Origin of the sequence: Paenibacillus sp. 2TAB19 (assembly GCF_052115185.1) — a bacterium.
Taxonomy (GTDB): Bacteria; Bacillota; Bacilli; order Paenibacillales; family Paenibacillaceae; genus Pristimantibacillus.
Map to the genome: position 1 here is coordinate 1 of NZ_JBFRGE010000030.1, position 57671 is coordinate 57671.

Here is a 57671-nt window from a genome sequence, read left to right on the forward strand (position 1 = left end):
AAGAAGTAAGAAGTAAGAAGTAAGAAGTAAGAAGTAAGAAGTAAGAAGTAAGAAGTAAGAAGTAAGAAGTAAGAAGATAGAAGTAAAAAAATGAAGAAAGAAAAAAGAAAAAAGAAAAAATAGGCTACATCGCTAATTTCAGTAAGGAATAAGTAGTGTGCATAATCGTTGCTGGGTTTGGAATAAGCGAATGACTTAGGAGCAGCTCAAATGACTGGGAAGAAGAAAGGTGCTTGGTGTTTTTGCGGAAACAGTATTCGTCCATATAAAACTGAGCTTTGGCCGCACTTATGCCATGGAAGGTGTCATTCATCCATCGAAATGCAGAAGGGGCGAAATGCCGCAGACGCGGATAGCTTCCCCATGGGATGAAGGGCTTACGTATCATGTCAATATGAGTAGTCGAAGGATTAATATGAGTTGCTTTAAACGAGTTTTCGGCTACCGGGGACAATGGTTTTCTTGGCTCTTGTTGGGACGGAGCAAACTTTAATTTGTAGTAGGAAGGTTTATTAGTTGCCATCATGCGGGCCACGATGACAGAACGTTCTCGTTGGAGCGTTTCGGCTGAGTGGAAAATGCGTCGTGTATAAATATCGGGTTTTGCTTCAATTTGTCCTGAAAGAAGGATGGATTGATCTAGTTCGGTGATGGCGTGGCGAATTTTGTTAAGCATACTCCAAGCTGTTTTGTACGTGACTTTAATAAGCTTAGCGAGATGCACCGCATTTATGCTGGATTTGCTAGCCGCAACAATATACATAACGAGCAGCCACTTGTGCAGCGGTGTTCGAGTTTTGTCCATAATCGATCCGGCAGTAAGGGATGCTTGGTGACTGCATTTCCGGCATTCGTATAATGGTAACCTACGTGTGTTAATCATATAGAAAGACGTGTTGGAACAGCGTGGACAGTAGTATCCAGTCGGCCATTTCATCCTAAATAGTAGCGGAATACAGTCTGAATCATTAGTATATTGCGATTGGAACTGTTCGAGATTGAACTTCAATTGTATCACTCCAATCAAGTAAAAACGAGAACAAGCGTTCTTGTTTTTTAGAATAACAGATCTTCGGATTTAAATCAATATTTTTATATGAGGGCAGGCTTACCTGTTGAATAAATTCGATGAAAGTGATCGATTCTGAGCAAAGGGGAGAGTGTGATAAAGAGAAAAAAAGCGATCTCCACTAGAATTGGGAAAATCGATTTGAGGAGGAGGCCAACGTAAGACGCTGGATGATGATTGGATCGGATGAGTGAAAAGCTCCTTGCAAGTGGCTATTTGAGCAGCCAAATGAAGGAGCTTTTTAAAAGTGCTAAACTCTATAAGATTAAAGGATTTGTTTGAAAATATGATAGCCGTAGCTAGGAAGAGTGATTTGGAATTGGCCGCTAGGGCTGCTGACGATATTAGCAGTTGAGTCGGCGCTATTGCTTGAAAGAAGCGTTGCCCAGCTCAATAAGGAAGGGGATGCCTCATTAACAACAGAGAAGTTTAGGTCGGCCGCTTCGTTACGAGCATTCATTACGATAAGCAATCGTTCATTGCCTTCTTGGCGTTCATAGGCGAGCGTGCCGTCCTCTGAGCCGATATGGAGGAAGCGGATATACGCGCTGCGAAGTGCGGGATACTCATGACGCAAGTGAATCGCTTGTGTGTAAAAGTGCAAAAGATCCTGATTCTGCTCCTCGGGTTCCCAGACCATACATTTGCGACAACCAGGGTCTCCGCTGCCGTTCAAACCAATCTCGTCACCGTAGTAGATACAAGGCGTCCCTGGATAAGTCAGCTGGAACAGGGCTGCAAGCTTCATAGCTTCTATATTATCATCGCATATCGTCAAGAGGCGCGGTGTATCATGGCTGTCTAGTAGGTTAAATCCTGTTTCGGTTACCTGCTGCGGATATGCGGCGAGCTGCGTGCCGATAGCTGCGGCGAAGGCGTCGGCTTCGATGGTTTGGTGACCGAAGAAATCTAGTACAGCATTCGTGAACGGATAGTTCATTACGGCATCGAATTGGTCGCCCTGCAGCCATGCCATTGAATCATGCCATATCTCGCCCAGTATATAAGCCTCGGGGTTAACGTCTTTGACGGTCAAACGGAATTCACGCCAGAACTGGTGGTCAACCTCGTTGGCGACATCCAGCCGCCAGCCGTCTATGCCGATCTCCTCGAGCCAGTATCTAGCAACCTCGAATAAATAACTTTTCACCTCAGGATGCTCTGTATTTAGCTTCGGCATCATTGGCTCAAAAGCGAATGTTTCATAAGTTGGAATGCCGTCAATAACTTCAAGCGGCCATTGCCGTACGTGGAACCAGTCGGCATACTTTGATTGCTGTCCCTTCGCGAGAGCGTCAACGAATGGAGGGAAGGTGCGGCCGGAATGATTAAAGACGGCATCAAGCAATACGCGTATACCGCGCCCATGACAAAGATCGACGAGTTCTTTCAGCTTTTCATTCGTGCCAAAGTGGGGATCGACCTTCAAATAGTCGCGCGTATCGTATTTATGATTGGTTGTTGCCTCGAAGACAGGCGTGAAATAGACAGCGTTAATGCCGAGCCTCGCAATGTGATCGAGATGATCGATAACGCCCTGTAGGTCGCCGCCGAAGAAATTGGTTGGTGTCGGATCCGTGCTACCCCATGGAAGTACATTGTCAGGATCGATGGAAGAGTCCCCGTTTGCGAACCTCTCGGGAAAAATCTGATAGAAGACAGCGTTTTTCACCCACTCAGGCGGTGCAAAAACATCGATAGGATTGATATAGGGGAAGTCGAAGAAAGAGTTTGATGTATCCGGCTCTGTAAGCTCGAAGCCTCTATCGCTAAGCAGAATAGATTCGCTGCCGTCAATGAGTTGAAAGGCATAACGAAGTCTGCGGTAGGGAGGAACTACAGCTGTTTCCCAATAGTCAAACAAAGCGTCAGAAGACATAATCTTCATCGGAACAGTGGTCTTAGTTTGTTTCCAAGCATATTTGTCGCCGACAATGGCGTATACGGAATCCAGATCGTTTTTTTTCGTGCGGATTCTGAGATGAAGCGTCTTCCCGTCGTAAGCATAAGCCCAATTCTGTTTGGGCCGGTGGTATACGGCTTCTAATAACATGCCTTTCATCGCTCCTTCAACGATTGTTCATTATACATGTAATATAGAGATAAACATGAAAAAGGTACAACCTCTGCTTTTACAGCCGAGGTTGTACCTTTTTCCTAGAATAGGAATGCGGTAGCATTGCCTTTATATTTTATCTCTCAACATTTTAATTATACATAATTTGTACGATTCGTACTAGTGGATTATGAAAATTTTTTAAGAATTTACGGTTTCGTGAGCGAGCGATTCCAAATATCTCTCACAATCAAGTGCTGCCATACAGCCACTGCCTGCTGCCGTAATCGCTTGGCGGTAGTTGCGGTCCTGTACATCGCCACAAGCGTAGACGCCGGGAATGTTCGTTTCGGAAGTGCCAGGCTTCACAATAATATAGCCTTGCTCGTCCGTATCGATTTGGCCGCCGAGGAAACCGGTGTTCGGCGTATGGCCGATCGTAACGAACAGTCCATCCGTCTCCAGCAGCTCTTCTTCGCCTGTTTCGTTGTTAAGAACTTTAAGTCCTTGCAAGCCCATTCCCGTCGCAGCCACTTCAAGCGGTGTACGGTTCAAGCTCCAAACGATCTTGTCGTTGGCGCGTGCGCGATCCTGCATGATTTTCGAAGCTCGCAGCTCTTCACGGCGGTGAACAAGACGAACTTCGGAAGCAAAGCGAGTCAAGAACACTGCTTCTTCCATTGCGGAATCGCCGCCGCCGACAACGATAATTTTTTTGCCGCGGAAGAAGAAGCCGTCGCATGTGGCGCAAGTGCTGACGCCGCGTCCGATGTTTTCTTGCTCGCCTGGTATGCCCAGGTATTTCGCAGATGCGCCAGTGGAGATGATGATCGACTCCGCTTGCAGCTCGCCAATTCCTTCTACGTCAAGCGTGTAGGGGCGTTTGCTGAAGTCGACGCTTTTTACAGAACCGGTCTTAAATGTTGCGCCGAAGCGTTGTGCTTGCTTGCGCATATTGGACATCAGCTCGCTGCCAAGAATGCCTTCAGGGAAACCTGGGAAGTTCTCGACTTCCGTCGTTGTTGTTAATTGTCCGCCCGGCTGCCAGCCCTCAATAACAAGCGGCTCCATGTTGGCGCGTGCTAGATAGATAGCTGCCGTTAATCCGGCAGGACCAGTACCGATAATAATTGTTTTGTGCATATGAAATGCCCTCCTGTGATGTGGCTGAACGTTCTGAATTGAATCTTAATTTAAAATTATTATAAACTGTAACCAATGTCAATACTGTTCATCTAACGTTCATGTTCATGTAGTATGATAACAAGGATGGAATGGCAAGCGGACTGGAGGAGATTGGCTATGCCCAAAATAGTTGTAGCGGATGACGATGCGAATATTCGCGAGCTCGTCAGCCTTTTTTTGAAACGGGAAGGATTTCAGGTCATAGAGGCAGTTGACGGCATCGAGGCGTTCGATAAGCTGGAGACCGTAAAGCCGGATATGGCAATTATCGATATCATGATGCCGCGAATGGATGGATGGGCGCTCTGCGCAGCATTGCGCGAGAGTTATGATATTCCGCTGCTTATGCTGACGGCCAAGGGGGAGACGACCCACAAGGTGAAGGGCTTCGAGCTGGGGGCGGACGATTATATGGTGAAGCCGTTCGATCCGCCTGAACTAGTGGCGCGTGTGAAGGCGCTGCTAAAGCGGTATCGCATTGCATCGTCGCATTCGGTGGAGTTCGGCGGCGTCGCGATGAATCAAACGGATTTCCAAATGAGTGCGAGCGGCGAGAAGATTACGCTCCCGCCTAAAGAATTCGAGCTGTTGTTCAAGTTGGCAAGCTATCCGGGCAAAACCTTCTCCAGAGATCAATTGATCGAGCAAATATGGGGAATGGATTACGCCGGCGATGAGCGAACAGTCGATGTACATATTAAACGGCTCCGCGATCGTTTTCCGGAGGAGAAATATCGTTTCCGCATTGTGACGATCCGGGGCCTCGGTTATCGACTGGAGGAATGCGGCTAATGCGAAGCTTGTATTTTCGGATTACGGCGACGTTTCTTCTTATTGTCATTATTAGTATCGGAGTCGCTTTCTTATTCACGAACCAGATGTTCAAGCGAGATGCGAGAGGCCAGCTTCCGGGGCAAATAAACAGCGCGATTGAACGAATCGAGCAGCTCTATGCAGTGTCAGCTCCTGCGTCCGTGGATCAATACCTGCAGGAGATGTCCAAGCAGCTCGGTCAGAACATCGTCGCCATAAGCGTACGGGGATCCTTGGTAACGGCTGGCGAGGGCAGTGAACAGCTTTTAAATCAAATTAATCGCGAACAGCTCTCCAATGTATTTAACGGATACCGAGTAAGTATTAACGTGAACCGGACGGAGGAAAATGGACCGCCTTCGCCGTTTGCTATTGGGAAATTGGTGCGGCTAGGCAATATGAATTGGGCGTTGTTCGTTCAGCCGAATCGTTTCCCGCAGAACAGCAACTTTCTATGGACGGCCGTGACGCTGCTGGCAACATTGCTTATTGTGGGAAGTATTCTTATTCTGGTGGCTGCGAGATATTTGGTTAAGCCGCTGAAGTTAATGACCTCCGCAGCCAGAAGGATGGCGGAAGGGGACTTTACGGTTAGATTGTCTGCGCGAAGAGGCGATGAGCTTGGCGAGCTGGCGGATGGCATGAACAAAATGGCCGTCAGTTTATCTCAGCTCGAAACGATGCGGCAAGACTTCGTTTCGAACGTGTCGCATGAGATTCAGTCCCCGCTTACGTCGATCGGAGGTTTCGCGGAAGCACTGCGCAGCGAAGAGTTGACGGAGTCGGAGCGGAATCGTTATGTCAGCATTATTAAGCAGGAAAGCACAAGATTATCGCGCCTAAGCGAAAACCTACTAAAGCTTGCGTCGCTCGACTCTCAGCAGCATCCGTATCATCCGGAATCATATAGGCTCGATCGGCAGCTTCGCGACGTGGTGCTTGCAAGTGAGCCGCATTGGGTGGCAAAGCGGCAAACGGTCGAGCTGATGATGGAGGAGACCGTCATTACAGCGGATGAGGACTTAATAAGCCAAGTATGGTTCAACCTGCTCGCTAACAGTATGAAGTTCACGCCGGAGGATGGCAAAATATCGTTCCAATTGTCGGAACGGGACGGTATGGCGATCATTCGTATCTCCGATACGGGCGTAGGTATTGCCGAAGAGGATCAAGAACGAGTATTCGAACGCTTCTACAAGGCAGACGTATCGAGAGATCGGAGTCAAGGAGGAAGCGGCTTAGGCTTGTCCATTGCGAAGAAGATTATCGATATTCACGGCGGTACGATCACGGTGGATCGGGAAGCCGATCAGACCGCAGGCGCCAGCTTTGTTATACAATTGCCGCTTACCCCTCGATTACAGTCTAGCTAGTTGCGAGCCCTATAGCATATAGCTTGGATAATATTAGAAATAAGGTTATGATGAACTAAAAATCATTTCAAACATTAGAGAGGGGCTTGTATCTCGAATGGACAAGCGTATAACCAAAGCAATTATTCCTGCGGGAGGACTAGGGACGCGATTCCTGCCTGCAACTAAGGCACAGCCTAAGGAGATGCTCCCGCTTATTGATAAACCGGCCATACAATATATTGTAGAAGAGGCCGTTCAATCGGGAATCGAAAGTATCGTTATCGTAAGCGGACGGAATAAACGGGCTATTGAGGATCATTTTGATAAGTCGGCTGAACTGGAGGCTGAGCTGGAGGAACGCGGCAACGAGGAAATGCTGGCGATTGTGAAGGAAATATCGCAGTTGGCCGATATTTATTACGTTCGCCAGAAAGAGCCGCTTGGACTTGGGCATGCGGTATTATGCGCGCGTCGCTTCATCGCTGACGAGCCATTCGCGGTTCTGCTCGGAGATGATATATTGGTGTCTCAGCCGCCGTGCTTGCGGGATATGATCGATGTGTATGAACAAGAGCAGTCCTCGGTCGTAGCCGTCATGGAAGTGCCATGGGATCAGACGCATAAATACGGGATTGTCGATATTGAAGCGGGCAAGAAGGTGGCGCGCGTGCGCGACATCGTCGAGAAGCCGCTGCCGGGACAGGCGCCTTCCAACTATGCGGTCGTCGGCCGGTATGTGCTTGATCCGGCTATATTCAATCTGCTCGAGCAGGCGCAGCCCGGCAAAGGCGGAGAGATTCAACTGACAGACAGTTTGCAGGAGCTCAATCGAATCGCATCCTTGTCAGCGTACCGATTCGACGGCAGGCGGCATGATGTTGGCGATAAGCTCGGCTTTGTGCAAGCGACAATCGACTTCGCGTTGGAGCGCGAAGACTTGTCTGCCGATGTGAAGCGTTATTTGCTGGAGCGATTGAAGCTTTCTAATCATCTATAGAATTTAAACTTATGAAACAGGTCAGTTTATACTGGCCTGTTTTCTTATTTCTGCCGATATATACTTRTAAATATTTCATTTCCCAACTGTTGGTATAAAGCACATCTGTCATGTAGAATAGAATGAAGTAGATTGATAGGGAATGGAAAAGCGAAATAGAGAGAGAACATACTGCTGGGAGTTGAAGGAAGTGCATTGCCATCAATGCGGGAAATTACAGCCAGAGGATGCTGTTTATTGCAATAAATGCGGCAAACAGCTGCTTATAGAAGCTGATGAACAGTCATTGGTAACAGCCATAGATGCTGTAATCGATACGATAGAAAATGAATCGGCTGTCAGCGCGGAGCTGAGCCATTCCTATATACAGGCACAACAAGATGTAGTAGTGATCAGGCAGCGCAATGGGGGCAGCTGGTGGATGTGGTTAACACCAGTGGCGCTAGCTGTTCTGGCAGCAGCAGCGGTGACCGTCTATTACGGCCATGAGTCTCGGCTGAATGATAAGGTTATTCTACTCCAACAGCAGGCAAGAGAAGACGCATTGGCGGGCAAATATGAGGAAGCGCTGGCATCGCTTGATGAGGCTGCCGGGTTCCGTCCGGACTTTGCCCCGGTGCAGGCGGATAAGGACATTATTAAGCGCGCAGCGGGCTATGAGGAATTGCTGGAATCGGCAAAAGGACATTTGGCCGGAGGCAAGCTTATCGAAGCGGAGCGCCTTCTAATACAGGTTAAGGAAGACCTTAAGGATACGGTAGAACCTATCTTCACCCAAGCAAAGAAATCGCTCGACTCGCTCAGCGGAGAGCTTGCGCTGCATAAACTGACACAGGAGCTTGATACGTCGACGACGATCAATGAACTGGCTGCCAAGCTTAATATCGCCAGCGGCCTTGATGGCGATGAGGCGATTGCCGTGCGAGAGCAGATTAAGGCGAAAATCGTAGACATCGGTTACGAGGAAGCGGACAGTCTGCTTAATAAGAAGAAATATAATGATGCCATGGATGCGGTCGACAAAGCGCTTCTTTATGTTAGTGACGATGAGCGTCTGCTTGGGCTTAAGAGCAAGATCTCTAATGAGAAGGATAAGTACGAGCAGGCGGAGCAGCAGCGTCTCGAGCAAGCGATGCAGAAGGCGGCCGAAGAGGATCTGAAAAACCAAACGGCTGCGGTGGAGGTTGTTCGTATTGAGGGCACGCTGGACGAGTTCGGCGACCTTATCATTCACGGAGAGCTCAAAAATGCAGCTACACGTCCTATTTATACGGTTGTAGTCGAATATACCGTCTATGATGCTCAGCATAACAAGATTGGTACTGGCACTGCAGAAGCAACACCCGACTACATTGAGCCCGGCGAGGCAATGAGCTTTAGCGGCACCGTATACGGCGTATATGTTGAAAATACAACTGTTGTCGTGGATCACGCGACATGGTATTTGGACTAGGAGGCGATAGGATGCGGACGGGAGCATGGATCAGTCTGATCGCCTCATTCTTCATAATCGGAGGCGCGGGCATCGGGGCATGGGCAATACGCGCCGAGGTGCCGAAGCAATTGACGGGAGCGCCGATGCTTGCTATTTCTGACGATAGCAAGTCAAAGGGTTCTAAGACGCTTAAGGATGTTATTTTTGAGACACAGAAGCTAGTTGTGATGATTGAGACAGAGAGCGGTACGCAGGGCTCAGGCTTCCTTTATAACAATAAAGGCGATCTTATTACGAATGCCCATGTCGTTGCTGGAGCGGAGGTAGTGAAGATCAAGACGGCCGATGCTCGCGAGTTGGAAGGCGAGGTTATCGGCATAAGTACGGATATAGACGTAGCCGTCGTTAGAGTGCCTGGTCTTGCCGGCATAGAGCCGCTTGAGCTTGTACGCGATCAAAAAGCCGAGGTTGGCGACGAGGTGCTTGCTGTCGGGAGTCCGCTGGGGTTTCAAAATACGGTGACAACCGGCATTATAAGCGGCCTTGGAAGWAGCTTTGATATTGAACCCTATAAATATAGCGATTTATATCAAATATCGGCTCCTATTGCACCGGGCAACAGCGGCGGACCGCTCGTCGATCAAGCATCAGGGGCGGTGCTTGGCATCAACTCTGCGGGAATCGAGCAAGGTTCGATCGGGTTCAGCATTCCCATTGTTAATGTTATCGAGATGGCAGAGGCTTGGTCCGCGCAGCCGATGGATGAACTGCCTGTTTTCTCGTTCTCAGACGACTCGGAGTTACTCCCTGAGAAAGCTTCAATGGAGGAATATGCGGAATACTTGGTGACACACTTCTACGACAGCTTGAATAATGCCGATTATGTATACGCTTATTCTCTGCTGGGCGGCAACTGGAAGGAAGGCACTAGCTACGAGAAGTTCCGCGAAGGGTACATTCCGACTCGCAACGTCGTCATTGACGATATGATCGTGAAGACGATTGGCTCAGACGAAGCAACGGTTACAGCGATTATATCGGTTGACGAGCGTGTCGATGGCAAATATGTGCTAAGCAAGTATCAAGTGACGTACCGTGTCGGTTATGAAAACGACATTCTAAAGTTATTAAGCGGCAAAGGCAAGGTAATCGGCTAATTGCCGGTTGTATAAGCAAAGAGCTCGAAGCTGGCGTCCGGGGGAGACGCTGCTTCGAGCTCTTTGCTTGTTAATTAGAGTCTATTGCTGAGACTCGTAGATGATTGAGCCCTCTTCAGCTTCTTCACGAAGAAGAGGATTGAAAATCAGATCGATGCCGACAGCATCATTAGGCTGAAGAGGGAAGTTTAACAGCGTCGATGGAATGACGCGTCCGTTCAGTCTCAGCTGGTAGCTGACGCGTCCGCCGATGCGAATGCCGTTAACAGCGAAGATTTGCCCATTGCGCGTAAATTGGACAGCGCCTGTCTGAGCAAGCGCCCAATAAATCGTTAATCCCGGGCGATATGGTACGAAGTAACGCTGCGTTGCGTTCGGGAATGCTGCGCCGCCGTTAATGACAACGATGACGTTCGCTTGAGGACCCGGAGGGAATGGCAGCGGGAACGGAATCGGAACAGGGAATGGGAATGGGAACGGCGGACGTGGCGGCGGGAAAGGTCCCGGCCCTGGCGGGAAAGGTCCCGGCCCTGGCGGGAAAGGCCCCGGCCCTGGCGGAAAAGGCCCCGGCCCTGGCGGGAAAGGTCCCGGTCCAGGCGGGAAAGGCCCCGGCCCTGGCGGGAAAGGTCCCGGCCCAGGCGGGAAAGGCCCCGGCCCTGGCGGGAAAGGTCCCGGCCCAGGCGGGAAAGGCCCCGGTCCAGGCGGGAAAGGCCCCGGACCAGGTCCTGGTCCCGGTCCCGGCCCTGGACCAGGCGGAAGGCCGCCCGGCCCTAACAGTCCGCGTTCCGCTCTGGCAAAGCGTGGTCCGCCGCAGCCGCAGTCGCTGCCTGCCGGTGTCGCTTGCCGCTCGGCTTCATAGTATTGCTGCTCGTAAAAGTTGCCGTAAGTATCATACATGCAAACATTCAGTCTCCTTCATGTAGCAGATTAGGCAAATATCATGATGTATCCTATGCGGCATCTGCCTAACCGGTGTAAGGAAGGCGGAACAAAAAAAGCGGCGCTGCCCTCGATGAGGACAGCGCCGCTTTCCTATTAGCAACGATTACTTAACAGCAGCTTCGTAACGTTTGCCAACTTCAGCCCAGTTTACAACGTTCCAGAACGCTGCAATGTAGTCAGGGCGTTTGTTTTGGTAGTTCAGGTAGTACGCATGCTCCCAAACGTCCAGTCCGAGGATTGGCGTTTCGCCTTCCATGATCGGGCTGTCTTGGTTAGGCAAGCTGTATACTTTCAATTTGCCGTTAGCAACTGCAAGGAATGCCCAGCCGCTGCCGAAACGAGTTGTTGCTGCTTTCGCGAAGTCAGCTTTGAAAGTATCGAAGCCGCCAAGCTCGCTCTCGATTGCCGCTGCAAGAGCGCCGGTAGGAGCGCCGCCAGCGTCAGGTCCGATTGTTTCCCAGAACAGGCTGTGGTTAGCGTGGCCGCCGCCGTTGTTGCGAACAGCAGTGCGGATGCCTTCAGGTACGCTTGCCAGATCGGAGATCAACTCTTCGATCGATTTGCTTTGCAATTCAGGAGCGGACTCAAGAGCTGCATTCAGGTTCGTCACGTATGCGTTGTGGTGACGGCCGTGGTGAATTTCCATTGTAGTCGCATCGATATGCGGCTCAAGCGCGTTGTGCGCGTAAGGCAATGCTGGTAGTTGATGTGCCATTATTATTACCTCCTAAATATATGTAGCTTAGCAATTCCATTATCCCTTATCCGATCGAATAAATCAACATTAATGTTGCAAAAGTCGGATGGTCAAAAAGAGCGTCTAATAGCAATCCAACATAGCGTAACACAGAAGCAAAACAATTATTCAAAGCATTGCTGATTAACGTAATTTTAACAAAATAAGAGATAAAATGAATGAAAACGCTTTATATAAAGCGTTTTCACGAGTAAAACGAAGATTTGTTTAATTTTTATAAGGAATTTCGAAGATTTTAGAAGGAATTCGTATGATTTTGTCGTATAATATTCTAGAAGCAGCACTATGACAAGAAATAGAAGGTGTTAATTTAATGAACGTACGTTCCTTCCAGTTGTCCGATTACAGACCGATTACAGCTCTTCTCGAAGAAGTGTTAACCGAAGAGTGTTACGAACAAACGATGGAAGCTTTTGCACGTCAATTGTCATGGGATAGCGATTTGGTTCTTGTCGCTGTCGAAGATTCCGAGCTTGTTGGAATGATTATCGGAACGATCGATAATAACAAAGGTTATTATTATCGGATCGCCGTATCGCCACAACATCAACGGAAAGGAATAGGCAAGTCGCTTATTCAGGGGCTGCGTCAGCGCTTCGAGCAGCGTCATGTTACAAAGATACTTATTACCGCGGACGAGCACAACGAGCCGGTATTGCCGTTATATGAGTCCATGGGCTACGCGTCCAACGACTTTTTCCGGTCTTTCCAGAAGCTGAGCATCGTAACGGGTTAAACGCGGATTTTCTGCAATTATAATTTGTGCAGGGGCATATCTGCATCGCCATTGCTTTTGGCGGTGAGATATGCTTTTCTTATTACTATAGACATGTGTGAGGAGAACGGTATGGTACGATACATGCACTGTGTTATCAAGAGCTTCAAGCATAACGGTCACATCCATCGTACATGGCAGCGCAATTGGCTCGTTCCCAGCGAGCTGCTTGTTCCGGAGCACCGAGAAGAGTCCATGATCGTTCTAATTAATCGACAGACGCCGATACAGGAATCGGACGGTAAGCAATGGATCAGCCGTGTTCCTGCCGTATCCTTCTTCATACCTGGCATTTGGTTCAATGTCGTAGCCCTTATTGAGGAAAACGGCATACGGTACTATTGCAATATCGCTTCTCCTCCGTATTTGCAAGGGGACGTGCTGACATATATCGATTATGACCTTGATGTTATTCGTACGACGGACGGCGGATGTTTTGTCGTCGATCAGGATGAGTACGAGCTTCATAGCCATATGTATCACTACCCGCAGATGGTGGATGACAAAGTCCAAGAAGGGCTGGCGGCTTTGCTGTTAAGAATAGAAAGCGGACAAGCGCCTTTTCAAGATGAGCATGTTACGGCCTACTACGAGGCGTGGCTTCAGGCAAACGGCGAGGTGGAATAATGACTTTGGCAGAATCGGAAACGGCTTCATCCCCCAATAAACCTAATGAAAATAACCGCACTTGGCGCTCTGAGGCTTGGGATTGGCTCAGGACGCTTATTGTTGCATTCGTGGTTGTCCTTATTGTACATTTTTTTGTATTCAATTTATCTACGGTAGAAGGCCATTCCATGGAGCCGACGCTGCTTGATGATGAGTGGCTGTTCGTGAACAAGTTCGTGTATTTGGTCGGCAAGCCGAAAGCGGGAGACGTCGTTATATTGAAGGAACCCGATGACGGAAGCGGGGAGAAGAAGTTTCTCGTGAAGCGTGTCATCGGCGTTCCTGGCGATCGAATCGAGATCTATGATAATCAGTTGTACCGCAATGGCGAGCTCGTCATAGAAGATTATATCGACACTTCTATTGAAGGCATGAATTATGGACCAAGCGTCGTAGAGGAGGGACGATACTTCGTGATGGGAGACAATCGTCATCTGCAAGCGAGCTTGGACAGCCGAATTTTCGGCACGGTGCCGCGCAATCTGATTAAAGGCAGGGCGGATTATATTTTATGGCCTTATAACAAAATACACGGCTTGTAGTTTATTCCACTCGTTTAGAAGTTGGGAGGTAGAACATTAATGAAAGAAGTTATGATCTATACGGACGGAGCTTGCTCCGGTAATCCTGGACCCGGCGGCTGGGGCGCTGTGCTCTTCTACGGATCGAAGCAGAAGGAAATATCCGGCGGCGAGAAGCATACGACCAATAACCGTATGGAAATTCAAGCGGTTATCGAAGGGTTGAGACTGCTCAAGGAGCCTTGCTCCGTCAAGGTGTACAGCGATTCGGCCTATGTCGTCAATTGCTTTCAGAAAGGGTGGATACACGGCTGGCTTCGCAACGGGTGGAAAAACAGCAAGAAGGATCCGGTGGAAAATCAGGAACTTTGGAAAGCGTTATGGGAGCTTATGAAGATGCATACCGTTGAATACGTCAAAGTAAAGGGCCATAGCGACAATGAATGGAACAATCGCTGCGACGAGCTTGCGCGCGAAGCGATCCGCAGGCTGTAAGCGATGACTGACCGCTACAGGAAGCTGAAAGAAGAGATGAAGGCTGCGGCGGCCGAGCTTGGCATCGATAAGATCGGAGTCGCCTCGGCTGACCCTTTCACCGAGATGAAACAAATATTAATCCGTCATCGTGAGCTTGGCAGGGAATCCGGCTTCGAGGAGAAGGATCTCGACAAGCGCACGAATCCGGCGTTGTTGTTCGACAATCCGCAATCGATCATCGCGATCGCGGTTGCTTATCCTTCGAAGATGGACAATCCTCCGAAGTCCGAGCGCGGCGCTCGTCGCGGCATTATGTCCCGTTCCTCTTGGGGCGAGGACTACCACCGCGTATTGCGCGACCGATTGGCACGGCTGGAGGCATGGCTTCGCGAGCGTGTTCCAGATCTGCGGGTGGAGAGCATGGTCGATACGGGCGAGCTTGTCGATCGTGCGGTAGCTGAGCGCGCCGGCCTTGGCTGGAGCGCCAAAAACTGCGCGGTCATTACGCCGGAGTGGGGCTCATGGGTGTATCTCGGCGAGATGATAACGAATATCCCGCTGCCGCCGGACGAGCAAATGACCGATCAGTGCGGTTCCTGCACGATCTGTATCGATGCTTGTCCTACGGATGCGCTGGTTGGACCGGGACAGCTTGATTCGAACAAGTGTATTTCGTTTATTACGCAGACGAAAGGGTTCGTAGAAGAGCCGATCATGCGTAAGATCGGGAACCGGATTTATGGCTGCGATACATGCCAAACGGTATGCCCGATCAATAAGGGGAAGAACTGGACGCATCAGCCGAAGCTGCAGCCAGATCCCGAGCTCGTTATGCCGCTCCTGGAGCCGCTTTTATCGATGAGCAACAAAGAGTTCCAAGAACGATATTCTCGCAGTTCCTCTGCGTGGCGGGGGAAGAAGCCGATCCAACGCAATGCCGTCATAGCGCTTGGCAATTACAAGGAAGCGTCTGCCGTACCGGAGCTAGTGAAGGTACTGGAGTCCGATCCGAGGCCGGTGCTCCGCGGAACGTCGGCATGGGCGCTAGGCCGAATCGGTGGTACGGTTGCCGAAGAGGCGCTTCATGCAGCTTATGCCAAGGAGAGCGACGAGGAGGCTAAGGCCTACATGGCGAGGGCGATCGACGCAATTGGGTCTAGCAGCAAATCTATAGATTGAAATGATTGGTTGTTCAAAGCTGTTCCACCCTGATTGCGAACGAAGGGTGAACATGCTATCATGAATGCAATTATTACAGCAAGAGATAGAGAGGGTTGGGTGAATTTTTTTTATGTGGTTAAACATTGTACTTCCTATCGTGACATTAGTGGTCGGCGCAGTTGGCGGTTTTTTCATCGGCGTATTCTATTTGCGCAAGCAGCTCGAGAAGATGCAGAACGACCCTGAGATGATACAGAAGATGGCTAAGCAAATGGGCTATAACTTGAATAAGCAACAAATGAATCGCGCTCAAAACATGATGAAAAATCAAAAGTTCCCTCGTAAATAAGAGCGCTTGTTAGGTTGTAAACAGTTGTTATGATCCGGAAGGAGTGACCCTACGTGGCGGGTAAGAAAGATTACGTCAATACAAAGGTAACGAGCAACCGGGAGCAAATCGAATACCACGTCAAAGAGATATTAAAGCTGGTAGGCGAGAATGTGGAACGCGAGGGACTTCTAGAGACACCTGCACGCGTCACTCGGATGTATGAGGAAATATTCGCAGGTTACGAGGTTGACCCCCGCGAAGTGCTTGGCGTAACGTTCGATGAGCAGCATGAAGAGCTCGTCATCGTGAAGGATATTGTGTATTACAGCCAGTGTGAGCACCATATGGCGCCTTTCTTCGGCAAGGCGCATATCGGGTATATCCCTAGCGGTAAGATCGCAGGGCTCAGCAAGCTTGCGCGCCTAGTGGAGGCAATTACGCGCAGATTGCAGGTGCAGGAGCGTATTACTTCGCAGATCGCCGATATTCTCGAGGAGGAGCTCTCGCCGCATGGCGTCATGGTTGTCGTCGAGGGTGAGCATCTGTGCATGTGCGCACGCGGCGTGAAGAAGCCGGGCAGCAAGACCGTCACCTCGGCGGTACGCGGCGAATTCCGCAGCAGCTCCGCGCTGCGCTCGGAGTTTCTTGCATTGCTGAAGCAATAGCAATAATGAATAAAGGCTGACAGTTCTCTTAGCAGAGAGCTGTCAGCCTTTTATTATGGCTATGGCATTAGCAAGGCTGCCAGACGAGCTGGCGCGCTTCCTCGAAGCGTTCGTTCACATACGGCCAGTTGATAACGTTCCACCAGTCTTCGATGTAATCGGCTCGCTTGTTCTGGTGCTTCAAATAGTAGGCATGCTCCCATACATCAAGCGGCAGCAATGGAATTGCGTCCCACTGCGATAAGTTCTGATGCTTCTCGGCTGTTAGAATTTCAAGCCGTCTGCTGCGAGGACTCCAGACGAGGATCGCCCAGCCGCTGCCTTCGACCTTGGCAGCCGCTTCGCTGAACTGCTTCTTGAAGGCGGCATAGCTGCCGAAATCGTTCGTGATCTGCGCAGAGATCGGTCCGACGGCATCGCCCCCGCCATGTGGCGACATCACGCTCCAAAACAACGTATGAAGATAATGTCCTGCCCCATTGAAGGCAAGCTCGCGCTCCCAGTGCTTGACCAGGTCGAAGTTGCCGGTTTCGCGAGCGATTTGAAGCTGCTTCTCGGCTTTATTGAGTCCGTCCACATAGGATTTGTGATGAATGTCATGGTGTATTTGCATCGTCTGCTCATCGATATAAGGCTCTAAGGCATCATAATCATAGGGAAGCGGAGGCAGTGTATGTCCGCCAATAGGTACCTGAGCAATCGGTGCTCGCTGCTCGCGATTGCCTGGACTGTTCGCGGCTTGCCTGTATGCTCCGACCAGTCCTCGATAATAGTTGGTCTCGCGGATGGAATGGGCAATAATCGTCCGGGTACTTTGCGGCACATTGCTGGACAGCAGCATCTCGAGCTGCTCGACATAGCGATGGGATTGCTCGAGCGCGGTATCGATAAGCGCTTCGACGGTAAGCTCAGCCTGCTCAGGAAGACGGGCAGGGTAAGGATGCCAGGATTCCAGCCATTGATTGGCGTAATGCACCGTTCCGGCAAATACGGGCTCCCATGATTGCAGCAAGCCCGCATATTGATGGTCCAGTAACGGAGCGCTTAGCAGGATGACGGCGTTGTGCTCTTTCTCTTGCATTTTCCAGTGACGGACAAGTTCCATTGCTCTTACAGGCATTAGTTTGCCATAAATAAAAAGCACGGCCATCCCCTCCTATATGCTGCAACTATGGAATGCATCTATGGTAGATGTATTCGTCGCAGAAAGGGGTTATGTCGTGCTTGCATAGGTTTAATGTTAGGTTAGGAAGCTTTGTCGGCTTGCAATTGACCGTCGACTTGACTTAGGAAAAGCGCTGCCCGTTGAATGTATTCGCGCGGATGGACTTGGAACAGCATTTCATGCTGGCCGTCAGGCACGATCCAGGAACGGGAGAGCGGATTGCCTTGAACGGATGCGACAACCTCCGCCGTCTCATAATCAGCCTTCACATCGTTGGTGCCATGAATCACGTAGATTGGCATCCCGTAATCATTCGACATCACTTCTTCGGCGGGGATGGAACCAAAGTTTGAACCCGTCCACAGCGGAATTAATGATTCGATGAGCGGCAATGAAGGGAAGCGCGGCAGCTCTACGAATTGATTCAAATTATCGAACAAAGCCTCAGGGCTTGGAATGAACATGCTGTCGAGAATCATCGCATCGATCTCGTCGGTTTGCAGCGCCGTCTGCAGCGCCGTGCCGGCGCCCATCGAGAAGCCCCATACGACGATGTCTTCTGCTCCGCGCGACTTGGCATAGTCGATGGCTGCGAGAAGTTGCTGCGATTCCTCAAGGCCGCCTGTGGCCGGTGCTTTGTATTCCTTGGAAGCATAGCCATAGTCGAATAGTAACACGTTGTAGCCTAAGCCGTTCAGCAGCTTCGAGAGATCATACATGGGAACCCATGTCTCTTCGCGATTAGCTCCGTAACCGTGGCTGAATACGACGGTTCTTGTGGAAGCAGCTTCAGATGCGTCAGCAGCAGCGATCTCTGATCCGCCAGCGGGGACGAACCAGCCGCTAACCGTTGTCTGTCCGCTATGACTTGGAAATACGACATCCTCATATTCAAGGCCAATGGCCGCTTTTGGATTGGATGTGAGCGGTGCTACGTATGGATAGGCGAGCATCCAAGCAACATAACCATGAAAGATAACGATCGCAAGCAAGCACATGGCCGTGACGGAGGCGAGGGAGGCTACGACCAGATGCTTGACACGGCTCTTTGCTTTCTTCTTAGCAAATAGCTGATCAGGGTCGATGAAAGGGAACGGCTGCAAGCTGCCCGGGAATCCGGATTCAAGCGGCCGTGATGTCATGGTAGTTATGCTCATATCGTCATCCTCCTTCAATGTTGCTTCCAGATGCGTCGTAGTAGTAGGGAGAGAAGCGGTCGATAAACGTTCAATGAATGTAAGCGTTATTTTTCTAGTACTTTTATCGTAGTCCTACGCTAGTAGCCTGTCAATTGATGTCGATAAGATGTTAATGCTTTGTAATATAGCTGTAACGTAGAGACTTTCCTTTACGGCTCGAGAGCCAATAGGGTATACTAAAATGAGAATGAGTTTCATTGAATGAAACATGGGGCAGGGAGGATGGGCGGCATGGAGGAAGGCAAATCGACTGTACGCGCGGTAGATCGTGCGCTTGATATTTTACTCTGCTTTACAACGAAGACGGATTGGGCGATGACGGAAATCGCCGAGCATATCGGGCTGCATAAGAGTACGGTGCACCGCATGCTTGCCACACTGGAAGAGAAGGGTTTCCTAGAGCGTGATCGGGCGACGGAACGTTATCATCTAGGTCTTAAGGTATGGGAGCTGTCCGCTAACTTATCCCGATCGGACGATCAAGCTACGATATGGCTGCCGGAGATGGTGCGGCTGCGCGACAGGTTAGGCGAGACGGTCAGCATTTATGTTAGGGATGGATCGGAGCGTATACGAATTCAAGCGGTACAGAGCAATCAGCCCGTTCGACGTGTAGCGCCGGTGGGCGCACGGCTGCCGCTATATGCGGGAGCATCGAGCAAAGTGCTTATTGCTTATGCCGAGCCTCACGTCCAGCAGGAACTGTTCGTTGATCCTGCATGGCTGTACGCCATTGACTTGGATCAATATAAGCAGCAATTGGACGAGATTGTAGCCCAAGGTTATGCAACGAGCTTCGAGGAGCGCGAACCGGGCGCTGCGGCGTTGTCAGCGCCTATTCTAACACGCTCGGGCAAGCTGGTAGCAGCTTTATCGGTATCAGGGCCTGCAAGCCGTCTGACGATGGATACGATGCGGAGCTACGCGCCCGTTATGATAGAATCAGCTAAGCGGCTGGGGATGATGATTGTATAAATAGAAAAAAAAAGCAGGCCCTCGAGGATTTCCTCGAGGGCCTGTTACATTTAAACATATTACCACATCAGAGAGTAAAACATTCAATGCTAATGAATGCAGACTTTCTGATTGGCGATAAAAACTTCTTTGCTTCCGAAGCGAGTTTGCTACGCAAACTTGTAGGTCGCTCATCCTCGAATTACTTCGATTGAAGTTTTTCTCACATGTTAGCGATCATTTGACGAAGCACCGTTTGCAGGATGCCGCCGTTGCGGTAGTAGTCTACGTCAACGAGGGAGTCCAGACGAACGATTGCCGGGAATTCGAACGTTGTGCCGTCTTCGCGAGTTGCGGTAACGGTAACGGAATCGCCCGGTTGAACGTCGTTGCTCAGGCCCGTAATGTCGAATGTCTCCGTACCAGTGATGCCAAGCGTTTTCCAGCTTTGGCCTTCTTGGAATTGAAGCGGAAGCACGCCCATACCGACAAGGTTGGAACGGTGAATACGCTCGAAGCTTTCCGTAATAACGGCTTTGACGCCTAGCAGGTACGTACCTTTGGCAGCCCAGTCACGCGAGCTTCCTGTTCCGTATTCTTTACCGGCGATAACGACAAGGTTTTTGCCGCTGTCTTGGTATTTCATCGATGCGTCGTAGATGGACATGACTTCGCCGCTTGGCAAGTAAGTCGTTACGCCGCCCTCTGTACCAGGAGCAACTTGGTTACGAATACGGATGTTCGCGAACGTACCGCGCATCATCACTTCATGGTTACCGCGACGGGAACCGTACGAGTTGAAGTCTTTGCGGTCTACACCGTTGTCGATCAAGTATTTGCCGCCTGGGCTGTTAACCGTAATGTTGCCGGCAGGGGAGATATGGTCAGTCGTAACCGAATCGCCCATAAGCGCAAGAACGCTAGCCGAAGGAATATCGGCAATATCGGAAAGCGCGTCGCCGATGCTTTCGAAGAACGGCGGGTTTTGGATGTACGTCGATTTTTCGTCCCACTCGTAGCTTTCGCCTTCTGGTACGGAAATCGCGTTCCAACGCTCGTTTTGCGTAAATACGTTCTCGTATTTGTCGCGGAACATTTGCGGGTTCAACGATGCTGCAACCGCGTCTTTAATTTCTTGGTTAGTTGGCCAGATATCTTTCAGGTATACCGGTTGACCGTCTTGGTCGTAGCCGATTGCATCATTGGAAAGGTCGATGTTAACCGTACCGGCGATTGCATAAGCAACAACGAGCGGAGGCGATGCCAGGTAGTTCGCTTTAACCTGAGCGTGAACGCGGCCTTCGAAGTTACGGTTACCGGACAATACAGCCGCTACCGTCATATCGTTGTCAGCGATCGCTTTGCTTACTTCGTCCGGCAATGGACCGGAGTTACCGATACAAGTTGCGCAGCCGTAGCCTGCAACGTGGAAGCCAAGCGCTTCAAGCGATTCGATCAGGTTTGCTTTTTTCAAATATTCCGTAACGACGAGCGAGCCCGGCGTCAGGGAGCTTTTCACGTAAGCCGGTTTCTTAAGACCGCGCTCAACTGCTTTCTTAGCAACGAGGCCTGCAGCAAGCATTACGCTTGGGTTGGATGTGTTCGTGCAGCTTGTGATAGCCGCGATCGCAACAGCGCCTGTACCCATTTTGGAAACTTGGCCGTCATTATGGTTAACGGTTACGACTTGCTCGATTTTCTCGTCGCTCAGGCCGTATCCGCCTTTGTCGATTGGCGTGCGGATGATGCTGTTGAACGATTCTTTCATCGAAGTCAGCTCAACGCGGTCTTGCGGACGCTTCGGTCCAGCAAGCGATGGAACGATCGTCGAAAGGTCAAGCTCGATAACGTCGGAGAATACAGGGTCCGGCGTTTCGTCCGTACGGAACATGCTTTGCGCTTTGTAGTAAGCTTCAACAAGCTCGATTTGTTCTTCTTGACGACCAGTTTGACGCATGAACGAAAGCGTCTCGCTGTCGACAGGGAAGAAGCCGATTGTTGCGCCGTACTCAGGAGCCATGTTGGCAACCGTTGCGCGGTCAGCAAGGCTGATGTTGGACAAGCCAGGTCCGAAGAACTCGACGAATTTGCCGACAACGCCTTTTTTGCGAAGTATTTGCGTAACAGTCAGGGCAAGGTCAGTTGCCGTAGAGCCTTCTGCCAGGCTGCCTGTCAATTTGAAGCCGATAACTTCTGGCATTACGAAGTAAAGCGGTTGTCCGAGCATGCCTGCTTCCGCTTCGATACCGCCAACGCCCCAGCCTACTACGCCAAGACCGTTGATCATCGTCGTATGGGAGTCCGTACCTACAAGGGAGTCAGGGTATACGACTGTTTCGCCGTCGATTGTTTTCGTTGCGGCAACGGATGCCAAGTACTCAAGGTTAACTTGGTGAACGATACCTGTGCCCGGCGGCACTGCGCGGAAGTTATCGAACGCCGTTTGTGCCCAGCGAAGGAAACGGTAACGTTCTTCGTTGCGCTCGAATTCCACTTTCGTGTTATATTCAAGAGCTTCAGGGCTGCCGAATGCGTCAACCATGATCGAGTGGTCGATTACGAGATCGACAGGAACGAGCGGGTTGATTTTCTTAGGATCTCCGCCAGCTTTTTTTACGGTGTCGCGCATTGCCGCAAGGTCAACGACAACCGGTACGCCGGTGAAATCTTGCAGTACGATACGGGCAGGGATGAAAGGAATTTCTTTGTCCTCGCGTCCGTCAGCCCAAGTTGCAAGCTGCTTTACGTGCTCAGGTGTAATTGCGCGTCCGTCGAATTGGCGAACGGCTGCTTCAAGCAATACTTTGATCGAGAAAGGCAGCTTCGAAATGTCGCCAAGGCCTTGCTCTTGTAGTCCGTCGATACGATAGTAAGCATACGACTTTCCGCCAGCGTCAAGCGTGGTGCGGACGGAGTATTGATTTTGTTTAGACATCGTCATTCTCCTTTGTGTAAATGTCGTCCTTGTTTCACTCTATGAAACAGGATTTCAAATTCCTTATAGCTATAGTATAGCGCTAAAATGACCCCTGCGTAAAGTCCAATTATGTCCTTGCGGACACACGGAAGGGGCTGAAAATACGTTTCACGCGATGTTACATGAATTGTCGTATCGTTTCATATAATTAATCAGTTATTCTGTGTCATGCAGGAGGGAAAGCGATGTCGCGAACAGGTCAAAGGCCGCCAGCAAATCAAGGTTACAAACGAAATCAAGCGCCCCCGCAGCAGCGAAGCTCCCCGCGCCAGCCGGCTGTTAAGCTGAAGGCTAATGCCGGACTGCAGCAAAGGGCAGCGGAGGAGCCGCGGCAGCATATGGCGGCCAATCAGCCCGGTCCACAGTCTCAGGCAAGCGCTAATCAGTCAAGCAAGCAACCAAAGCTTACGTCTCTCCTGCGTTCATCGGATTATGGACTGCACCGGCAGCAAGGAGAAGCGGAAGGGTGGAAATCAGCCGTTCATCGTTACATTAGTTTGTACAATCAGGCCGAGACGGAGCAGCATGCCCAAGTGTTGTCCGACTTTGTTACGGACGCAGAGCATTGCGAACGTCTTCGCTGCCGGCTTGAGCGACTGCGTGAGCGCGAGCTGCTGCGCGGCGTGCTGCCAGCCGGTAGCGAGACGAAGGCCGAGCTTGTCCGCGTAAACGAGTCTCCAAACGAAGTGTCGGTGCTCATTAAGCTTCATATTAGAAGAAGAATGGAGCAGCATGGCCGCTTCTATATGGAGGAAAGGTCTGAATACGAGCGGCTATGGCTGTGTCCCGCGGGTAAAAGCTGGGACGTTATGCGCGTCGAGCCGATCATATCCGAACGCAGGCCGCGATATGGAGCATCAGCCGACAACTGGATGACAGTAGATGATTATACGTTCTCCGAAGGCGAGCGCGCTACGCCCTCGATGCCATACTTAAATTATGACCTATTCCCGCAATTCAAACACCGTCAGCCGGGTATTCCGTACAGGAGAGATTTGGTTGCGGCTTATGCCGACCGATGGTGGAACGAAGGCAATCCCGCCTACGAACTGTTTGAGGTAAATTGCACGAATTACGTATCCCAATGCGTCTTTGCAGGTAATGCCCCAATGAACTATACTGGTAAAAGAGAAAGCGGCTGGTGGTATAAAGGTAGAAATAAAGGTCAGGAAAATTGGAGCTTCAGCTGGGCCGTATCCAATGCTTTAACTCATTATTTGGGTGGAAAGCGGGTATCAGGTTTACGCGTAGAAACCGTGTTATCGGCCGACGAGCTGCAGCTAGGCGATATTATTACGTATGATTGGAATGGGGATAACCGCTTCCAGCATAGTACAATCGTGACCGCGTTCGATGCCGCGGGGATGCCGCTCGTTAACGCGAATACCGTAGCCAGCCGGCATCGTTATTGGGATTATCGCGATTCTTATGCATGGACGGAACAGACGAGATATCGTTTTTTTCATATTGCCGACCTTATGTAAGCATTGTAATGTAAATTTATTCGTACCGGAGGATGTGCCATGGGAAGCAAAGTTCGAGTTGGTCTTGTATACGGGGGGAAATCGGGAGAGCATGAGGTCTCTCTGCAAACGGCGTTTGCCGTTATGGGCGAGTTCGACTACAACAAATACGCTATCAAACCTTTTTATATTACGAAGCAAGGCGAGTRGAAGACAGGGCCCGTTCTTGAAGGTCGTCCAGCAAGCGTGGAGGAGCTGCGTTACGAGTCCAGTGAGCCTGCGAATACAGGAGCGGCGCTTGCGCCGCTGTTCGCGGGTATAGGCGGTTCTGGCGCGAGCGGCGAGCAGCAGATCGACGTCGTATTTCCGCTGCTGCACGGCACGTTCGGCGAAGACGGCACGATCCAAGGTTTATTCGAGATGGCCAACATTCCATATGTAGGTGCTGGCGTTCTCGCATCTGCCGTTGGCATGGAYAAGATTATCATGAAAAAAGTGTTCGCCCAAGAGGGCTTGCCGCAATGCGTGTACCGGTACTTTAACCGTACGCAATGGCAGAAGGACTCCTCCTATTTCATTATGGAATGTGAAGTGTCGCTTGGGTATCCATGCTTCGTTAAACCAGCCAACCTTGGCTCCAGCGTAGGCGTATCGAAAGCGAGAAACCGCGAGGAGCTGATCGCTGCCGTTAATTACGCGCTCCGATTCGACCGCAAAGTCATCGTCGAGGAGTTTGTCGATGCTCGCGAAATCGAGGTCAGCGTGCTTGGCAACGACGATGCGAAAGCATCGCTGCCAGGTGAGATTGCTCCGTCCAATGAGTTTTACGATTATAAAGCCAAATATATCGACGGCAAATCCACAATGCAAATCCCGGCGAACATTCCTGCCGAGACGACGGAAGCAATCCGCGAGATGGCCGTTCGCGCCTTCCAAGCGATCGACGGCTCCGGCTTGTCGCGGGTTGACTTCTTCTTGCGGAAGTCGGATGGTCAGCTGCTAATTAATGAAGTGAATACATTGCCTGGTTTCACGCCATTCAGCATGTATCCGCTCATGTGGAAGGAAACGGGCCTCCCGTACAAGCAGCTTCTAGACAATTTGATCGACCTCGCGATGGCTCGTTACAACGACAAGCAAGCGATCGATTTCTCCGGCGACGCGATTTAAGGTTAGATCAAACTAAATAGCCAATAGGCTCATTTAACGTCATTTCGTCGAACGAATGAGCCTTAACCGGCCTAATACCGGATTTTCGAGGAGGGAGGTTGTTACCATGGGATTTTCAACCGAATTTAATTCCGTATGCAAATTCAAGTCCGAGCAAGAGCTTTATGAATTGTTGGAGTATGGTAGGGGCAAAATGGTTAAGAGCGGATTTCGCGTCTTTCCGACGGGCCAGAAGGTCATTGCCTACACGCCTGGCAACGAAGCGATTGCGATTGTCCGCATCTTGGCTTCTATCGCTGAAATTAACTTTCAAGGCGAAGAAGTAACCGAAGTGGAGATGGAGCTTGTGAGAAAGCTGACCGAGGAAGAGTCGCGCATACAGACTGCGCTGGCTTTTGAAATGTTTTTTGGAGATCGCAAATAGCCGATGATCGTCAGATTCGGTTTCGTCGCAATGAGCTTGACGCTTGAAAACGCATCTCCTTCGAAGACAATGACATACAAAAGCTTCTCCAAGCTCGATGACCGCGAGGCCGCTATACGCAAGCTGGAGCGGATTTCCGAGGAGAACCTGGGCAATACGCTGCGCATATTAAGGCATTGCCGAGCGAGCGATATTCAAATGTATCGTTTCTCGTCCAAGCTCATTCCGCTTGCGACCCATGGAGAGCTTGCGGATTGGAATCCGTTCGAGACTCTAACACCGTCGTTCCGAGAGATAGGCGATTTCGTTAAGCGAAATAACATACGCGTGTCGTTCCATCCCGACCATTTCTGCGTGTTCAGCACGCCTCGCGAGGAAGTGCTGGCGAACTCGATCATCGACTTGGACAACCATGTGCGGATGCTTGAGGCGATGGGATTGGATGAAGCGGCCAAATGCAATATACATATGGGCGGAGCATACGGAGACAAGGCAACGTCCAGCCAGCGGTTTATTACTCAATTCGGGTCTCTTGAGCCGCGTTGCCTGCACCGTGTGACGCTGGAGAACGACGATAAGACGTTTAATGTTGCGGAGACGCTAAGTGCCGCTGAGCAGGTCGGGGTACCGATGGTACTCGACATTCATCATCATGCCGTGAATCCGGGCGACATCTCGGAAGACGAGCTATGCGGCGAACTATGGCCGCGCATCGTGCAGACGTGGCAGCGAGAACGCGATCGGTTAGGCATCTCTTCCGCTCGGGAGCTGCCGCCAAAGATTCATGCATCCAGTCCGAAAAGTGAAACGGACCCGAGAGGTCATGCCGACTTCGTCGAACCGCTTCCGCTACTTCGTTTCTTGCGTAAGGCAGCGTCAGCAACCGAATACCTGGATTGCATGCTGGAGGCTAAAAGCAAGGACGAAGCTTTATTTAAACTGATGGACGAGCTCCGTAAGCTGGAGGAGCAAGGAGAAGGCGTGAAGGTTATCGACGATGCAAGTGTCGAGATCCTCATCTGATATATGGTCAACAGCACCGCCTGGGACATGCCTTGGCGGTGCTGTTCTGAACGTTGTTCACAACTAGAGAGTGGTGATTATCATGTTAAGCTGGCTGCTGCTAGTCGTGCTCGGCGCGGTTGCCGCTATATTCGGAAGCATCGTCGGTCTTGGCGGAGGCATCATTATCGTGCCCGCGCTTATGCTGCTCGGTCCCGTTCTGACGGGCGGAGAGATCGGACACGAGACGGCCGTAGGCACGTCGTTAACGGTGTTGGTCGTAACGGCGCTTGCTTCCACGTTATCCTATGCCAAGCGCAAAATCGTCGATTTCAAGAGCGCGTGGCTTTTTTTCATAACGAGCGGTCCAGCCGCGATGGCGGGTTCTGCTTTGACGGGATTGCTGAAGGACGGCGTATTCCAGCTCGTGTTTGGTATTTTTATGCTGCTCATGGCGGGTCTGCTCATTGCCCGAGATTATATGAAACCGTTTACTCGTGAATGGCCTATCAATCGAAGCTTCACGGATGCCTCCGGTGAGACGCACAGCTATGGTTACGCCATTGCCCCGGCGCTCCTTATCGGCTTTGGCGTAGGCTTAATATCCGGGTTGTTCGGCATTGGCGGAGGGTCTTTATTCGTACCGCTTATGGTACTGCTATTCCGTTTTCCCCCTCATGTGGCGACGGCAACGTCGATGTTCGTCATATTCCTGTCCTCCATCCTGGGCAGCGGCATGCATGCCTTTCTTGGGGAGACGAATTGGCTGTTCGTGCTGGCGCTTGTCCCCGGCGCCTGGATCGGAGGCAAGGCCGGCGCATACATCGCGATGCGCATGAGCGGCAAGGGTCTCATGTGGCTGCTGCGGGTTACGTTGTTGCTGCTTGCGGGACAACTGATTTTTGAGGGCATAAGGGCGTTGTGACCGCGACAGTTCCATTTTTTTGCGAAACTTGCCTGCCTAGTAATACGTATGTAAACCAATACATTGTTTGAAATGGACTTACTTCAACAAAAAATCATGTACAGAAACGAGTGATGGACCGTGAGCGATCAGCTTAATGCTTCCGTCGTTGGTGGCAAAAGCTTTACCGCTGTTGCTATCAATTGCGCCTCGAAAGCAGGCGAATGGATTAAGACAAAGCTTGGCAATCATGCAAGCCTTGATATAAAGTACTCTTCCCACGATCTTGTAACGGAGGTCGACAAGGGCTCCGAACGTCTGATCAAAAATTTGGTTTTGACCCATTTTCCGCATCATTCGTTCCTGGGAGAAGAAGGTGTAAAGCCTGGGCCGGAAGCATCTGCAAGAGCGCTGGAAGATAAGATCGATGCCGAATACCTATGGATCGTTGATCCAATCGATGGTACGACGAACTTCGTACACGGCTTTCCTTTCTTCTGCGTATCGATTGCGCTCGCTTACAAGGGCGAGGTTATCGTCGGCGTTGTGTACGATCCGGTGAAGGATGAGCTGTTTGTCGCTGAGAAAGGCAAGGGAGCTTACGTGCACGGCAAGCGGATGAGCGTATCTAGCGAGGAAACGCTGCGCGGAAGTCTTGTTGCAACGGGACTGCCAGCCGATCATCAATATGCGCTTCCTGTCAATTTGCGAGGGATTACCGCGGTAGCGCCACAGGTGCGCAATCTTCGGATCGCCGGCTCCGCTGCGCTTCATATGGCGTACGTTGCAGCAGGCCGTCTAAGCGGATTTTGGGAGATTGGTCTTAACAGCTGGGACTTGGCAGCAGGCTCGCTTCTCATCCAGGAATCCGGCGGCATCGTAACCGATACGAACGGCAAGCCGTATGATCTGAGCGTACGCAATGTGATGGCCTCGAACGGCCGCATTCAAGACGAGTTAGTCGCCGCGCTGGCAGCAGCGAATGCGAACGAATAGCAATTAGAAGAAGGACAGCATGCCTCACGAGAGAGAGCGCAAATGGCTGTCCTTTTTTTGCATAAAGACAGCGTCTTGTGATTGGTTTCCGATAGAATGTGTCTATAATGCTAGATAAAGAGAGTTGATCGTATCGACTAAAGAACGAGAGAGGATGATCATGATGAATCAAGCACGTCTTGTCAGTTTGGCGGCAGCTGTTGCCGTATTTTCGTTCCTAATTGCAGCCTGCGACAAAAACGAAGCGGAGAAAGCTGGCGTTGCAACGGAAGCACCCACGGCAACCTCGACTGCGGCAGTAACTACTGGCGTTGAGCCATCGCCGTCAATAGTGCCTTCAGATAATCCTGAATCGAATGAGCCATACACGGTGCTTGCTGAGAATCTCAACATTCCCTGGGTCATCGAATTTGATGGAGATACGGTATACATCAGCGAGCGTGAAGGAGCGATCGTCAAGCTGGAGGGCGGTGTCATGGAGCGCCAATCCGTTCAATTGAACAAAAGCGTAAGACATAGGGGAGAAGGCGGCTTTCTCGGCCTACTGCTGTCGCCTGACTTCCACACATCGAAGCTTGCTTACGCCTACCATACCTATGAAGAGCAGGGTTCTCTAATGAACCGTATCGTCCTTATTAAGCAGGAGGGAGAGAAGTGGACTGAAGTTCGCGCACTGCTTGAGGGGATCCCGGGGGCGTCTAACCATGACGGGGGACGAATGGCGATTGGGCCGGACGGGATGTTATATGTGACAACTGGCGATGCGCAGCAGCCGCAACTGGCGCAAGATAGAAGCAGTCTGGCTGGTAAAATATTAAGGCTGACGCTTGATGGCAAAGTGCCTGCTGACAATCCTTTTGCGAATTCGTATGTATACTCTTACGGACATCGTAATCCGCAAGGACTTGCTTGGGACGATAAGGGCGTCCTGTTCAATACGGAACACGGCCCGTCCGGCGATCCGGGCGGACATGACGAAGTGAACCGCATCGAGGCAGGAGGCAACTATGGATGGCCGACTGTGTACGGAGACGATAATCGCAAAGGGATGATCGCTCCGCTTTATCATACCGGGGAAGAGGCTATTGCGCCCTCTGGCGCTATGATGGATGAGAGCAATCGTCTGTTGATCGCTACGCTTAGAGGTGAAGCGCTCTATCGCTATGATACGGTTGCAGGCAAAATGGAGAAGGTGTTCACAGGCGAGGGAAGACTGCGCGATGTAAAAATTCATGATGGCCGCATTTATGTGATCACGAATAATACGGACGGCAGAGGCATTCCATCCAATACGGATGACAGGCTGTTAATTATTAATAATGTGAAGTAGGGAGAGAGGAATAGAGCTACAAATCAGCTCTATTCCGCCAAATGAGATGTGATAAGGCCGGATAGAGATAGAAAGTATACTTATTCTTCAGGGTGAATGCTGCAAATGTAGCGTCAGGCGGATAGTTGAACAGAATAGAGCTAGAAATCAGCTCTATTCCGCCAAATGAGATGTGATAAGGCCGGATAGAGTTAGAAAATATATCTATTCGCCAGGGTGAGTGCTGCAAATGTAGCGTCAGGCGGATAGTTGGACAGAATAGAGCTAGAAATCAGCTCTATTTCGCCAATTGAGAGGTGTTAAGGATGGATAGAGATAGAAAGTATATCTATCTCTATCTGACCTTTGTAATACGGTTAAGATTACAGCTGCGCCATCGCTTTGTTGACAGCTTCTATTGTCGCGTCGATATCGGCTTGCGTATGGGCTATCGTCATGAACCACGCCTCATATTTGGAAGGAGCAAGATTAATTCCTTGATCGAGCATCAGTCGGAAGAACTTGCCGAACCGTTCACCGTCCGTGTCCTGCGCTTCATCATAGTTGGTTACTTGGTGGTCGCAGAAGTGAGCGGAGAAGGAGCCTTTAATTTGGTTTACAGTTAACGGGATATTGTATTGCTTCGCGGCAAACCGCAAACCGTCTGCAAGACGAGCAGCAAGTCCGTCCATGCGGTCATAGATGCCAGGTTCTTGCAGCAGCTCGAGGCAGGCGATGCCCGCCGAGATCGAGGCAGGATTGCCTGCCATCGTGCCGGCTTGGTAAGCAGGTCCGAGCGGAGCAACCTGCTCCATAATTTCTTTGCGGCCGCCGTAAGCGCCGATCGGCAAACCTCCGCCGATGATTTTGCCCAGCGCCGTCAGATCGGGTTCGATGGCGGCATGGTCGGCGAAGAAGCTGTAAGTCTGAGCAGAGCCGTAGTGGAAGCGGAACGCACTGATGACTTCGTCATAAATGACTAGTGCCCCAGATTCGCGCGTCAACTTGCATAATCCCTCTAAATAGCCTTCATGCGGCATAACCATGCCGAAGTTGCCGACGATTGGCTCAACCATGACAGCTGCCGTATCGTCGCCCCAGCGTTCAAGAGCAAGCTTAAGCGCGTCTAAATCGTTGAAAGGAACGGTAATTACTTCCTGTGCGATGCTGGTCGGGATACCTGCGCTATCCGGAATGCCTAGCGTGGAAGGACCTGAGCCTGCAGCGACGAGGACGAGGTCGGAATGGCCGTGGTAGCAGCCGGCGAACTTAATGATTTTGGTCTTCTTCGTATAGGCACGGGCAACACGAATCGTCGTCATGACGGCCTCTGTACCCGAGTTGACGAAACGAACCTTGTCCATTGAAGGGATCGCTTCCTTCAGCATGCGAGCGAGCGTGATCTCAAGCTCGGTTGGCGTACCGTACAAGGTGCCGTTCTGTGCTGCAGTAACTATTGCTTTCGTAATATGCGGATGGGCATGGCCCGTAATGATTGGTCCATAGGCGGCCAAATAATCGATGTATCGATTATCGTCGACATCCCAAAAGTACGCGCCTTCTGCCCGTTTCATAAATACGGGAGCGCCCCCGCCAACCGCCTTGAACGAGCGGGAAGGACTATTGACGCCGCCTACGATATGTTCCAAAGCTTGTTCATATAGGACGCCGGATTGTGGTCGTTGTAAAGTCATACTCGGTATTCCTCCTAAATTAAACTCATTCAAAACACTATCTACTAGAATACAAAAGCCGAATCAAAAAGTACAATCCGATTGTAAAAAGCAATATCAAAAAAGACGCAGGGGACAATATCGTCCGCTGCGTCTATTACGTTATTCGCTCGGTGTATTCGAGCTGCCATCCGTAGGAACAGGCGTCTCGGAAGGGACGGGAATCGTCTCATCGGACTGCAGCAGTTCCTGAATGTATTCGTGAAGCTCATCCTCGTCCTTGACTGCGATAACGGATGCGCCGCCAACGCGATCTTCAGCGATCAGCTCCATTGGAGGCACTTGGGTCGTGCCGGCTACATGGCTCTTCACGCCCAGTTGACCAAGCTTCAGCATATCATTGACCGACATGTTCATATCGACATAGGGCTGCACGCTCTCCAAAATCTTTTTCATCTGGATGATGTTCCAGGTCGATTGGAGCTCCTTGGCTACCGCTTTAAGGAAGTTGCGCTGCCGTTCGGTCCGTGTGAAATCGCTCATCGCGTCATGACGGAAGCGAACGTATTGAAGCGCCTTATCGCCGTCAAGATGCTGGAAGCCTTCCTTCAAGTCGATATCGTAGCGGTTCTGGTCGCCGTTATCGGTGTAGCGCATATCTTTTTCGACATAGAAGTCAATGCCGCCTATCGTATCGACAAGCGCTTTGAATCCTTCAAAGTCGGTGTACACATAGTACTGAATATCGAGCCCCAGCAAGTCGCCGACGGTTTTCATGGCCAGCGGGTAATCGCCAAGCGTTAGCGCTGTATTAATACGTCCATGGCCATGGCCTTCAATCTCGACATACGTATCGCGAAGGACGGATAACAGATGCGCCTTCTTCGTCACAGGGTCGAAGGAAGCGACCATTATAGAGTCGGAACGTGCTTTCTGTCCTTCATCCAAGCCGCGGGCATCACCGCCGAGCAGCAAAATATTAACGCGCTCCGTACCTTCCCATTCAGGAATCGGTACTGGTGTTTCAGATGTTCCGTTAGGCGTTGCCTCTACAACCGGGTCCTTGAAATTGTCCAAAGCATTATATACGCCGACGCTCCAATAAATAGCGTAACCGACGACGGCGACAATGATGACCAAGATGCTGATGAGTATCCATTTCCAAGTTTTTTTGGCCTTCGATTTGTTTTGCATTTCGTTAGAAGTGCTCCTTTCAATACGCAAAAGACTGATTACTGTGAAAGCTCGATCTCACACATACATGTACAGCATGAAGACAAGGAAAGCTAAGAAGAAGCTAATATTTGCAGTATAGGGTTGTTTCAGTAGTCTAAATCATTAGATAGCTATTATTTGAAATAATAATTGCTATTCCAGCCCACAGGTGCCGATCCATCCATATTTATGTCTTTGAGTCGGCTAATATTTCTACGCGAAACGGTCTAATGTCACCATAGGTTGACGTAAGGCGTTTACGCTTGAAATATAAGCATTTATAGTTATACTCCTTATAAATAAGCTTATATTTTTACGCGAAACGAGCTTACTCAACCAAAGGTTTGCGTAAGGCGTTTACGCTTGCCCATATCTAATGTAATATTACATATCATAAAATTATAAAGCTGAACGATGCTTGGAAGCAAGTTTTATCGATTCAGCCAACAAAAAATCGTAATTTCCCAGGAAATGTCGAACGAGAGGGGCTAGACAACAATCTATGCTGGCTATAGATGTGAAGGATTTACGCAAGCAATTCAAGGTTCAGAAAAACCGTGAAGGGCTGTCAGGCGCGCTCAAGGACTTGTTCAAGCGCGAATATAACGAGGTAACGGCGGTCAAAGATATTTCGTTCCAAATCCCCCAAGGGGAAATATGCGGCTATATCGGCGAGAACGGGGCGGGCAAGTCGACGACAATCAAAATGCTCACTGGCATCCTAGTGCCGACGGCAGGACATCTCAAAGTTAACGGCTATGTACCGTTCAAGGATCGCGAACAATTCGTAGGCGGCATCGGCGTCGTATTCGGCCAGCGCTCACAGCTATGGTGGGACATCGGCGTTATCGAGTCGTTCCAGTTGCTGCGCAAAGTGTACCGCGTATCGGAGGCCGACTTCCGCAAAAGATTGGACAACCTCGTAGAGCGTCTTCAACTGGGTGATCTGCTTAACCGTCCTGTCCGCAAGCTCAGCCTTGGACAACGGATGCGCTGCGAGCTTGTCGCATCGCTGCTTCACAATCCGTCCATTCTGTTCCTCGACGAGCCGACGATCGGCCTTGATATCGTCGTGAAGACGGAGATTCGCGACTTCCTATTGGAAATGAACCGCGAGCACGGCACGACGATTCTGCTCACGACACATGACTTGCAAGATATCGAAGCGTTATGCTCGCGCGTCATTATGCTGGACGACGGCCGCATCATTTATGATGGCGGGCTGGACGATCTGAAGAGCCGCTGGAGCAAGGGCCGCGAGATTCAGTTCCAATTCGCAGGTCATACGCCGCTGGCGAAGCTGCAGCAGTTGACCGAAGAGCTTGCCGTAACGTGGTCGCTTGAGAATGACGTAACCGCGAAAATGTGGCTGCCGCATGAGGTGAACGTATCCGACGCTCTCTCGAAGGTCGTGGCCGGTACAGAGATCCGCGACATTAAAATTTTCGAGACGAACACGGACGATATCGTCCGCAGCATCTACTCATCGGGCTCCGCCGAAGTCTCGAAGGAGACGAGCGGACAATGACGAGCGCTTATATYGACTTTATTCGGATACGTTTCCTGATGATGCTCGCTTACCGCGTTAACTATTATAGCGGTATCATTATTTATGCGATTAACATCGGCGCGTATTATTTTCTTTGGCAGGCGATCTATGGCGACAAGGAGACGCTTCAGGGTTTTACCGTTGCTCAGATGACGACATACATTGCTGTCTCATGGATGGCGAGAGCGTTTTATTTCAATAACCTGGACCGCGAGATCGCGAATGAAATCCGTGACGGCAGCGTCTCGGTGCAGCTCATCCGGCCCTATTCCTATCTGTTCGTGAAAATGATGCAAGGCTTCGGCGAGGGCTTGTTCCGCATGCTTCTGTTCATGGTACCGGGCATGATCATCGTCTGTCTGCTGTTCCCGGTGAAGCTGCCGACCGATGCAACGACATGGCTGATCTATCTCGTCATGCTGTTCTTTAGCTTCCTCATCAATTCACAAATCAATATTCTGACCGGATTATTCGCCTTCTTCGTCGAAAATAACGAGGGAATGATGCGCATGAAGCGCGTCATGGTCGACCTGTTCTCCGGCGTCGTCGTGCCGATCGCCTTCTTCCCAGGCTGGCTGTCGGGCATTATGCAGTGGCTGCCGTTCCAAGCGATTACGTATTTGCCGAGCTCGGTATTTACGGGACGTACGCCTAGCAACGAAATTGCCGGGGTGCTCGGCTTGCAGGTGATATGGTTTGTAGGACTATTAATTCCGATATGGCTCGTGTGGCGTGCAGCGCGCAGGCGGCTGTTCGTGCAAGGGGGATAAGCAGAGATGAGATATGCAGAGCTATTCTGGGAATATATTAAGAACTATGCCAAGACACGCCTGACTTACAGGGCGGACTTTTGGATCGAAGTGCTGTCCGATTTGCTGTTCCAAGGGATGAATCTGATCTTTATATTGATCGTATTCCAGCATACGCCATCGCTTGGCGGCTGGTCGGAGGCGGAGGTCGTCTTCGTTTACGGTTTCTTCATGATTCCATATGGCGTCTTCGCCACGTTCTTCAGTATTTGGAATTTCAGCGAACGCTACATCGTGAAGGGCGAGATGGACCGGGTGCTTACAAGGCCAGCTCACAACCTTTACCAAGTTTTGCTTGAAAACGTCGACCCGCCGTCTCTGATTGGCTCGTTCGTCGGTGCCGTCATTATGGTTATCTGCTGGGTGCAGCTTGGCTTGCCGTTCCATGTGCTGGACATTGTAATGCTGCTCTTGTTCGTCATCGGGGCGGTACTTATTTACGCGGGACTATACACAGCGCTAAGCGCGTTGTCCTTTTACTCGGATGCTCCGACTGGTATCGTGCCTCTGATGTACAACATTCAGAACTATGGTCGCTACCCAGTGAACATTTATAACAAATTGATACGCTTCGTGCTGACTTGGCTTCTTCCGTTCGCCTTCGTTGGCGTAATACCGGCGTCGTATTTCTTGGAGCAGAAGGCGGACGACTTGTCGCGACTAGCTTGGTTCACTCCGATTATGGGTATTATCGTATTCGGGCTTGGTCTTGCGTTTTGGAATAACGGCGTCAAACGATATAGGGGAGCAGGCTCGTAAGGTTAAGAGCTTGAAGCAGGGGGATACAATACATGGTTCAATTGCATATAGGCAAAAAAGCGCCGAACTTCACGCTTAAAGCGTCGAACGGAGAGACGGTTAAGCTTAGCGATTATATCGGCCATCCGGTCGTTCTGTTTTTCTATCCGAAGGACCTGACGGCGACTTGCACGCAGCAGGCATGCGACTTCCGCGATGCACATTCGGAATATCGCGGGCTGGATGCCGTAGTCCTCGGCATAAGCGCCGACGATGTGAAGTCGCATGTGAAGTTCGTAGAGAAGAAGGAGCTGCCGTTCCTGCTGCTCGCCGACACCGCGAAGAAGGTATGCGAGAAGTACGGCGTCTGGCAGCTTAAGAAGCTGTACGGCCGAGAATATATGGGCATCGTTCGCTCCACTTTCCTGATCGACAAGAAGGGCAAGCTCGTGCGCGAGTGGCGCAAAGTGAAGATCAAGGATCATGTGCAGCAGGTGCTTGAAGCCATACAAGAGCTCGACCGCAAATAAATAGGCGAGCAGAGCAAAGAAGCAGGCGAGGGAGCGATCCCTTAGCCTGCTTTTTTGCTCTGTACGAAAGCTATGTTGGATATTTGCAATAACTTTGGCCGATTTGGGAGGAACTTTCGAGCTATATTGGAGATTTGCATTAACTTTACTCAGTACGTCTTGAATTCAGCGGATTCGGGCTTCCTATCCTGCAAATATCCAACATAGCCATCCGATACGCCTAAAACAGCCGTTCTATCCTGCAAAAATCCAATATAGCGCCTATTGTGGGAGGTTTTCCAGTAAGCAACTACTGCTAGCAACTGCAACTCGTGCCTACTTCCCGTTCTGATCCCGCAACTGCGAAGGGGAGAGGCCGGCCGTTTTCTTGAACAGAGTGAAGAAGTAGGTCGAGTTCAGAATGCCGACCTTCTCGCTAATAGCGGCTACCGGCTCGCTCGTCTCGAGCAACAGCTTCTTCGCTTCCTCCATCCGGATGTTCTTCAAATAGTCATTGAACGACACCTGCGTATGGCGAATGGACGCCGTTTGCCATACCTGCTCTGCCGGATGCGCTGGCTGCTGCTGTACGCCAAATTTCCGACGTGCACGAGATTATTGCCGAGGCTGCCGCCAAGGGCGATGCTGCGCTTGTGCACCAAGCCGTTGATCTCGATCCGGCAATTAGCAACAAGGAAGCGGCTCATATTGCCGTCGACCGGATGTTGGCTATTTATGCCGACCTGCTTCCTCAGTTTAAATAGGAACAAAGCCATCTATCATACCAAATGAACCGTCCGTCCCGTGCGCAAGCTGCGGGAGGCGGTTTTTTTGACGTATAGGAAAGTATATGAGTTTGCTCATACTTTCTCTATACGTTTCGACGAAACGATGGCGTCTATAGAAAGGACGCCTTCAGGCATTTCTTCTTATGCGGCGCGGCACTAATGAAACGATCCATGTTGGAGACAATAGAGCATGAATGGGCAGACTGGTACATTTTGTGCGTTGACCGGAGCGACATCCAATTTATACAATATGGCTTGCTGTAATAGGGGAGTACGGAGCGGGCAACCGCATGGTATGGCACGATAGGGGGCACACGCATCTGATTGAGCTGCATAACATTACGAAATCGTACAAGGTTGGGGCTGTCTCGGTTGAGGCTGTTCGAGATATAAGCTTAAGCGTCAATAAAGGCGAGATATTCGGCATAATCGGGCATTCCGGCGCCGGCAAGAGCACGCTGCTGCGCTGCGTCAATCTGCTGGAGCGCCCGACATCGGGAACGGTGAAGGTAGGCGAGGTGGAGCTGACAAGGCTGTCGCAGCGTCAATTGCAGGCGCAGCGACGCAAGATCGGCATGATCTTCCAACACTTTAATCTGTTGTCGATGTCGACGGTGCGCGACAATATCGCTTTTCCATTGAAGCTGGCGGGGCAGAGCGGATCTGCCGTGCGCACTCGCGTGGACGAGCTTCTGAAGCTTGTCGGGCTGGAGCAGCATGGAGACAAATATCCTTCGCAGCTGTCGGGCGGGCAGAAGCAGCGTGTCGGCATTGCGAGAGCGCTCGCGGACAATCCCGACGTACTTCTATGCGACGAGGCGACGTCGGCGCTTGACCCGCAGACGACGAACTCGATTCTGTCGCTGCTGCTCGATATTAACGCCAAACTAGGCATCACAATTCTGTTGATTACACATGAGATGCAGGTTATTCGGTCCATTTGCGACCGTGTAGCGGTAATCGACAAGGGAGAAATCGTGGAAATGGGCGATGTGCTCCATGTGTTTCTGAAGCCGGAGCATGCGGTGACGCGCGATTTCGTCGATCAAGTGTCCGATACGAGCGCTACAAGCTTGCTGCTGGAGAAACGACAGGGACGGTTGCTTCGCGTCACTTACGTTGGAGAGCTTACGTATGAGCCGATTCTGTACAACGCGGTGAAGCATACGCCGGTGCAGTTCGCTATTTTGCAGGGGACTGTGTCGCGAATGAAGCAAACGCCTTACGGGCAGCTGATCGTGGAGCTGCTAGGCGAGGATCGCGAGATCGATAACGTCGTTGCGGCTCTGCGGAAGGAAGGGCTGGAGGTGGATACGCTATGATGATGAGCTTCGAGAACGTGCGCTGGGATGAAATTTGGGAGGCTACCAAGGATACGCTGTATATGTTGACGGCCTCGCTCCTGTTCACCATTATTTTAGGCTTGATCATGGGTGTCGTGTTGTTCCTGACCTCGCGCAGGCAATTGCTGCAGCAGCAGATTGTATATGGCGTCTTGTCGTTTATCGTGAACATTTTGCGCTCGGTGCCGTTCGTCATATTGATGATTATGATTATGCCGATTACGAAATGGATTACGGGAACGTCGCTTGGCGTGGAAGGTTCGATTCCGCCGCTTGTCGTTGCGGCGACGCCGTTCTTCGCTCGGCTGGTTGAGACATCGCTGCGCGAGGTGGACCGCGGCGTAATCGAGGCGGCGCAGGCAATGGGCGCCTCCAAATGGGATATTGTGCGGCGCGTGCTGCTAAGCGAAGCTCGGCCCGGATTAATGGCTGCGGTGACGATTACGGCAGTGACGCTTGTATCGTATACGGCGATGTCGGGCGTGATCGGCGGCGGCGGATTGGGCGATCTTGCCCTTCGTTACGGCTACCAGCGCTTCCAAACCGACGTCATGCTCGTAACGGTTGTGCTGCTCATCGTCCTGGTGCAATTGCTCCAGATGGCGGGCGACGCGCTTGTTAGCCGCTATAGCCGGAAATAAGGAATAAAGTAGAAATATGGAGAGAAGCTACATTCATAGGAGGGCTAGAGATGAAAAAAACAGGATATATCTTTGTCATGCTGATGCTCGTGCTTGCTTTGGCCGCATGCGGACAAAACAAAAATAACGGTAACGGAGCAGAGCCAACCGATAATGCCGGCAATGCAGGCGAACAGCCAGAAAAAGTGAAGCTGAAGGTCGGCGCATCGCCTGTGCCGCACGCCAAAATATTGGAGGTCGTGAAGCCGCTGCTCGAGAAGGAGGGCATCGAGCTCGAAATCATCGAATTCAATGATTATGTGCAGCCGAATACGCAGCTCTACGAGAAGCAGATCGACGCGAACTTCTTCCAGCACACGCCTTACCTCGAGCAGTTCAACAAGGATAAAGGCTATGATCTCGTTAACGTAGCGGGCGTTCATATCGAACCGTTCGGCGCTTATTCGAAAAAAATCAAAACCATCGATGAATTAAAAGATGGCGCGAAAGTCGTCATTCCGAACGATCCGTCGAACGGAGGACGCGCATTGGCGCTGATGGCCTCGAACGGCTTGATTAAGCTGAAGGCAGACGTCGGCGTGAACGGAACGGTCGGCGACATTACGGAAAATCCGAAGAAGCTGGACATTAGAGAGGTAGAAGCAGCGACGCTGCCTCGCGTGCTGGACGAGGTCGATCTGGCGCTTATCAACACGAACTACGCCCTTGAAGCCGATCTTGTGCCGACAACTGATGCCCTGTTCATCGAAGGCAGCGACTCGCCTTACGTGAACATCCTCGTGTCCCGTCCCGATAACAAGGATTCGGATGCAATCAAGAAGCTTGCAGCCGCCCTTCAGTCGTCGGAAGTGAAGAAGTTTATTGAAGATACGTACAAAGGCTCGATCGTTCCTGCATTTTAACGGATGATTGAAGCAAGCGTCCACCCTAGCGGTGGGCGCTTTTTTTTGTTGAATCCGCTCTAGTATCATTCTAGGCAACTAATTAGTCTTGTGCCAAGCGAGCCGGCTGTTTAGTTCGATATCAGGCAACTAAACGTGCTAGTTTGGTAAGTTAGTGGCGAATCGGCACAATTAGTTCGATGAAGGGCAACTATCGAGCTCGTAACTGAGTGGCAACTGAGATTAGTTCGACGAAATGCACCTATTGAGCCATTTATCCGGCGGTGAGCAGCGGCACGCTCCAAAAACCGGCTAATCCGCTATCGTGTTTACTACATCTGAAGAATGTTTAATTACTCAATATCGATAAAGCGTAAAGTAAATCTTTCAAATTGGAGATAAAAACTTCCGATAGGCGTTATTCTTATACAACCGGTTTCGATCATAGAGTAGAGTCATTTTGGAGGCGGGTGTCATTTACTAGACTTGCCCTTCATATAATCTATCACATGGATGAAAATCATTATGATGATGGTAGAGAAAGGTGGCAATGTCAATGCGGCGGACGATGCAGGCGGCTATTTGCGTAATTGTAGTATGGTTCACGATGTTCGAGCTTGGAGGATGGGCAGTGTACAAAGGGGAAGCGGCTGTAGAGGCGACGGCGGTCGAGCTGACGGCTGCCGCGCCTGCTGCTCCTATTACGATTACGCATACCGAGAAGCAGCCGCTGCTCGCAAAGCCGGCCGCTTATGAGTCTGCTGACGACGTGGAGATAGAGCAGGCTGTTGGGAAGAAAGAGCCAGACGCGCAAACGAAGCCGTCTGCAATCGATAGTAAGCCCGTTGTACCTGTAACGACTAAGCCAAGCGGCAAAACCGTCTATTTGACGTTCGACGACGGTCCAAGCCAGCATACGGAGCAGGTGCTTGATATTTTGAAAGCTGAAGGCATTAAAGCGACATTCTTCATGCTTGGAGAGCAGGTTGAGCAGCAGCCCGATATTGCGAGGCAGGTGCTTGCGGAAGGCCATGCCATCGGCAATCATTCCTATAATCATAAATACGAGAAGCTGTACGGCAGCTTCGCCGTATTCGCGGAGCAGGTAATGAAGGCGGACGATGCCATCTTCGCCGCAACCGGCGTCAGAACGCCGCTGTTCCGTGCACCAGGTGGGACTTACAGCAACTTCGACCAAGGGTATTTTGACGCGATGGCAGCAGCAGGTTATATCATACACGACTGGAATGTAGATAGCGGCGATTCCAAGCGGCGCGGCGTGCCGTCTTCTGAAATTATCGCAACGGTGAAGGGCTCGAAGCTTGCGGACAGCTTGAACGTGCTGCTGCACGACGGGGGAGGGCATGAAGAGTCAGTGAAGGCGCTGCCTGCGATCATTGCTTATTATAAGGAAAAAGGCTACTCGTTCGCGCCGATTACGACAGCGGTGACGCCGATCCACTTTTCATTGGCCAAAAAGCTGAAGTGGAGCAGACCTGCCGTGAAGGAGAGCGAGAAGGCGGCGCTTGTGCTTTATGCGGAGCAGCTTGGCAGAGATCGGATGACGTTGCCGCAGCCGGCTCATACGGAGCCGAATCTTATCCTCCATAGAGGCGAGGAGCAGCTGGTGTTGTCCCCGGAGGAGTATTCCTTAAGCAAAGGCTCGATCAAGGTGTCACTTGCAAAGCTGACCGAGTGGATCGGCGGCACTGCCGAGCTTGATCCGGATAGCGGCGTCGTGGAAGCTTATTATAACGGCGAGCGTATCTATTGGCTGACCGACTTCGCTCTTGGCGGGGCGAAGGGGAGAGACGAGGCGGCCATYGTTCCTGTCCGTTCCACGCTTCAGAAATTCGGTCTAGCAATTGAGAATTATGTCTATAACGCGGAACGACGCGAGATTTGGGTAAAATAGCGGCCGAATCCGATTCTAGCAGGTCTAAAGCGAGAGTAAGCTGGGGACACTGAAAAATAGATAGATTTATTTTTCAGGAGGCGAATTATATGATGAATGCTCCCCAATTGTCCGAGGAAGAAGATAAACTGCCGCATAGCCACTGGGCTGAACCGCCTCAAGTGTTATTGAATCGATTGCTAGTGAAGGTAGAGAGTGTCTTGCTAGGCAAACAAGACGTCATTAGACATACGCTTATCGCGCTGCTGGCGGGAGGGCATGTGCTGCTGGAGGATGTGCCAGGCGTTGGCAAAACGATGCTCGCGCAAGCTTTCGCCCGCGTTGTCGGCGGTGATTTCAAGCGCATACAGTTCACGTCGGATATGCTGCCGGCCGATGTCATCGGGGGCGTCGTCTGGGATGCGCGCTCGAGCGAGCTCGTATTCAGGCCTGGACCGATTATGGCGAACGTCGTGTTGGCTGATGAGATTAACCGTACTTCTCCGCGTACGCAATCCGCGCTGCTTGAAGCAATGGAGGAGCGGCGAATCAGCATAGAAGGGAAGACGCGCAGGCTTCCTGTTCCGTTCATGCTCATTGCGACGCAAAATCCGCTTAGCTTCGAGGGAACGAATACGCTGCCTGAGGCGCAGCTTGACCGGTTCATGATGCGGCTGTCGATCGGCTACCCGGCAGCGGCGGAAGAGAAAAAGCTGCTTGAGCAGTATGCCGACCGGAAGCGGGTCGAGCCAGAGCGGCTGCGGCCGGTTATTGCAACGCAGGAATGGCTTCAGATGCAGGCGGAGGCGCGCCAGACGCATATGCATCCGGCTTTAATTGAATATATGGTGCAGGTGGCGGCGGTAACGAGACGAGCGCCAGAGGTGCTGCTTGGACTTAGTCCTCGCGCTTTGCGAGACTGGCTGCGCGCTGCGCAGGCAAGCGCATATGTAGACGGACGCGGTTATGCGATTCCCGATGATGTGCTGGCAACGGCGGAAGCCGTCCTTCCGCATCGGCTTGCGATGCGTTATGTTGCATCCTCTAGCGCGCCCGATGCGCTCACCGTCATTAAGCGGGCGATTCGTGAAGTTCCTTGGCCGGCAGCGGCTGTCGGCGTAAGCGCAGCGCAAGGGGCTGGGAGGCGCAGATGAGCACTCGCCTGGATTCAGATGCGCTTATTGACGAGGATGAGATCATTTCTATTCGCGCTTATCGCACGAAGTGGTGGCTGTGGTGCCTGATTGCAGTCGGCTGGGGCTGCTCGGTTGCGGCAGTTATGATACGCGGCGGAGCGGTGGAATGGTTCATGGCGGCCGTGCTTACGATGATCAGTCTAATAAGCGGACTCATGCCGGCGCTTGCTGCCGCGGGGCTCAGCGCTGTTCGCAGCGTTGACGGAGTCATGCTGAGAGACGGCGGAGAGGCTGGCGTAAGGCTGTCGATTGCCCGGCGTGCGGCAATTCCGTTCATATGGGTCGCAGTACGCGAGGAAATCGCCAACGCTTATACGATGAAGGAAAGCCGCGTCGCATACGGGGCGGTATTCATTCCCCTCATGGAGAAGGACAAGGAGCTCGTATATAAGCTGCGCCGATTGCGGCGAGGAAGTCATTCCTTCGCGCCGATGTCGGTGACGGTTGGCGACTGGCTCGGTTTAACTGCCATTACGAAGCGAATGGACTGTCACTCGGAAGCGATTACCGTTTTGCCTGCCTTGCCTGCCTTGGAGCAAATAGACGAGGCTGATCGAGCTGCGCAAAAAGCAGCGGATGGCTCGGAGACGGTCTATACAGGTACGGGACGGGACGTAGGAGCGAATGCGCGCGAGGATAGGGCAGCTATAGCGAAAACGGCCGGAATCGGGCCTGACAGCCGGCCCTATCGTGACGGCGACTCGCTGCGTCATATGGACTGGCGGTCAGCGGCGAAGGGAAGAGGCTTGCAGACGAAGCTGCACAGCCAAGAAACACCGGCTGGCACATGCATTGTATTGGATACGTGCGCGGCAGGTTATGACGGAAATGACCGGTTATTCGACGCTTGCGCGGGCTGGGCGGCGCTTGCTGCTGAGCAAGCTGCAGTTACTGGAGCACAGGTGACGCTTCTAATGCAGCAAGGAGCAGGTATTAGCGCTGTTCGTTCGGGATTGGAAGGAGACGGCTTGACGCGCGTATCGGAGCTGCTGCTCGCGATGTCGCGCGCGAAGTGCGACAGCGGAGAGTCGATAGCGGCATTGCTGCTGCATGAGGAGCAGCTTATAGAGCGGGACGGCGCGATGCTTGCTTTTACCGGCGATTGGCGAAGCGGCAAGCAGTGGGGAGATTTGGCCGCTTATGCAGCATCCAAGAGCTGCAGGCTGGAGCTGTTCATCGCCGTACAGAGCGCTGTGCCGACTTTCGCGATGGGAGAGCAGCAGAAGTGGCTGGAGAGCAGCGGCGTGAAGGTGACATGGCTGCACATTCCGGCAATCATGAATGAGCTTCCTTTTGCAGAGGAAGGGGGCGAGCTGCATGTCTACGCCTAAATCTAATGCGGAAAGCAAATGGAGTGGAATAAAGCGGGGCGCAGCTTCGGCTTCTGATCGCAGTATCACGACGGATGAGCACTCATTGCCCTATAGAGCTGTGACGAGCCTGTTATTGTTTGGTTTGCTTGCGGAGTGGCTGCTCCCGTGGACGGATGCTGGCGAATGGGCGGCCATTTATCATCCGATGGCGCTGCTTGCTGTTATCGGCTGCGTACTCGCGGCAGGATTATTCCGTATGCCGATGGCGGTGACGATTACGTTCAGCGTCGTGCTCTGCGTGTTCGCTCTTGCTTTCATGTATAAGGGCGATAGTGAGGGTATGCTCGAGTGGTTATTGGGGTTTCCCGAGCTGCTTGGCGACGACTTCGCGATGATGGCTAACAACGGCTTGTGGGCGATGTCCGGAGAGCTTCGCACGCTTATGCTGCTTGCAGGCTGGGCGATGCTCGCACCGGCGCTTCAAGCGCTGCTATGGCTGCGCCAGACGGCAATCGGACTTGCCGGCATTACGGCAGGTTACTTAATCGTGCTTCATGCTTGGTTGGGTATTGATGTCATGGGCGGCTTACTTCGCACCGTTGCGGAAGGGCTGCTGCTTGGCGCTATCGTAACAGTCCCGCGAGCAAAACGTATTTTGGAGGCGGGAATAGGCGCGGTGAAACGTCTGGATACGGGCTGGCTGACGGGTTCATTATTCCTGGTGGTTACGATCATTGGTTGCGGCTTGTTGTTCGCCGGAGGCAAGGAGACGACAATGGCACCTGCCGGTTGGACACAATCGTTATCGCAGAAGATCGAACATGCCGTGAACGCGCTTGGCAGTCAAGGCGGTGGTTCCACGCCAACGTTTCAACGAGCTGGCGGCTTCGTGTCAAGCAGCGGGTTGACCGGCTACGGCTTTGACGACAGCCAACTGGGAGCTCCTCTGCGGAAGGACGGGCGTATTATTTTTACGGGTAGCTCACCGGTTGCTGCATATTGGCGGGGCGAATCGAAAAATTTGTATGACGGCAGAGGGTGGAGCAATGATTGGAGCAACGTGACGCTTATGCCGGTAAGGAAGTCTTCGGATGAAGATGCAGCGCAAGCTGTCCAGTCGAACGAAATTGGCGATGAAACGGTCATTCGGCAGATGATCGTCTGGCAGGAGTCTGTTGCTGCCATGCCGTTGTTTGCTTCGGGCAGCGACAGCCGGGTTACGGAGCTGATCGCTTCCGATCCGCGCAGAAAGCTCGGCAGCTTCATGTATAACGAACGAACCGATTCGCTGTATGCGCCGTCGCAATCGACGAAGGTGGAGCGATATACAATTGAAAGCGTAATGCCGGTAACAGACGGCGTAAAGCTGCGTGCGTTAAGCGAATACGAGGACGGACAGATGGCGGAGTATGGTGGTGAAGAGGCTGCGGCATCCGGACTGGATGAGGATCTAGAGCCTTATTTGCAGCTGCCGGAATCGTTGCCGGGCCGTGTCGTAGCGCTTGCATCCGAAGTCGCGGGCGGAGGCGTAACGAGCCGTTTCGATCAGGTGACCGCGATCGAAGATTATTTGCGTACGAGCTATACGTATTCGCTTGCAGACAGTACGGTACCGCCTGCGGGCGCCGACTTTGTCGATTACTTTCTGTTCGAGCAGCGAAGCGGCTATTGCGTCCACTTCTCCTCGGCGATGGTTGTCATGCTGCGGACGCAAGGCATACCCGCTAGATGGGTGAAGGGTTTTACGTCTGGCACTAAATTGGCGGACGATTCCTCGGCCGTGAGTGTGAGTGCTGGAGCTGCCGGCGGTTCAGAAGAGGATGCAAAGGCGGGCAACGGCGGCGTTCAGCTCGCTAACTACGCCGTCAGCGCTTCGGATGCGCATGCGTGGGTGGAAGTATTTTTCCCAGGCGCAGGCTGGGTGCCGTTCGATCCGACGCCGGGGTTCACCGGCGTCATGTCGGATGCGGATGCGGCGGCGATTAGCGCCGCATCGGGCAGTGGCGGCGCGGTTGGCGTCAGCGCCGGCGATATAGGCGAGGCGAGCTCGCCGTGGATGGCGGGCGCAGCCCGCTCGTTCGAGACGGCGGCGGAACGCGCTGCCTCGGCAGTTGCGCGAGCGGCGGATGCGCTCGCGGGGGCGGCGCAGAGCGCCGCCAAGGGCGCGGCGGCAGAGCCCGCCGCTGCCAGCGCCGCAGGCGCGGCTGTGCTGGCGCTGGCGTTAGCAGCGCTGGCTGCCGCGCAGCGGCAACGGCTGCGCCTGGCGCTGGCGCTGCGCCGCTATGGCGCGGCCCACGCCGGCGTTGCTCGGCGCGGCGGCGCAGCAGCACAGTCGCCACCGGCGCCGACGCTTGCGCCGCGCAGCCAAAGCGGTCGCGGCCGCGCATCGGCCTCGCCCGGCGGCGAAGAGACGCGCCTGCGCGAGCGCTTCGCCGCAGTCGCTGCGGCGCTCGCGCCGCTCATGCATCGCCGTCTCGGCGAGCGCGCGCCGCATCAGACGGCGCGACAATACGCAGCCGCAGCCGAGTACGGCTTAGCGGCAGCCCAGCAGGACGCTCTCCGCCAGATGACACTCTGGCTGGAGCAAGCGCAATTYGGCCGGCCGGGCCTCTGGTCCGGCGCGCCGATACCTGCGGAGCTGCGCGCTGTGCTGCGCACGCTCATCAAGCAGCCGCCGAAGGAGAATGTTCCTTCGGCAGACACCACGCCCCGCCACGCGAATCAATAATCGCGGCGTTGGCGCACAACCAAAAGGCCGTCCACGAGCAATCGGTGGACGGCCTTTCGTTCTGCTTCGCAGAAGGGACAGTACGGACTCAAATGACACGTATAGTCCATTTCACGTCCAATCGTCCTGCTTACGGACACCAGCGGCGCTAACAACACACAAAACAAGTCTGGTTTGGAGTGTAAAAGCCAAATTAGAGCTTCTCAGGTCCACAACACGCACAAACATACTCAAAAACCACAATTAGCGCGTCTACGGTCCGTAAACAAACCAACCCACGCGTGCGCCATACGCTCACTGCCCAAACTAACCCATCTCCAACACCCCAAACATTGCCAATTCGCACCTGCGAACGCATTCGCCTTGACTCGCTTAAACCCCCTTATATATAATTACTACATCTATTGAGGGAGGCTCGGTAATGACTAAGCAAAATGAAATCATCGTTGTTCTCGACTTTGGGGGACAATACAACCAACTAATTGCACGCCGTATTCGTGATTTGGGCGTATACAGCGAGCTGCTGCCTTACAACACGTCGGTGGAGCGGATCCGCGAATTGCAGCCTAAAGGCATCGTATTCTCGGGAGGACCGGCTAGCGTTTATGAGGAAAATTCACCGCTTGTAGATCCAGCGATTTATGATCTGAACATTCCAATCTTCGGTATCTGCTACGGCATGCAAATGATGTCGCACCAGCTTAACGGCAAGGTTGAACGCGCAGGCAAGCGCGAGTACGGCAAAGCCGAAGTTGACTTTGTGGAAGGCTCGCAAATCGGCTTCGGACTCGACAAAGTACAAACGGTATGGATGAGCCATGGCGACCATGTCGTTGAACTGCCTGAAGGCTTCCAAGTCGACGCAAGCACGGAGCATGCTCCCGTTGCGGCGATGAGCAACGCGGACCGCAAGTTCTTCGCGGTGCAATTCCACCCGGAGGTGCGTCATTCGGAGTTCGGCACGGATATGATCCGCAACTTCCTGTACCACATCTGCGACTGCGACGGCAACTGGTCGATGACGTCGTTCATTGATGATACGATTCAAGAGATTCGTAATCAAGTCGGCGACAAAAAAGTGCTTTGCGCCCTCTCCGGCGGCGTTGATTCCTCCGTTGTAGCGATCCTGCTGCACAAAGCAATCGGCGATCAGCTTACGTGTATGTTCATCGACCACGGCATGCTGCGCAAAGGCGAAGCAGAAGGCGTTATGGAAACCTTCGTAGGCAAATTCGATATGAAAGTTCTTAAAATCGATGCGCAGGAGCGTTTCCTTAGCAAGCTGAAGGGCGTAGACGACCCTGAACAGAAGCGTAAAATTATCGGCAACGAATTCATTTACGCGTTCCAAGAAGAGTCGGACAAGCTGGAAAACTTCGAGTTCCTAGCACAAGGCACTCTCTACACGGATATCGTAGAGAGCGGTACGGCTACTGCGCAAACGATCAAATCCCATCATAATGTCGGCGGCTTGCCGGAAGACATTAAGTTCAAGCTCGTTGAACCGCTTAAAGCGCTGTTCAAGGACGAAGTTCGTAAAGTCGGCGAAGAGTGCGGCTTGCCGGAAGCGATCGTATGGCGTCAGCCGTTCCCAGGTCCGGGTCTTGCGATCCGCGTGCTTGGCGAAGTGACGGAAGATAAGCTTCATATCGTACGCGAATCCGACGCTATTCTTCGTGACGAGATCGCGAAAGCGGGTCTTGACCGCGAGATTTGGCAGTACTTCACGGCGCTTCCGAACATGAAGAGCGTTGGCGTAATGGGCGATGCTCGTACGTACTCGTACACAGTAGGCATCCGCGCGGTTACTTCGATCGACGGCATGACGGCTGACTGGGCTCGTATCCCTTGGGACGTGCTCGAGAAAATCTCCGTCCGTATCGTCAATGAGGTCGACAACGTTAACCGTATCGTTTATGACATAACATCGAAACCGCCAGCTACCATCGAGTGGGAGTAAATATAGAGAGCGTGAAAGTCTTATTTATAAGGCTTCCACGCTCTTTTTTTTGTTTATCCGCAACATTTTGCAACCAGTCCAAATTCCAAATTTATTTACTCTTCTTTACCACATATTCCTGCCACACAAAGCTGCCGTCATCTTGTTTTCTCTTCTCAAAACTGGAGTATTTGCCTGAAACCGTATCATACTTCAGAACAGGTATTGTTTTGCTCACACGAGTATCACCGTCGATATAGAAGTGGCTTTGCTTGTCCCAAAAAACCTTATCATTATCGGCTTTTCCGGTGATTTCAGATGTCGATATATGCCCTGCAATGACGTCCTTTAAGAATTTGCCTGTTGTATGAGGGTATTTGTTGCAAAAATAATAGTTTTCCGATCCCCATTTCCACAATTCCTCTGCTTCTTCATCAATGCCGGCATGGACAAAGATCTGCTTTTCAGTTTCATAATAGAATGGCAAGCCTCTGAGCCAAGTAATAATAGCAGTATCATGAAATAAACTGGCTTTGGATCGTATATCCTCTAAAAACATGAATTCGTGATTGCCGGCCAAAACGATAACTTGATCTTTGTAGTTCTCTTGCAGTTCTTTGATGAAATATAGGATGGTAACATCCTGCGAATGTATGTCTATGTAGTCACCCAATAAAATCAATTGGTTCTCTCCGCTCCAATCAATTAAGCTTAGCGTTTCTTTGAATAGAGCTAATTCCTCATGGATGTCTGACATTGCGTAGATATATGCCATGTGCAATCCTCCCGCTATAAAGTTGAGCGTAGAAAGTCCGATTTCAAAACAGTGGGAAGTAGAAGTGATATGCTATGGGTTGATCCGTATCGGATGGTATAGGTTTGTCAGAGGAGTGCTGCTCGCGATATTAACTCCAAGCTTCTGAAAAACCAGCAACAACTTTTACTAAGTACTCATATGTAAAACCCCGTTTACCGGGATACTGTTTATCTGCAATGACTTTTAATCGTTTGTACAAATCCGAATCTTGTGGCATCTTATTTCTGACCGCATGAATGGAATCTTCTTTTGCATCGTTGCTGAAAGTAGCATGCTCAATACGGAAATGGTTCAGAATAAGCCATTCAATAGGCTCGGAAGCCTTTACAAAAGGTTCGATTTTTTTTAATGACTCTAAATTTTCTTCGGCCCATAAATACCAGTTGTTGAGAATTTTCTTGGCGGTTGGTATATAAACTTTGCATTCCATGACGGTTTCAAGTTCTTTCACGAAATCCTCAAATTCAGAATCATACTCTACACCTTGCGTTTTATTTAAGTTTTGAGTTTGGAAGTAGGTTATTCGTGATTTGTACATTTGGTTGATCCCATGACAATTTGTTTCCACATACTTGATTGTCTTAATCATTTCACTTGATTTCATATTTTTCCTCCTCGATCTATTGTGATTTACTTTACTGTTGCTTTGAAATATCCTCGTTCATTTCAAGCAATTTTGCAGCTTTCAAAATCAACCGAACCACGAATGATTTATGAACCCTTGCAACATGAAAGATATCTTTGAAATCCACTTGCAATTCTTCAATGCATTTTAAAACGGAGAGCTCAAGATTAAGCGTCGTACTATAATCGATTTCACCTTTTTCGCTGCTTTGATATTCATATGGAACTTTAGCATCTCTAACCTTTTCCCAGTTAACCGATTTTCTAATCGGAAAAACTTCTCTTACTTTTTGATTAATGATKTATCCATAAGTAGGGGAAACTCCCTCAGCCTTCTCCATTTTTTGTTTTTCCATTCGAAGAATGACTTCGGCTTCATGACTTAGTCTCATTTGTATTCGCATTGGAATATCTCCTTTCAGTAGACTACGAAGTCTATGTGACTACGTAGTCTACTATACTGCGTTGCCGCATGTTTGTCAAACCTTTTGTAACAATAAAAAAATACTCTCTTTATGTGCGTTGTTACGCAAATAGAAGGGAGTATTTTTTCCTGTATGAAATCCAATCAAACTGCAATTTTGGTTTCATTCGGCTCTGATTAGTTTAAATTCCCGTAGTTGTGCGAGAGCTTTTGGGAGAGGACAGCGACATTTCTCTGACCGGATACGATCAGCCACACGAGCTGGGCGATTAGAATAATGATGACCAGGTAGTCGTACAGGTGCGTGCTTGGGGTATTGCCCGTGAAGTTAATGAAGTTATGCAGGCCGTGAAAAATGATCGTTAACCAAATCGCGCGATGTTTAGCAACGAGTAGGGCAAGGACGAATCCGAGAATGAACGCATAGACGATTTGGAGTATCGTATCCTGCATGGACTGGCCGCCAAGCGCCTGCAGTGCATGCGTTATGCCGAAGAGAACGCTGGATACGCCAACCGCGATGGCTTTGCCCTTCTGCATCAACGCCCGCAGCATAATGCCACGGAACAGCGTCTCTTCAACAAATCCAACCAGGAATAGCTGGGATAGAAGCATATAGACAAAATAGGAAGCAGGCTGCGCTTGAAAGCCATGATTTGCGATCATCAGGACAATTAAGATAAGCAGCAACGGCAGGTAGTCTGCCCATTGTCTGGCCGTCAGGCTGCGAAGGCTGCCGAAATAGAACATGCTCCATCTATTGGTCACGGACAAGTAGATCAACAGAAACAAAGCGATGGGCACAAAGCCAAGAAACGGAGCGAGCGGATGCGTCATTTCCGTTATGGAGACATAAGCGCTGCCGCCGGCGACGCACACGATTAAGGCAAGCTCGATCAAAATCAGGATTAGATAGGGACGTTTCACCGCATAGTCGTTTTGTGTTTTCATGTTAAAACTCCTTTTTGTTCATAATTTGTTTGAGCCATTCATTCTCCATTTGAAAAAATTGCAGACCGTAATGCACCGTAGAGACGCGGTAGTAGTACTGATCCTTATTTTCAAGCTGCTCCAGCTCTTTGGACACAATGGCCTGAACCGCGTTCATCTGCTTGATTTGAAGCTCTATGGAACGCTGATAGTCGCTTAGGTTGCGTTGCCTTGTCTCTTCATCGAGATAGTCGTAGAAAAAGATCTTGACCATATATTCGCGTTTGTTCGACTTAAGCGGCTCACGCAGCCATGTGATGAAATGCCGCTGCCCCTTCTCGGTTACGGCGTACAGCTTCTTGTTCTTACTGTCATTCGTTTCCTCCTCGGTAACATAAGCCTCATCCACGAGACGTTTTAATGCCGGATACAGACTTCCATAGCTCATTTTGTAAAAGATGCCGATCGTCTGCTCCGTAACCTTTTTAATATCGTAGCCGCTCATTTTCCCCTGTATAAGCATGCCAAGCGTAACAAGTTCAATCATGGAATGTCGTTCGCTCCTTTTTATAAAAATATATCCATTTGATATATCCATTTGATACATTTAATTTAGCCGATTTCCCTTTTGTTGTCAATAAAGTATTTTGATCAGTTTCTTACCTGGCAATGAAACGCTATCTCGGCTCTGCTATAATCAAGGGATTAGCAATAAGATAACGGGGGAGAACGCCGCGATGAACAGTCCATCTACGACGATTACAAAGGATGAAATAAGATTTGATCCATCCTTTCCTATGACGATTACGCAGACGCGCGGCGTGAGTCCGACCTTTCAACGGCTGCATTGGCACAAGGCGCTTGAAATTAATTACATACGAGAGGGAAGCGGCTATTACCTTATCAACGGCAATCGCTACGACTTCCAGCAAGGCGATATTGTGCTGATCCACTCGAATGACCTGCATCGGGCTTTCGAATCGGAAGGGCTTGTTATGACCATCGTGATGTTTGATCCTGCCTACTTGGCACTGGAGCACCGGTATGACAGGGAGCTGCTGCTTCCCTTCCGCGAGCTTGGCGCATCGCTCGAATACGTGTTGGACCGGGACCATCCGCAGTTGCCAAGGCTGCAAGAGGCAATCGCGGTCATGTACGATGAAAACGCGCGCAAGGAAGCCCATTACGAGACGATCGTCCGGGCACAGCTTATTCAGTTTGTTGCGCTTGCAGGCCGCTACTTCATGAGGAGAGAGAGCGGCGGGAGCCAACCGCTCCGGGGAATGGAGACCATGCGGGAAGTGCTTCATGCGATCGAAGCCGATTATGCGAGGCCATGGACGCTGCGTTCACTGTCCGAGCTCGCCCATCTCAGCCCATCGCGATTCAGTACGCTGTTCACGCAGGTGGTAGGAACGTCGCCGATGGATTATTTGATTCAGCTTAGGCTGGCGCATGCTGCAAGCTTAGTGCGGGAGAGCGATATGAAGATGATTGAGGTGGCCGAGGCTTGCGGCTTCCGCAACTTGTCCAACTTCAATCGCCTGTTCAAGCACTATTTCGGCCTATCGCCGTCTTCGTTGCGAAGAGGGTGAAAACAGTAAGATAGTATCATTGCATCGCGCCATTGCAGGAGAGCGCGGTGCTTTTTTGTTATATGATAGTCGTAACAAAAGAACGAAAGTAACGATCATTCGGAGCACGATGCCCGGTACTTGATATTCGGCTCGATACTTCGATCAGATAAAGGATGTGAGATTCATTTTATTTCTAGGCGTAGATGCGGGAGGCACCAAGACACACGCTTTGCTCGTCGATGAAGCAGGCCGTGTGCTCGGCCAAGGATATGCGGGCAACGGCAACCATCAGACGGCATTCGCACAGGCTGGAGTGCATATCGACAAAGCGTGCGGGGAGGCGCTGCAGGCGGCAGGCGTGACGAAGGAGCAGGTGGACTTCGCCTACTTCGGTCTTGCCGGTGCCGACCGAGAGCCGGATTATGTTATATTGCGCCCGATGATCGGGGCGCTTGGCTTCGGGCAGTACGCGATTGCATGCGATACCATGATTGGCATGCGGGCGGGAACGACCCGCTCCTATGGGGCGGTCATCATTAGCGGTACGGGCTTTAATGCCGCGGCCCGCAATGCGAAGGGTGAGGAGCTGCAATACGGCGGCTTCGGCTACTTGTTCGGCGACGGGCAAGCTTCGGGCTCCGATCTGGCGATTCATGCGTTCCGCAGCGCGATACGCGGATGGGAAGGCAGGGAGCAGTCAACACTGCTGAGCGACATCGTTCCGAAAGAGCTAGGTTATCTTTCGGTGAAGGCGATGTATGATGATGCGCTGGATAACGGCGTCCGACCGCCGAGAACGCTTGGCAAGCTGGTGTTCCAAGCCGCCGCTCAAGGCGATGCGGTGTCGATTCGTATTTTGCAGCAGGCGGGACATGAATTGGCGGTTTCGGTTAATGCGCTCATTAAGCGGCTCGGCATGCAGCAGGATGTATTCGATGTGGTGCTGACGGGCAGCGTGCTGTCGCGAGGCGCAACGAATCATATGGTTGAAGCGATCAAGAAATCGGTTGGCGAGATTGCGCCAAATGCGAGCGTCGTGAAGCTATCGGTCGATCCTGTCGTTGGTGCGGTCATGAGCGCAATGGATCAAGCGGGTATTACGATCGATGAGGCGTTGGATAAGGCGCTTAGGCAGATCACGTTCCAATAAGTATCAATTAAGTATTTACCATATCCATTACGGGGAGGATAATCGCTATGAACAAACAAGGCTTGAAAATCGCAGTCATCGGGGGCGGCTCTTCTTACACGCCCGAGATCGTTGAAGGCTTCATTAACAAATACAATGAGATGCCTATTCGCGAGCTATGGCTCGTCGATATTGAAGAGGGCAAGCATAAATTAGAAATCGTTGGCGAGCTAGCAAAACGTATGGTGGAGAAGTCAGGGCTTCCGATCAAAGTGATGCTGACGCTCGATCGGCGCGAGGCGATCGCGGGCGCAGACTTCGTTACGACGCAAATGCGTGTCGGCTTGCTTGCAGCAAGACGCCGCGACGAGCACATTCCAATCTCGCACGGCGTGATCGGTCAAGAAACGACAGGGCCGGGCGGAATGATGAAGGCGCTGCGCACGGTTCCCGTTATTTTGGACATTTGCCGCGATATCGAGGAGTTGGCGCCGGACGCTTGGCTGCTCAACTTCACGAATCCTGCGGGCATCGTGACCGAAGCGGTACTGAAGCATAGCAAGGTGAAGACGGTTGGCCTTTGCAATTCGCCAATCAACTTCCAAAAATTTGTCGCGAAGGAGTACGGCGTATCGGAGCGCGAGGTGTTGCCCGAATTCGTAGGCATTAACCATCTGCACTGGGTGACGGCCGCTTATGTGAACGGAGAAGACAAGCTGGAAGAGATGATCGAGGGCGGCAGAAACTACTCGGCAACAAATGTGACGGCCTTCGATTGGGATTATGATTTCTTGTCGTCGCTTGGCGCGATACCGACTTATTATCTGCGATATTTCTACATGACCGATGTTATGTATGCGGAGATGAAGGAGTCAATGGAGAAGAACGGTACCCGCGCGGAAGTTGTAAGCCGTGTCGAAGCGGAGTTGTTCGAGTTGTACAAGGATGTGAATCTAAGCGAGAAACCAAAGCAATTGGAGAAGCGCGGCGGTGCGTATTATTCCGAAGCTGCTGTTAACTTGATGCATTCCTTGTATACCGACAGACGTGATATTCAGACGTTGAACGTTCGCAATAACGGCATTATTCCGTTCCTCCCCGAGGACGCGAGCATTGAGGTGAACTGCGTCGTGACGGCGCAAGGCCCGATCGCTTTGCCTCCGCAGCGCGTTCCCGAGCAAATTAAAGGGCTGCTGCATGCGGTCAAAACGTACGAATCATTGACGATAAAAGCGGCTGTAACGGGTGACAGAGGCATTGCGCTGCAGGCGATGGTCCATCATCCGCTTGTTCCAAGCATCGCCGTAGCGAAGCAATTGCTGGACGAGATGCTGGAGAGCAATAAAAGCTACTTGCCGCTATTTTTTGCGAAATAAAAAAGAAATTCATATGGAAATCGCCAGCCCTTGCCTGAGCTTCTCGGCAGGGGCTTTTTTGTATTCATCCTCATGCAAAATGGTCGCTTATAGGTCTACAGTATTGCATTTCACTCGAAAATTTAATTTTGTCTTATATTGGATTTTTTGAAGAAATCGTATGATTCCTGTGTAAAACGATTTTTGGTTAAAAATGCAATATTAAGTTATGAAAGCACTTCCATTTTGTTGGAGGTGAAGGGGGGAACGGCCGATCCACTCAGGGGTCGCACACTTGCCAGGATGGGTAGACAGAACGATATGAAGTCAATCATCTAAAATGACGAGGAGTGTTTTCCATGAAAAAAAGGTATTCGGTTACGATTATGGTTCTCGTGTTGTTCGTATTAAATTCCGCGATTGCTTTCGCCGCTATCGATCCTTACAGCCCGATCGCAACTTCCGCTAACACGGAGCTGAACAGCGACTCCGGCAAGTTTTCCGATGGCAATGGTCCCCGCATTGAGGACAACGAAAACAAAAATATCGGTTATATCGTAGCAGGCAACTATGCCAAATACGGCGAGGTTCAATTCGGCGATGCGGGCGCTTCCAAAGTGAAGATCGAGGTAGCCACACCGTCGGAAAGCGGCACGATCGAGGTTTATACAGGTGCGCCGACAGGCACGCCGATCGCAACGATAGAATATAAGTCGACAGGCGACTGGCAGGCTTACCAGTGGTTCGAAGCGCCGGTTTCCGGCGTGACGGGAACGCAAGACTTGTTCGTTGTATTCGTCAGCGGCGACCTCAACGTGCGCAACGTTCAGTTCGAAGCGGCAGACGGCGCGGCGGCACCGGCGGCGGAAGCCAATCCGAAGACTGGCGATTCAGGCGTCATGCTCTATGTAGCGCTTGCGGCTGGAGCTGCAATGCTCATGGTTGTATCGAGAAAAAAATTCGCGAAGCAATCCTAATAACGAATGACTGATTTAACATAAGCAAGCCAATGAGGATGTCCCTTTGTCATAATGATGGCGAAGGGACGTTCCTGTTAGAGGGCATAGCGGGCTCACGAACGGGGAACGGAGTGAATGCGATGAACGCTTGGTGGGAGACAAGAATACGGCAAGCGCTGCTCGTTATCGGCGCTATTGTCTTTTTGTTTGCGAGCATTCGGATCGCGGACTATTACATGGACGGCTACAAAAACAAGAAGGTGTACGCGGATTTCCGGAGCGCCTATGCCGAGCCGCTCGAGGAGCAGCTTCCCGAGCCAGCAGGGACAACTGCCGGAACATTGGCTGACGAACCGGAGGAGCCCATAATCAATCCGAAGATTGCGGCACTGCAGGAAACGAACAAGGACATTGTAGGCTGGGTCCGCATCGAAGGAACTTCAATCGATTACCCGGTCGTGCAAGGGGAGGACAATGCTTTTTATTTGAAGCATGACGCGGAAGGCGGCAAGAACAAGGCCGGCAGCATCTTTATGGATTACCGCAATGACGCAGGCGGCGATAACCGCAATACGATTGTTTACGGACATTACATGAAAGACGGCACGATGTTCGGGAAGCTGCAAAACTACGAAAGCTGGTGGACGTTCGATCGATTGAAGACGATTGATTTCGAATTGCTGACGGGGGACGAAGAGTGGGTTGTCTTCTC

General features: G+C 51.3%; 53 protein-coding genes and 2 pseudogenes (1 of these 55 running past the window's edge). 38 read left to right on the forward strand and 17 right to left on the reverse strand.

All coding sequences use genetic code 11. The features are described 5' to 3' along the window. Positions 1-124: 124 nt before the first annotated feature. The 4 genes and pseudogenes from AB4Z33_RS15180 to trxB all read right to left on the reverse strand — a co-directional run bounded on the left by AB4Z33_RS15180 (position 125) and on the right by trxB (position 4268). Positions 125-805 carry a hypothetical protein gene (locus tag AB4Z33_RS15180; protein ID WP_442050764.1) on the reverse strand — a complete coding sequence of 227 codons (681 nt, stop codon included), beginning with the start codon at positions 803-805 and terminating at the stop codon, positions 125-127. A gap of 36 nt (positions 806-841) precedes the next feature. Next, positions 842-1018: pseudogene (locus AB4Z33_RS15185) on the reverse strand (transposase); the annotation flags it as partial. Between the two features lie 316 nt (positions 1019-1334). Continuing rightward, on the reverse strand, positions 1335-3122 hold the full coding sequence (locus tag AB4Z33_RS15190) for an alpha-glycosidase (RefSeq protein ID WP_442050706.1): 1788 nt from the start codon (positions 3120-3122) through the stop codon (positions 1335-1337). Positions 3123-3326: 204 nt separating this feature from the next. Beyond that, entirely contained in the window at positions 3327-4268 is a 942-nt protein-coding gene (gene trxB / locus AB4Z33_RS15195; protein WP_442050707.1) for a thioredoxin-disulfide reductase, read from the reverse strand. Positions 4269-4427: 159 nt separating this feature from the next. On the opposite strand from trxB, the gene AB4Z33_RS15200 reads away from it, so the two are divergent. From AB4Z33_RS15200 to AB4Z33_RS15220, 5 genes are all read left to right on the forward strand, one after another. Then, entirely contained in the window at positions 4428-5102 is a 675-nt protein-coding gene (locus AB4Z33_RS15200) for a response regulator transcription factor (RefSeq protein ID WP_442050708.1), read from the forward strand. Further along, complete coding sequence (locus AB4Z33_RS15205) at positions 5102-6496, forward strand: sensor histidine kinase (protein WP_442050709.1); 1395 nt, start codon at positions 5102-5104, stop codon at positions 6494-6496. The genes AB4Z33_RS15200 and AB4Z33_RS15205 overlap by 1 nt, the downstream gene beginning before the upstream one ends. 97 nt (positions 6497-6593) lie before the next feature. Beyond that, on the forward strand, positions 6594-7475 hold the full coding sequence (galU, locus tag AB4Z33_RS15210) for a UTP--glucose-1-phosphate uridylyltransferase GalU (protein ID WP_442050710.1): 882 nt from the start codon (positions 6594-6596) through the stop codon (positions 7473-7475). Positions 7476-7617: 142 nt separating this feature from the next. Then, entirely contained in the window at positions 7618-8928 is a 1311-nt protein-coding gene (locus AB4Z33_RS15215) for an FxLYD domain-containing protein (protein WP_442050711.1), read from the forward strand. Positions 8929-8939: 11 nt separating this feature from the next. Further along, positions 8940-10067 carry a S1C family serine protease gene (locus tag AB4Z33_RS15220; RefSeq protein ID WP_442050712.1) on the forward strand — a complete coding sequence of 376 codons (1128 nt, stop codon included), beginning with the start codon at positions 8940-8942 and terminating at the stop codon, positions 10065-10067. Between the two features lie 81 nt (positions 10068-10148). Here the strand turns inward: AB4Z33_RS15220 and AB4Z33_RS15225 are convergent, their stop codons facing one another. Further along, entirely contained in the window at positions 10149-10964 is an 816-nt protein-coding gene (locus AB4Z33_RS15225) for a hypothetical protein (RefSeq protein WP_442050713.1), read from the reverse strand. A 148-nt stretch (positions 10965-11112) separates the two neighbouring features. Continuing rightward, entirely contained in the window at positions 11113-11724 is a 612-nt protein-coding gene (locus AB4Z33_RS15230; RefSeq protein WP_337104389.1) for a superoxide dismutase, read from the reverse strand. A 355-nt stretch (positions 11725-12079) separates the two neighbouring features. Here AB4Z33_RS15230 and AB4Z33_RS15235 point away from each other — a divergent pair, with 355 nt between their 5' ends. The 7 genes from AB4Z33_RS15235 (at position 12080) to folE (ending at position 16365) form a co-directional block, all read left to right on the forward strand. After that, positions 12080-12502 carry a GNAT family N-acetyltransferase gene (locus AB4Z33_RS15235; RefSeq protein ID WP_337104390.1) on the forward strand — a complete coding sequence of 141 codons (423 nt, stop codon included), beginning with the start codon at positions 12080-12082 and terminating at the stop codon, positions 12500-12502. A gap of 111 nt (positions 12503-12613) precedes the next feature. Beyond that, complete coding sequence (locus AB4Z33_RS15240) at positions 12614-13168, forward strand: DUF402 domain-containing protein (RefSeq protein WP_442050714.1); 555 nt, start codon at positions 12614-12616, stop codon at positions 13166-13168. Then, positions 13168-13752: a signal peptidase I gene (gene lepB / locus AB4Z33_RS15245; protein WP_442050715.1), complete on the forward strand. Its 585-nt coding sequence runs from the start codon at positions 13168-13170 to the stop codon at positions 13750-13752. Before AB4Z33_RS15240 ends, lepB begins: the two co-directional genes overlap by 1 nt. A 39-nt stretch (positions 13753-13791) precedes the next feature. Continuing rightward, positions 13792-14226, forward strand: coding sequence for a ribonuclease HI (rnhA, locus tag AB4Z33_RS15250; protein WP_337104393.1), 435 nt, complete (start codon positions 13792-13794; stop codon positions 14224-14226). A gap of 3 nt (positions 14227-14229) precedes the next feature. After that, on the forward strand, positions 14230-15387 hold the full coding sequence (gene queG, locus AB4Z33_RS15255; RefSeq protein WP_442050716.1) for a tRNA epoxyqueuosine(34) reductase QueG: 1158 nt from the start codon (positions 14230-14232) through the stop codon (positions 15385-15387). Between the two features lie 112 nt (positions 15388-15499). Further along, positions 15500-15718: a YneF family protein gene (locus AB4Z33_RS15260; protein ID WP_337104395.1), complete on the forward strand. Its 219-nt coding sequence runs from the start codon at positions 15500-15502 to the stop codon at positions 15716-15718. A 53-nt stretch (positions 15719-15771) separates the two neighbouring features. Further along, positions 15772-16365, forward strand: a complete 594-nt coding sequence (gene folE / locus AB4Z33_RS15265; protein WP_442050717.1) for a GTP cyclohydrolase I FolE — start codon at positions 15772-15774, stop codon at positions 16363-16365. Between the two features lie 67 nt (positions 16366-16432). Here folE and AB4Z33_RS15270 read toward each other — a convergent pair whose 3' ends face one another. Both AB4Z33_RS15270 and AB4Z33_RS15275 read right to left on the reverse strand, forming a co-directional pair. Continuing rightward, complete coding sequence (locus tag AB4Z33_RS15270; RefSeq protein ID WP_442050718.1) at positions 16433-17509, reverse strand: Fe-Mn family superoxide dismutase; 1077 nt, start codon at positions 17507-17509, stop codon at positions 16433-16435. Positions 17510-17610: 101 nt separating this feature from the next. Then, positions 17611-18687, reverse strand: a complete 1077-nt coding sequence (locus AB4Z33_RS15275) for an alpha/beta hydrolase (protein WP_442050719.1) — start codon at positions 18685-18687, stop codon at positions 17611-17613. A gap of 273 nt (positions 18688-18960) precedes the next feature. On the opposite strand from AB4Z33_RS15275, the gene AB4Z33_RS15280 reads away from it, so the two are divergent. Beyond that, the gene (locus AB4Z33_RS15280; protein WP_337104399.1) at positions 18961-19704 is read left to right on the forward strand and encodes an IclR family transcriptional regulator; all 744 of its coding nucleotides are present in this window, start codon (positions 18961-18963) and stop codon (positions 19702-19704) included. Positions 19705-19906: 202 nt separating this feature from the next. Here AB4Z33_RS15280 and acnA read toward each other — a convergent pair whose 3' ends face one another. Then, positions 19907-22618, reverse strand: coding sequence for an aconitate hydratase AcnA (gene acnA, locus AB4Z33_RS15285; RefSeq protein ID WP_442050720.1), 2712 nt, complete (start codon positions 22616-22618; stop codon positions 19907-19909). Between the two features lie 227 nt (positions 22619-22845). On the opposite strand from acnA, the gene AB4Z33_RS15290 reads away from it, so the two are divergent. The 7 genes from AB4Z33_RS15290 (at position 22846) to AB4Z33_RS15320 (ending at position 29949) form a co-directional block, all read left to right on the forward strand. Further along, positions 22846-24144: an amidase domain-containing protein gene (locus tag AB4Z33_RS15290; protein WP_442050721.1), complete on the forward strand. Its 1299-nt coding sequence runs from the start codon at positions 22846-22848 to the stop codon at positions 24142-24144. A gap of 39 nt (positions 24145-24183) precedes the next feature. Then, positions 24184-25293 (forward strand): D-alanine--D-alanine ligase, encoded by a 1110-nt coding sequence (locus AB4Z33_RS15295; RefSeq protein ID WP_442050722.1) that lies wholly within the window; start codon positions 24184-24186, stop codon positions 25291-25293. Between the two features lie 106 nt (positions 25294-25399). Then, complete coding sequence (locus AB4Z33_RS15300) at positions 25400-25717, forward strand: hypothetical protein (RefSeq protein WP_442050723.1); 318 nt, start codon at positions 25400-25402, stop codon at positions 25715-25717. A gap of 3 nt (positions 25718-25720) precedes the next feature. After that, positions 25721-26740 carry a UV DNA damage repair endonuclease UvsE gene (gene uvsE, locus AB4Z33_RS15305; protein WP_442050724.1) on the forward strand — a complete coding sequence of 340 codons (1020 nt, stop codon included), beginning with the start codon at positions 25721-25723 and terminating at the stop codon, positions 26738-26740. 82 nt (positions 26741-26822) lie between these two features. After that, positions 26823-27644, forward strand: a complete 822-nt coding sequence (locus tag AB4Z33_RS15310; protein ID WP_442050725.1) for a sulfite exporter TauE/SafE family protein — start codon at positions 26823-26825, stop codon at positions 27642-27644. 120 nt (positions 27645-27764) lie between these two features. Further along, entirely contained in the window at positions 27765-28619 is an 855-nt protein-coding gene (locus tag AB4Z33_RS15315) for an inositol monophosphatase family protein (protein WP_442050726.1), read from the forward strand. A 160-nt stretch (positions 28620-28779) separates the two neighbouring features. Then, complete coding sequence (locus tag AB4Z33_RS15320; RefSeq protein ID WP_442050727.1) at positions 28780-29949, forward strand: PQQ-dependent sugar dehydrogenase; 1170 nt, start codon at positions 28780-28782, stop codon at positions 29947-29949. A 362-nt stretch (positions 29950-30311) separates the two neighbouring features. Here the strand turns inward: AB4Z33_RS15320 and AB4Z33_RS15325 are convergent, their stop codons facing one another. Together AB4Z33_RS15325 and AB4Z33_RS15330 are read right to left on the reverse strand one after the other, a co-directional pair. After that, positions 30312-31622 (reverse strand): glutamate-1-semialdehyde 2,1-aminomutase, encoded by a 1311-nt coding sequence (locus AB4Z33_RS15325; protein WP_442050728.1) that lies wholly within the window; start codon positions 31620-31622, stop codon positions 30312-30314. 141 nt (positions 31623-31763) lie between these two features. After that, positions 31764-32795, reverse strand: a complete 1032-nt coding sequence (locus tag AB4Z33_RS15330; RefSeq protein ID WP_442050729.1) for an LCP family protein — start codon at positions 32793-32795, stop codon at positions 31764-31766. Between the two features lie 523 nt (positions 32796-33318). On the opposite strand from AB4Z33_RS15330, the gene AB4Z33_RS15335 reads away from it, so the two are divergent. From AB4Z33_RS15335 to bcp, 4 genes are read left to right on the forward strand one after another with little or no spacing between them, the layout of a single operon-like run. Beyond that, entirely contained in the window at positions 33319-34344 is a 1026-nt protein-coding gene (locus tag AB4Z33_RS15335; RefSeq protein ID WP_337103707.1) for an ABC transporter ATP-binding protein, read from the forward strand. Continuing rightward, positions 34341-35135, forward strand: a complete 795-nt coding sequence (locus tag AB4Z33_RS15340) for an ABC transporter permease (protein ID WP_442050730.1) — start codon at positions 34341-34343, stop codon at positions 35133-35135. The genes AB4Z33_RS15335 and AB4Z33_RS15340 overlap by 4 nt, the downstream gene beginning before the upstream one ends. Positions 35136-35141: 6 nt before the next feature. Beyond that, complete coding sequence (locus AB4Z33_RS15345; protein ID WP_442050731.1) at positions 35142-35933, forward strand: ABC transporter permease; 792 nt, start codon at positions 35142-35144, stop codon at positions 35931-35933. A 32-nt stretch (positions 35934-35965) separates the two neighbouring features. Further along, positions 35966-36442 (forward strand): thioredoxin-dependent thiol peroxidase, encoded by a 477-nt coding sequence (bcp, locus tag AB4Z33_RS15350; protein ID WP_442050732.1) that lies wholly within the window; start codon positions 35966-35968, stop codon positions 36440-36442. Between the two features lie 315 nt (positions 36443-36757). Here the strand turns inward: bcp and AB4Z33_RS15355 are convergent, their stop codons facing one another. Continuing rightward, complete coding sequence (locus tag AB4Z33_RS15355; RefSeq protein ID WP_442050733.1) at positions 36758-36946, reverse strand: helix-turn-helix domain-containing protein; 189 nt, start codon at positions 36944-36946, stop codon at positions 36758-36760. 26 nt (positions 36947-36972) lie between these two features. Here AB4Z33_RS15355 and AB4Z33_RS15360 point away from each other — a divergent pair. From AB4Z33_RS15360 to guaA, 9 genes and pseudogenes are all read left to right on the forward strand, one after another. Further along, positions 36973-37185, forward strand: a pseudogene (locus tag AB4Z33_RS15360) (hypothetical protein); the annotation flags it as partial. 344 nt (positions 37186-37529) lie between these two features. Beyond that, entirely contained in the window at positions 37530-38531 is a 1002-nt protein-coding gene (locus tag AB4Z33_RS15365; RefSeq protein WP_442050763.1) for a methionine ABC transporter ATP-binding protein, read from the forward strand. Continuing rightward, the gene (locus AB4Z33_RS15370; protein WP_442050734.1) at positions 38528-39193 is read left to right on the forward strand and encodes a methionine ABC transporter permease; all 666 of its coding nucleotides are present in this window, start codon (positions 38528-38530) and stop codon (positions 39191-39193) included. The genes AB4Z33_RS15365 and AB4Z33_RS15370 overlap by 4 nt, the downstream gene beginning before the upstream one ends. 50 nt (positions 39194-39243) lie before the next feature. Continuing rightward, the gene (locus tag AB4Z33_RS15375; protein ID WP_337103694.1) at positions 39244-40095 is read left to right on the forward strand and encodes a MetQ/NlpA family ABC transporter substrate-binding protein; all 852 of its coding nucleotides are present in this window, start codon (positions 39244-39246) and stop codon (positions 40093-40095) included. Positions 40096-40630: 535 nt separating this feature from the next. After that, positions 40631-41989 carry a polysaccharide deacetylase family protein gene (locus AB4Z33_RS15380; protein ID WP_442050735.1) on the forward strand — a complete coding sequence of 453 codons (1359 nt, stop codon included), beginning with the start codon at positions 40631-40633 and terminating at the stop codon, positions 41987-41989. A gap of 89 nt (positions 41990-42078) precedes the next feature. After that, a complete protein-coding gene (locus tag AB4Z33_RS15385; RefSeq protein WP_442050736.1) occupies positions 42079-43122 on the forward strand; it encodes an AAA family ATPase in 1044 nt (347 codons plus the stop codon). Next, complete coding sequence (locus AB4Z33_RS15390; RefSeq protein WP_442050737.1) at positions 43119-44495, forward strand: DUF58 domain-containing protein; 1377 nt, start codon at positions 43119-43121, stop codon at positions 44493-44495. Before AB4Z33_RS15385 ends, AB4Z33_RS15390 begins: the two co-directional genes overlap by 4 nt. Continuing rightward, positions 44482-47205: a transglutaminase-like domain-containing protein gene (locus tag AB4Z33_RS15395; RefSeq protein WP_442050738.1), complete on the forward strand. Its 2724-nt coding sequence runs from the start codon at positions 44482-44484 to the stop codon at positions 47203-47205. Before AB4Z33_RS15390 ends, AB4Z33_RS15395 begins: the two co-directional genes overlap by 14 nt. Before the next feature lie 421 nt (positions 47206-47626). Continuing rightward, positions 47627-49165: a glutamine-hydrolyzing GMP synthase gene (gene guaA / locus AB4Z33_RS15400; RefSeq protein WP_442050739.1), complete on the forward strand. Its 1539-nt coding sequence runs from the start codon at positions 47627-47629 to the stop codon at positions 49163-49165. A 91-nt stretch (positions 49166-49256) separates the two neighbouring features. Here the strand turns inward: guaA and AB4Z33_RS15405 are convergent, their stop codons facing one another. The 5 genes from AB4Z33_RS15405 to AB4Z33_RS15425 all read right to left on the reverse strand — a co-directional run bounded on the left by AB4Z33_RS15405 (position 49257) and on the right by AB4Z33_RS15425 (position 52486). Beyond that, positions 49257-49919 carry a metallophosphoesterase gene (locus AB4Z33_RS15405; protein WP_442050740.1) on the reverse strand — a complete coding sequence of 221 codons (663 nt, stop codon included), beginning with the start codon at positions 49917-49919 and terminating at the stop codon, positions 49257-49259. A 130-nt stretch (positions 49920-50049) separates the two neighbouring features. Next, positions 50050-50565: a hypothetical protein gene (locus AB4Z33_RS15410; protein WP_442050741.1), complete on the reverse strand. Its 516-nt coding sequence runs from the start codon at positions 50563-50565 to the stop codon at positions 50050-50052. 31 nt (positions 50566-50596) lie between these two features. Continuing rightward, entirely contained in the window at positions 50597-50941 is a 345-nt protein-coding gene (locus AB4Z33_RS15415; RefSeq protein WP_442050742.1) for a hypothetical protein, read from the reverse strand. A gap of 245 nt (positions 50942-51186) precedes the next feature. After that, positions 51187-51960, reverse strand: coding sequence for a CPBP family intramembrane glutamic endopeptidase (locus AB4Z33_RS15420; RefSeq protein ID WP_442050743.1), 774 nt, complete (start codon positions 51958-51960; stop codon positions 51187-51189). A gap of 1 nt (position 51961) precedes the next feature. Continuing rightward, positions 51962-52486, reverse strand: a complete 525-nt coding sequence (locus tag AB4Z33_RS15425; RefSeq protein WP_442050744.1) for a PadR family transcriptional regulator — start codon at positions 52484-52486, stop codon at positions 51962-51964. 190 nt (positions 52487-52676) lie between these two features. Here AB4Z33_RS15425 and AB4Z33_RS15430 point away from each other — a divergent pair, with 190 nt between their 5' ends. The 5 genes from AB4Z33_RS15430 to srtB all read left to right on the forward strand — a co-directional run. Continuing rightward, the gene (locus AB4Z33_RS15430; protein WP_442050745.1) at positions 52677-53534 is read left to right on the forward strand and encodes a helix-turn-helix domain-containing protein; all 858 of its coding nucleotides are present in this window, start codon (positions 52677-52679) and stop codon (positions 53532-53534) included. A 157-nt stretch (positions 53535-53691) separates the two neighbouring features. Next, on the forward strand, positions 53692-54666 hold the full coding sequence (locus AB4Z33_RS15435; RefSeq protein ID WP_442050746.1) for an N-acetylglucosamine kinase: 975 nt from the start codon (positions 53692-53694) through the stop codon (positions 54664-54666). 47 nt (positions 54667-54713) lie between these two features. Next, positions 54714-56021, forward strand: a complete 1308-nt coding sequence (locus tag AB4Z33_RS15440; protein ID WP_442050747.1) for a 6-phospho-beta-glucosidase — start codon at positions 54714-54716, stop codon at positions 56019-56021. A 338-nt stretch (positions 56022-56359) separates the two neighbouring features. Next, positions 56360-56977: a carbohydrate-binding protein gene (locus AB4Z33_RS15445; RefSeq protein ID WP_442050748.1), complete on the forward strand. Its 618-nt coding sequence runs from the start codon at positions 56360-56362 to the stop codon at positions 56975-56977. A 122-nt stretch (positions 56978-57099) separates the two neighbouring features. Continuing rightward, positions 57100-57671, forward strand: the 5' portion of a protein-coding gene (gene srtB, locus AB4Z33_RS15450; RefSeq protein ID WP_442050749.1) for a class B sortase. It continues 208 nt past the right edge of the window; the window shows 572 of its 780 coding nt (coding positions 1-572); its start codon is at positions 57100-57102; its stop codon lies beyond the right edge, outside the window.

Excerpts from the sequence above, each read along its gene's own strand:
- trxB (WP_442050707.1), bottom strand. The coding sequence starts at position 4,268 with ATGCACAAAACAATTATTATCGGTACTGGTCCTGCCGGATTAACGGCA.
- AB4Z33_RS15205 (WP_442050709.1), top strand. The coding sequence starts at position 5,102 with ATGCGAAGCTTGTATTTTCGGATTACGGCGACGTTTCTTCTTATTGTC.
- rnhA (WP_337104393.1), top strand. The coding sequence starts at position 13,792 with ATGAAAGAAGTTATGATCTATACGGACGGAGCTTGCTCCGGTAATCCT.
- AB4Z33_RS15375 (WP_337103694.1), top strand. The coding sequence starts at position 39,244 with ATGAAAAAAACAGGATATATCTTTGTCATGCTGATGCTCGTGCTTGCT.
- AB4Z33_RS15405 (WP_442050740.1), bottom strand. The coding sequence starts at position 49,919 with ATGGCATATATCTACGCAATGTCAGACATCCATGAGGAATTAGCTCTA.
- AB4Z33_RS15225 (WP_442050713.1), bottom strand. The coding sequence starts at position 10,964 with ATGTATGATACTTACGGCAACTTTTACGAGCAGCAATACTATGAAGCC.
- AB4Z33_RS15370 (WP_442050734.1), top strand. The coding sequence starts at position 38,528 with ATGATGATGAGCTTCGAGAACGTGCGCTGGGATGAAATTTGGGAGGCT.
- AB4Z33_RS15410 (WP_442050741.1), bottom strand. The coding sequence starts at position 50,565 with ATGAAATCAAGTGAAATGATTAAGACAATCAAGTATGTGGAAACAAAT.
- AB4Z33_RS15440 (WP_442050747.1), top strand. The coding sequence starts at position 54,714 with ATGAACAAACAAGGCTTGAAAATCGCAGTCATCGGGGGCGGCTCTTCT.
- AB4Z33_RS15445 (WP_442050748.1), top strand. The coding sequence starts at position 56,360 with ATGAAAAAAAGGTATTCGGTTACGATTATGGTTCTCGTGTTGTTCGTA.
- lepB (WP_442050715.1), top strand. The coding sequence starts at position 13,168 with ATGACTTTGGCAGAATCGGAAACGGCTTCATCCCCCAATAAACCTAAT.
- AB4Z33_RS15300 (WP_442050723.1), top strand. The coding sequence starts at position 25,400 with ATGGGATTTTCAACCGAATTTAATTCCGTATGCAAATTCAAGTCCGAG.
- acnA (WP_442050720.1), bottom strand. The coding sequence starts at position 22,618 with ATGTCTAAACAAAATCAATACTCCGTCCGCACCACGCTTGACGCTGGC.
- AB4Z33_RS15345 (WP_442050731.1), top strand. The coding sequence starts at position 35,142 with ATGAGATATGCAGAGCTATTCTGGGAATATATTAAGAACTATGCCAAG.
- AB4Z33_RS15320 (WP_442050727.1), top strand. The coding sequence starts at position 28,780 with ATGATGAATCAAGCACGTCTTGTCAGTTTGGCGGCAGCTGTTGCCGTA.
- AB4Z33_RS15390 (WP_442050737.1), top strand. The coding sequence starts at position 43,119 with ATGAGCACTCGCCTGGATTCAGATGCGCTTATTGACGAGGATGAGATC.
- galU (WP_442050710.1), top strand. The coding sequence starts at position 6,594 with ATGGACAAGCGTATAACCAAAGCAATTATTCCTGCGGGAGGACTAGGG.
- AB4Z33_RS15240 (WP_442050714.1), top strand. The coding sequence starts at position 12,614 with ATGGTACGATACATGCACTGTGTTATCAAGAGCTTCAAGCATAACGGT.
- AB4Z33_RS15180 (WP_442050764.1), bottom strand. The coding sequence starts at position 805 with ATGGACAAAACTCGAACACCGCTGCACAAGTGGCTGCTCGTTATGTAT.
- AB4Z33_RS15290 (WP_442050721.1), top strand. The coding sequence starts at position 22,846 with ATGTCGCGAACAGGTCAAAGGCCGCCAGCAAATCAAGGTTACAAACGA.
- AB4Z33_RS15420 (WP_442050743.1), bottom strand. The coding sequence starts at position 51,960 with ATGAAAACACAAAACGACTATGCGGTGAAACGTCCCTATCTAATCCTG.
- AB4Z33_RS15215 (WP_442050711.1), top strand. The coding sequence starts at position 7,618 with ATGGAAAAGCGAAATAGAGAGAGAACATACTGCTGGGAGTTGAAGGAA.
- AB4Z33_RS15430 (WP_442050745.1), top strand. The coding sequence starts at position 52,677 with ATGAACAGTCCATCTACGACGATTACAAAGGATGAAATAAGATTTGAT.
- AB4Z33_RS15425 (WP_442050744.1), bottom strand. The coding sequence starts at position 52,486 with ATGATTGAACTTGTTACGCTTGGCATGCTTATACAGGGGAAAATGAGC.
- AB4Z33_RS15310 (WP_442050725.1), top strand. The coding sequence starts at position 26,823 with ATGTTAAGCTGGCTGCTGCTAGTCGTGCTCGGCGCGGTTGCCGCTATA.
- AB4Z33_RS15190 (WP_442050706.1), bottom strand. The coding sequence starts at position 3,122 with ATGTTATTAGAAGCCGTATACCACCGGCCCAAACAGAATTGGGCTTAT.
- AB4Z33_RS15385 (WP_442050736.1), top strand. The coding sequence starts at position 42,079 with ATGATGAATGCTCCCCAATTGTCCGAGGAAGAAGATAAACTGCCGCAT.
- bcp (WP_442050732.1), top strand. The coding sequence starts at position 35,966 with ATGGTTCAATTGCATATAGGCAAAAAAGCGCCGAACTTCACGCTTAAA.
- AB4Z33_RS15280 (WP_337104399.1), top strand. The coding sequence starts at position 18,961 with ATGGAGGAAGGCAAATCGACTGTACGCGCGGTAGATCGTGCGCTTGAT.
- uvsE (WP_442050724.1), top strand. The coding sequence starts at position 25,721 with ATGATCGTCAGATTCGGTTTCGTCGCAATGAGCTTGACGCTTGAAAAC.
- AB4Z33_RS15330 (WP_442050729.1), bottom strand. The coding sequence starts at position 32,795 with ATGCAAAACAAATCGAAGGCCAAAAAAACTTGGAAATGGATACTCATC.
- guaA (WP_442050739.1), top strand. The coding sequence starts at position 47,627 with ATGACTAAGCAAAATGAAATCATCGTTGTTCTCGACTTTGGGGGACAA.
- AB4Z33_RS15275 (WP_442050719.1), bottom strand. The coding sequence starts at position 18,687 with ATGAGCATAACTACCATGACATCACGGCCGCTTGAATCCGGATTCCCG.
- AB4Z33_RS15200 (WP_442050708.1), top strand. The coding sequence starts at position 4,428 with ATGCCCAAAATAGTTGTAGCGGATGACGATGCGAATATTCGCGAGCTC.
- AB4Z33_RS15230 (WP_337104389.1), bottom strand. The coding sequence starts at position 11,724 with ATGGCACATCAACTACCAGCATTGCCTTACGCGCACAACGCGCTTGAG.
- AB4Z33_RS15235 (WP_337104390.1), top strand. The coding sequence starts at position 12,080 with ATGAACGTACGTTCCTTCCAGTTGTCCGATTACAGACCGATTACAGCT.
- AB4Z33_RS15325 (WP_442050728.1), bottom strand. The coding sequence starts at position 31,622 with ATGACTTTACAACGACCACAATCCGGCGTCCTATATGAACAAGCTTTG.
- queG (WP_442050716.1), top strand. The coding sequence starts at position 14,230 with ATGACTGACCGCTACAGGAAGCTGAAAGAAGAGATGAAGGCTGCGGCG.
- AB4Z33_RS15260 (WP_337104395.1), top strand. The coding sequence starts at position 15,500 with ATGTGGTTAAACATTGTACTTCCTATCGTGACATTAGTGGTCGGCGCA.
- AB4Z33_RS15335 (WP_337103707.1), top strand. The coding sequence starts at position 33,319 with ATGCTGGCTATAGATGTGAAGGATTTACGCAAGCAATTCAAGGTTCAG.